Origin of the sequence: Streptomyces avidinii (genome assembly GCF_045161815.1) — a bacterium.
Classification (GTDB): Bacteria; Actinomycetota; Actinomycetes; order Streptomycetales; family Streptomycetaceae; genus Streptomyces; species Streptomyces avidinii.
Genome location: NZ_CP108863.1, coordinates 2,122,438 through 2,180,108, shown reverse-complemented (window position 1 = coordinate 2,180,108; position 57,671 = coordinate 2,122,438). Strand labels below are relative to the sequence as shown.

General features: G+C 73.8%; 41 protein-coding genes (2 of these 41 only partly in view). 24 read left to right on the top strand and 17 right to left on the bottom strand.

Annotation, left to right across the window (positions count from 1 at the left end):
- The 4 genes in view from OG373_RS09720 to OG373_RS09705 are tightly spaced (at most 41 nt apart) and all read right to left on the bottom strand, a layout consistent with a single transcriptional unit that may run on beyond the window.
- Positions 1 to 98, bottom strand: the 5' portion of a protein-coding gene (locus OG373_RS09720; protein ID WP_405437498.1) for an AMP-binding protein. Its footprint begins 1,627 nt before the window's first position; 98 of the gene's 1,725 nt are visible here — the first part of the coding sequence; its start codon is at positions 96 to 98; its stop codon lies beyond the left edge, outside the window.
- On the bottom strand, positions 89 to 2,359 hold the full coding sequence (locus OG373_RS09715; protein WP_405437496.1) for an ATP-binding protein: 2,271 nt from the start codon (positions 2,357 to 2,359) through the stop codon (positions 89 to 91). Before OG373_RS09715 ends, OG373_RS09720 begins: the two co-directional genes overlap by 10 nt.
- A gap of 41 nt (positions 2,360 to 2,400) precedes the next feature.
- Positions 2,401 to 5,028, bottom strand: coding sequence for a BTAD domain-containing putative transcriptional regulator (locus OG373_RS09710; protein WP_405437494.1), 2,628 nt, complete (start codon positions 5,026 to 5,028; stop codon positions 2,401 to 2,403).
- A 5-nt stretch (positions 5,029 to 5,033) separates the two neighbouring features.
- Positions 5,034 to 6,038 carry an AfsA-related hotdog domain-containing protein gene (locus tag OG373_RS09705; protein ID WP_405437492.1) on the bottom strand — a complete coding sequence of 335 codons (1,005 nt, stop codon included), beginning with the start codon at positions 6,036 to 6,038 and terminating at the stop codon, positions 5,034 to 5,036.
- A 424-nt stretch (positions 6,039 to 6,462) separates the two neighbouring features.
- Between OG373_RS09705 and OG373_RS09700 the strand changes: the two genes are divergently transcribed.
- The 15 genes from OG373_RS09700 to OG373_RS09630 all read left to right on the top strand — a co-directional run bounded on the left by OG373_RS09700 (position 6,463) and on the right by OG373_RS09630 (position 25,108).
- Positions 6,463 to 7,908 carry an MFS transporter gene (locus OG373_RS09700; RefSeq protein WP_405437491.1) on the top strand — a complete coding sequence of 482 codons (1,446 nt, stop codon included), beginning with the start codon at positions 6,463 to 6,465 and terminating at the stop codon, positions 7,906 to 7,908.
- Between the two features lie 41 nt (positions 7,909 to 7,949).
- Entirely contained in the window at positions 7,950 to 8,897 is a 948-nt protein-coding gene (locus OG373_RS09695; protein ID WP_405437489.1) for an AIR synthase-related protein, read from the top strand.
- A 167-nt stretch (positions 8,898 to 9,064) separates the two neighbouring features.
- Positions 9,065 to 9,664, top strand: a complete 600-nt coding sequence (locus tag OG373_RS09690; protein WP_405437488.1) for an acyltransferase — start codon at positions 9,065 to 9,067, stop codon at positions 9,662 to 9,664.
- Positions 9,665 to 10,098: 434 nt separating this feature from the next.
- Positions 10,099 to 11,268, top strand: coding sequence for a hypothetical protein (locus OG373_RS09685; RefSeq protein WP_405437486.1), 1,170 nt, complete (start codon positions 10,099 to 10,101; stop codon positions 11,266 to 11,268).
- Positions 11,265 to 12,035, top strand: coding sequence for a WecB/TagA/CpsF family glycosyltransferase (locus OG373_RS09680; protein WP_405437484.1), 771 nt, complete (start codon positions 11,265 to 11,267; stop codon positions 12,033 to 12,035). The genes OG373_RS09685 and OG373_RS09680 overlap by 4 nt, the downstream gene beginning before the upstream one ends.
- Positions 12,035 to 13,291 carry a nucleotide sugar dehydrogenase gene (locus OG373_RS09675; RefSeq protein ID WP_405437482.1) on the top strand — a complete coding sequence of 419 codons (1,257 nt, stop codon included), beginning with the start codon at positions 12,035 to 12,037 and terminating at the stop codon, positions 13,289 to 13,291. Before OG373_RS09680 ends, OG373_RS09675 begins: the two co-directional genes overlap by 1 nt.
- Before the next feature lie 4 nt (positions 13,292 to 13,295).
- Positions 13,296 to 14,438 carry a non-hydrolyzing UDP-N-acetylglucosamine 2-epimerase gene (gene wecB, locus OG373_RS09670; RefSeq protein WP_405437480.1) on the top strand — a complete coding sequence of 381 codons (1,143 nt, stop codon included), beginning with the start codon at positions 13,296 to 13,298 and terminating at the stop codon, positions 14,436 to 14,438.
- Between the two features lie 22 nt (positions 14,439 to 14,460).
- On the top strand, positions 14,461 to 15,210 hold the full coding sequence (locus OG373_RS09665; RefSeq protein WP_405437478.1) for a chain length determinant protein: 750 nt from the start codon (positions 14,461 to 14,463) through the stop codon (positions 15,208 to 15,210).
- Positions 15,207 to 16,658 carry a lipopolysaccharide biosynthesis protein gene (locus tag OG373_RS09660; RefSeq protein ID WP_405437476.1) on the top strand — a complete coding sequence of 484 codons (1,452 nt, stop codon included), beginning with the start codon at positions 15,207 to 15,209 and terminating at the stop codon, positions 16,656 to 16,658. The genes OG373_RS09665 and OG373_RS09660 overlap by 4 nt, the downstream gene beginning before the upstream one ends.
- Before the next feature lie 6 nt (positions 16,659 to 16,664).
- Positions 16,665 to 17,741, top strand: a complete 1,077-nt coding sequence (locus OG373_RS09655) for a hypothetical protein (protein ID WP_405437474.1) — start codon at positions 16,665 to 16,667, stop codon at positions 17,739 to 17,741.
- A 22-nt stretch (positions 17,742 to 17,763) separates the two neighbouring features.
- On the top strand, positions 17,764 to 18,561 hold the full coding sequence (locus OG373_RS09650) for a glycosyltransferase family 2 protein (protein ID WP_405437472.1): 798 nt from the start codon (positions 17,764 to 17,766) through the stop codon (positions 18,559 to 18,561).
- A 122-nt stretch (positions 18,562 to 18,683) separates the two neighbouring features.
- Complete coding sequence (locus OG373_RS09645) at positions 18,684 to 19,871, top strand: AAA family ATPase (RefSeq protein ID WP_405437471.1); 1,188 nt, start codon at positions 18,684 to 18,686, stop codon at positions 19,869 to 19,871.
- Positions 19,868 to 20,374, top strand: coding sequence for a hypothetical protein (locus OG373_RS09640; RefSeq protein WP_405437470.1), 507 nt, complete (start codon positions 19,868 to 19,870; stop codon positions 20,372 to 20,374). The genes OG373_RS09645 and OG373_RS09640 overlap by 4 nt, the downstream gene beginning before the upstream one ends.
- A gap of 166 nt (positions 20,375 to 20,540) precedes the next feature.
- Positions 20,541 to 22,244, top strand: coding sequence for a hypothetical protein (locus tag OG373_RS09635; protein ID WP_405437468.1), 1,704 nt, complete (start codon positions 20,541 to 20,543; stop codon positions 22,242 to 22,244).
- On the top strand, positions 22,241 to 25,108 hold the full coding sequence (locus OG373_RS09630) for a bpX6 domain-containing protein (RefSeq protein WP_405437466.1): 2,868 nt from the start codon (positions 22,241 to 22,243) through the stop codon (positions 25,106 to 25,108). The genes OG373_RS09635 and OG373_RS09630 overlap by 4 nt, the downstream gene beginning before the upstream one ends.
- A 47-nt stretch (positions 25,109 to 25,155) precedes the next feature.
- On the opposite strand, the gene OG373_RS09625 is transcribed toward OG373_RS09630, so the two are convergent.
- Positions 25,156 to 26,127: a glycosyltransferase gene (locus tag OG373_RS09625; protein WP_405437464.1), complete on the bottom strand. Its 972-nt coding sequence runs from the start codon at positions 26,125 to 26,127 to the stop codon at positions 25,156 to 25,158.
- Positions 26,073 to 28,085 carry an O-antigen ligase family protein gene (locus tag OG373_RS09620; protein ID WP_405437462.1) on the bottom strand — a complete coding sequence of 671 codons (2,013 nt, stop codon included), beginning with the start codon at positions 28,083 to 28,085 and terminating at the stop codon, positions 26,073 to 26,075. The genes OG373_RS09625 and OG373_RS09620 overlap by 55 nt, the downstream gene beginning before the upstream one ends.
- Before the next feature lie 80 nt (positions 28,086 to 28,165).
- Between OG373_RS09620 and OG373_RS09615 the strand changes: the two genes are divergently transcribed.
- On the top strand, positions 28,166 to 28,861 hold the full coding sequence (locus OG373_RS09615) for a hypothetical protein (RefSeq protein WP_405437460.1): 696 nt from the start codon (positions 28,166 to 28,168) through the stop codon (positions 28,859 to 28,861).
- Positions 28,862 to 28,878: 17 nt separating this feature from the next.
- Here the strand turns inward: OG373_RS09615 and OG373_RS09610 are convergent, their stop codons facing one another.
- From OG373_RS09610 to OG373_RS09580, 7 genes are read right to left on the bottom strand one after another with little or no spacing between them, the layout of a single operon-like run.
- On the bottom strand, positions 28,879 to 29,928 hold the full coding sequence (locus OG373_RS09610; protein ID WP_405437459.1) for a glycosyltransferase: 1,050 nt from the start codon (positions 29,926 to 29,928) through the stop codon (positions 28,879 to 28,881).
- Positions 29,925 to 33,224: a DUF4082 domain-containing protein gene (locus OG373_RS09605; RefSeq protein WP_405437457.1), complete on the bottom strand. Its 3,300-nt coding sequence runs from the start codon at positions 33,222 to 33,224 to the stop codon at positions 29,925 to 29,927. Before OG373_RS09605 ends, OG373_RS09610 begins: the two co-directional genes overlap by 4 nt.
- Before the next feature lie 32 nt (positions 33,225 to 33,256).
- Positions 33,257 to 34,372 carry a DegT/DnrJ/EryC1/StrS family aminotransferase gene (locus tag OG373_RS09600; RefSeq protein ID WP_405437455.1) on the bottom strand — a complete coding sequence of 372 codons (1,116 nt, stop codon included), beginning with the start codon at positions 34,370 to 34,372 and terminating at the stop codon, positions 33,257 to 33,259.
- Positions 34,369 to 35,139 carry a NeuD/PglB/VioB family sugar acetyltransferase gene (locus tag OG373_RS09595; protein WP_405437454.1) on the bottom strand — a complete coding sequence of 257 codons (771 nt, stop codon included), beginning with the start codon at positions 35,137 to 35,139 and terminating at the stop codon, positions 34,369 to 34,371. Before OG373_RS09595 ends, OG373_RS09600 begins: the two co-directional genes overlap by 4 nt.
- Positions 35,136 to 36,290: a DegT/DnrJ/EryC1/StrS family aminotransferase gene (locus OG373_RS09590; protein WP_405437452.1), complete on the bottom strand. Its 1,155-nt coding sequence runs from the start codon at positions 36,288 to 36,290 to the stop codon at positions 35,136 to 35,138. Before OG373_RS09590 ends, OG373_RS09595 begins: the two co-directional genes overlap by 4 nt.
- Positions 36,287 to 37,315, bottom strand: a complete 1,029-nt coding sequence (locus tag OG373_RS09585) for an NAD-dependent epimerase/dehydratase family protein (RefSeq protein WP_405437451.1) — start codon at positions 37,313 to 37,315, stop codon at positions 36,287 to 36,289. Before OG373_RS09585 ends, OG373_RS09590 begins: the two co-directional genes overlap by 4 nt.
- A 26-nt stretch (positions 37,316 to 37,341) precedes the next feature.
- Complete coding sequence (locus OG373_RS09580; RefSeq protein ID WP_405437449.1) at positions 37,342 to 38,439, bottom strand: Gfo/Idh/MocA family protein; 1,098 nt, start codon at positions 38,437 to 38,439, stop codon at positions 37,342 to 37,344.
- Between the two features lie 380 nt (positions 38,440 to 38,819).
- On the opposite strand from OG373_RS09580, the gene OG373_RS09575 reads away from it, so the two are divergent.
- From OG373_RS09575 to OG373_RS09565, 3 genes are all read left to right on the top strand, one after another.
- Complete coding sequence (locus tag OG373_RS09575; RefSeq protein ID WP_405437447.1) at positions 38,820 to 39,701, top strand: glycosyltransferase; 882 nt, start codon at positions 38,820 to 38,822, stop codon at positions 39,699 to 39,701.
- Positions 39,702 to 39,828: 127 nt separating this feature from the next.
- Positions 39,829 to 41,202 carry an MFS transporter gene (locus OG373_RS09570; RefSeq protein WP_405437446.1) on the top strand — a complete coding sequence of 458 codons (1,374 nt, stop codon included), beginning with the start codon at positions 39,829 to 39,831 and terminating at the stop codon, positions 41,200 to 41,202.
- 16 nt (positions 41,203 to 41,218) lie between these two features.
- On the top strand, positions 41,219 to 42,232 hold the full coding sequence (locus OG373_RS09565) for a TolB-like translocation protein (RefSeq protein WP_405444001.1): 1,014 nt from the start codon (positions 41,219 to 41,221) through the stop codon (positions 42,230 to 42,232).
- A gap of 85 nt (positions 42,233 to 42,317) precedes the next feature.
- On the opposite strand, the gene OG373_RS09560 is transcribed toward OG373_RS09565, so the two are convergent.
- Genes OG373_RS09560 through OG373_RS09545 form a run of 4 tightly spaced genes read right to left on the bottom strand, consistent with a single transcriptional unit; the run spans position 42,318 to position 52,476 of the window.
- The gene (locus OG373_RS09560) at positions 42,318 to 43,163 is read right to left on the bottom strand and encodes an alpha/beta fold hydrolase (protein WP_397729783.1); all 846 of its coding nucleotides are present in this window, start codon (positions 43,161 to 43,163) and stop codon (positions 42,318 to 42,320) included.
- A 14-nt stretch (positions 43,164 to 43,177) separates the two neighbouring features.
- Entirely contained in the window at positions 43,178 to 44,341 is a 1,164-nt protein-coding gene (locus OG373_RS09555) for an acyl-CoA dehydrogenase family protein (RefSeq protein WP_405437444.1), read from the bottom strand.
- A 1-nt stretch (position 44,342) separates the two neighbouring features.
- Positions 44,343 to 50,672 (bottom strand): SDR family NAD(P)-dependent oxidoreductase, encoded by a 6,330-nt coding sequence (locus OG373_RS09550; protein ID WP_405437442.1) that lies wholly within the window; start codon positions 50,670 to 50,672, stop codon positions 44,343 to 44,345.
- A 31-nt stretch (positions 50,673 to 50,703) separates the two neighbouring features.
- Positions 50,704 to 52,476, bottom strand: a complete 1,773-nt coding sequence (locus OG373_RS09545) for a fatty acyl-AMP ligase (RefSeq protein ID WP_405437439.1) — start codon at positions 52,474 to 52,476, stop codon at positions 50,704 to 50,706.
- A 799-nt stretch (positions 52,477 to 53,275) separates the two neighbouring features.
- Between OG373_RS09545 and OG373_RS09540 the strand changes: the two genes are divergently transcribed.
- From OG373_RS09540 to OG373_RS09520, 5 genes are all read left to right on the top strand, one after another.
- A complete protein-coding gene (locus OG373_RS09540; protein WP_405437437.1) occupies positions 53,276 to 53,779 on the top strand; it encodes a hypothetical protein in 504 nt (167 codons plus the stop codon).
- Positions 53,780 to 53,887: 108 nt separating this feature from the next.
- Positions 53,888 to 54,259: a low affinity iron permease family protein gene (locus tag OG373_RS09535; RefSeq protein ID WP_405437436.1), complete on the top strand. Its 372-nt coding sequence runs from the start codon at positions 53,888 to 53,890 to the stop codon at positions 54,257 to 54,259.
- Between the two features lie 206 nt (positions 54,260 to 54,465).
- Entirely contained in the window at positions 54,466 to 56,145 is a 1,680-nt protein-coding gene (locus OG373_RS09530; protein ID WP_405437434.1) for an enoyl-CoA hydratase-related protein, read from the top strand.
- 156 nt (positions 56,146 to 56,301) lie between these two features.
- Positions 56,302 to 57,357 (top strand): hydrogenase expression protein HypE, encoded by a 1,056-nt coding sequence (locus OG373_RS09525; RefSeq protein ID WP_328961034.1) that lies wholly within the window; start codon positions 56,302 to 56,304, stop codon positions 57,355 to 57,357.
- 64 nt (positions 57,358 to 57,421) lie between these two features.
- A protein-coding gene (locus OG373_RS09520) for a nickel-dependent hydrogenase large subunit (protein WP_397729774.1) crosses the window boundary here: on the top strand, positions 57,422 to 57,671 show its start. Its footprint extends 1,535 nt past the window's final position; only the first 250 of its 1,785 coding nucleotides appear in the window; its start codon is at positions 57,422 to 57,424; the stop codon falls past the right edge of the window.

The window sequence follows — 57,671 nt, the reverse complement described above, 5'->3', positions numbered from 1 at the left end:
TCCGCGATCTCGGCGGGCGGCACCAGGTCCATGGGACGGTACGGCGTGCGGCCGGAGCGGCCCGCCGTACCGGGCGGGGCGGAGTCCTTCAGGCCCATCGGCCGACCGCCCCGGCGACCTGCACGCGCGAGGAGCAGCCGAGGCGGCGCATCACCTGACGCACGTGGTTGACCACGGTCCACTCGGATATATCCAACTTGGCGGCTATTTGACGATTCGTCATACCCTCGGAGACCAGCAGGGCCACCTGGACCTGGCGCGGGGTGAGCGACCGGTCCTCGGAGGCGGGGGCGGCCGACGGGCGGTGCGAGGGCGCCGGCGCCGACAGGGCCTCCGCCACCGCCTCGGGCACCGTCATCCGTACGCCCTCCGCCCAGGCCACGGCGAAGTCGGTCCAGTCCAGGCGGGCACTGAGCTCCGTACGGGCCCGCTCGGCCGCCGACCGCCACTCGTCCGGCACCTGGGCGCCCGTCTCGGCGCGCAGGGTGTCGGCCGCCGCCAGCAGTCGCACCGTACGCGGCCGCTGCGCGGGCGCGGTACGCATCAGCAGCAGCGAGAACTCCTCCAGCAGACCCGGCAGTTCGGTCCGCTCGCCGACGGCCCCGTAGAGCCGCAGGCTCTCCCGCAGTGCCCGGTCCGCCCGGTCCGGCTCGTCCCCCTCCAGGGCCAGCGCGGCCACCGTCCGCAGGGCGCCCGCCAGGCCCCGGCCGTCGCGGATCCGCCGGAACGCCTCCACCGACCGCTCCAGCGTCTCCTGCGCCTTGCGCCGGTCGCCGTCGGCGCGCAGGGCGGCGGCGAGCGAGGCCGCTGCCGAGGCCGCGCCCCCGGTGACGCCCATCGACTCCAGCGCGCTCAGCGCGGTCACCAGGACGGCCCGCGCGCCCGCCGGATCACCGGATTCCAGCAGGGCCGCCCCGAGACGGGCGGAGGCCAGCGCGTTCTGCCGCCGGTCACCGACGTTCTTGCCCAGGGTCAGCGCGTGCCGGTGCCGGCGTACCGCCTCCTGCGGATCGCCCAGCGCCAGCGCGAGGACGCCGGACAGATCGGCGAGCCGGGCCCGCACCGCTTCCGGCAGCGCGGCCCCGCCCGCCTCGGCGGTGTGGTCGCACCACTCCAGACCCTCCCTGAGCCGCCCCTGGGCCAGCCACGGGAGCCGGTAGCCCAGCACCACGGCGGCGGCCGCCTCGGCGTCGCCCCGCTCGCGCAGCCGGCGCAGGGCGGCGATCACATTCGCGCCCTCGGCCGCCAGCTCCCGCAGCACACGGGCCTGTTCGGTACCCCGCAGGCCCGGCTGGGCGCCGCTCACCAGCGACCGGTAGCGCTCCGCGTGCGCGTCCAGCGCCGCGGCCTCGCCGCCCGAGGCCGCCAGCTCCGCGCGCGCGTGGGACCGTACGGGTTCGGGCACGGCGAGGCGCAGCTCCCCCTGCTCCTCACCCACCACGGCCAGCAGCCCCCGGTCCAGCAGCGTCTCGACGGCCGCCTCGGCCGACAGGCCCGCCGCCCACAGGCCGAAACCGGGCTCGTACACCGAGAGCTGCCCCAGCAGGGCGCGGTCCGTGCCGTCCAGGCCGCGGCAGCTCCACTCGGCGAGGGCGGCGAGCGAGCGGTGCCGCGCGGGCGCGTTCGCCGGCCCGCCCGACAGCATGGTCGTACGGCCGCGCAGCCGGCTCGCCAGCAGGTGCGGCGGGAAGAGCCGCAGTCGGCGCGCGGCCAGTTCCAGGGCCAGCGGCAGTCCGCCCAGCAGCCGGCAGATCTCGGCGACGGCCGCGGCGTTCTCCAGGGTGAGGGCGAAGGCCGGGTCGGCCTCCCGGGCCCGGCGCACGAACAGCGCGACCGAGGCCACCTCCTGGAGCGCGTGCGGATCGGCAGCCGCCGAGGCCGGACCCCGCCGGGGCCCCGGCACCGGCAGCGGCGCCAGGGGCAGCAGCAGCTCCCCGTACACGCCGAGCGGCTCCACGGAGGTGGCCAGGACGAGCACGCGCGGATCGGCGGTGAGCTCCTCGAGGGCCTCGGCCGCGGCCGGGCGCGCCTCGTGGTCGCAGTCGTCGAGCAGCAGCAGGACCCGGCCGGACGCCTCGGACGCCTCGGACTGCTCCGACGACTCCGACGACTCCGAATGTTGCGACAGCTCGGACGGGGCCGGCCAGTCGCCCGGCGCCGTCGCGTCGAGCACCGCTGTGCGGGCGAACTCCCCGCCGACCTTCCGTACGGCCTCCGCGGCCAGCCGGCTCTTGCCCACGCCCGCCCGCCCGGTCACGGTCACCAGGCGCACCAACGGGTCCCGCAGCCGCTCGTGCAGCAGGGCGGTTTCGAGCTCCCGGCCGACGAGCTCGGCCGCCGGGGCGAGGGTCTGCGGCATGGTGTTCCCTCCGTGGGGGGATCGCGGGGACGGTCTCTCGGTCATGTGGGAACACCCGCCGGGTGGATCCGCCAGAGACCCGGGCGGATCTCCACGGCACGCGACACGGAGCCGGAGCCGGAGCCCGATCGCAGGCCCAGCGCGCGCAGGGAGCGCAACGCGTACACCTCCAGCCGCTGGTCGCGCAGGGTGCCCGCCAGTTCCAGGCACGCGCCGAACCAGGCCCGGGCGGTCTCCGGCTCCTCCTGGGCCAGCGCGAGCAGTGCGCGCGCACGGCTCGCCTCGAAGCGGCCGCGCGCGCGGCCGGGCGCCGACAGTGCGCCGAGCGCGTGCTCCAGCAGGGCGGCGGCCTCCACCGACTCCCCGGCATCCAGCCGCAGTTCGGCCAGTCCGACGAGTGCGCGCGCCACCTCCTCCTCGTCGTCCGACTCCCGGGCGAGCGCCAGGGCGGCCGAGAACAGCTCGTGTGCCCGGGCCACCCGCCGGTACTGCCAGGCGAGTTCGCCCAGTGAGCGCAGCATCCGAGCCCGGGCCGACCGGTCCCCGCACCGCTGCGCCGCGTCCAGGGCCAGCGCGTACGTGGCCTCACCGTCGTCCGGCACCCACCCGGCCAGGGCGTCCGTCAGCCGTACGGTCAGCGCCCACAGCCCGGCCCCGTGCGCGGCCCGGGCCAGCCGTACGAGCCCCCGCGCCCCCGAGTCCGACAGATGACCCGGCTCCGCTGCGGCGTCCGCGTACGCCCGGCACACGCGCTCCGTCGCCGCGCGCGCCACCTCGGGCGGGTCCTCCAGGGCCAGCCGCTCCACCGCCAGCAGCCGCAGCAGCTCCGGGAGGTGCCAGCCGTCCCGGGCCACCGCCACCAGCCGCTCGTCGGCCAGGGCCTCCAGCGCCACCGACGCCCGGGGCTCGGACAGGCCCAGCGCGGCCGCGGCCTGCCGGACCCCGAACCGGCCGGGCGGCAGCAGGGACAGCAGCCGGAACTCCCGCCGCCGGTCCCCGGGGCAGGCCGCGTACGCCTCGACGAGGCGCGCCCGGACGTCCACATCGCCGGTGCGCAGCGCGTCGAGGCGCGTGCGTTCGTCGCGCAGCCGGTCCGCCAGTGCGGCCGCCGTCCAGTGCGGCCGGGCCGCGAGCTGGGCGGCGGCGGCGCGCACGGCGAGCGGCAGCCGCCCGCACAGTTCGGCGATGTCGGCGACCGTGTCGGGGTCGCCGCCGTGCCCGGAGCCGAGGGCGGGAGCCCCGCCCCGGTGCCCGCCGAGGGTTCCGGCCGGCCCGCCGAACAGTCCCACGAGCCGCCGCGACTCCTCGGGGCGCCACGGCCCGAGCAGCATCGACCGCAGCCCGGGGAGCCCGGCGGGCACGCGGCGCGCGACGAGCAGCACCACGGCGCCCCGCACGGCCGGCAGCAGGGGCCGCACCTGGGCCTCGGAGGTCACCCCGTCCAGGAGCAGCAGGACCCGCGGGGCCGCCGGAGGGCCGTCCGCGGAGCCGGGGAGAGCACCGCAGGCGCGCACCACCCGGTCGAGGGTCTGCGCGGCGGTGGGCGGCGGGCCGATGCCGTCGTCCCGCAGGTCGAGGTGGACCCGCCCGTCGGGGAAGGCGTCCGCGACCCGGTGCGCGGCCTCGACCGCGAGGGCCGTCCGGCCGCTGCCCGGCAGGCCCGTCACGGCCACGCAGGCGCCCGCCGGGGCGGCCCGCAACATCCGTTCCAGCTCGGTGAGTTCCTCCGAACGGCCGGTGAAGCACGGGTCGGGGGCGGGCAGCGCGCCGGCCGCGGGGGACCAGGCCCCCGCGGCGGCGGCCGTGGCCGTCCCGCCGGCCCGGGCCGGACCAGTGCCCGCGTCGGTGGTGCTCCCGGCCCCGGCCGCCGCAGCACCACCCGTGCGCGACAGGGCCGGATCGCCCTCCAGGATGCGCCGCTGGAGCCGGCTCGACGCCGGACCCGGCTCGATCCCGAGCTCCTCGACGAGGGTCTCCCGCAGCAGCGCGAACACCCGCAGGGCCTCCGCCTGCCGGCCGCACCGGTACAGCGCCACCATCAGATGCGTGTGGAACTCCTCGTGCATCCGGTGCTCCGCGACCAGCTCCTGGAGCTCGGCGACCAGTTCGCGGTGCAGTCCGAGGTGCAGCTCGGCCCGGATCCGCTCGTCGAGCGCGCCGGTCCGCGCCTCCGCCAGCCGTACGGCCGCGCCCTCCAGCACCGGACCGTGCGGGGTGTCCGACAGCACCGGTCCGCGCCACAGGGCGAGCGCCCGCCGCTGCAGGTCCGCCGCGGCGGCGAAGTCCCCCTCCTGCAGCGCCTGGTGACCGCGGCGGGACAGCTCCTCGAAGGCCGCGCTGTCGAGGGCCTGCCCGTCCACCCGCAGCAGATAGCCCGGGCGCCGGGTGACGAGCGCCTCCCGGCCGTGCCGGGGATCGGCGCTCTGGAGGGTCTTGCGCAGGTGGGAGACGTACACCTGGAGCGTCGTCGTCGCGGTGCGCGGCGGCGCGTCCGGCCAGAGCTCGTCGATGAGGCTCTCCACCGACACGACCTCGTTCGCGCGGACCAGCAGCGTCCCGAGCACGACCCGCAGTTTGGCGGCCTGCGGGGCGTACGACACCGCGTGACCGCTGTCCGTGGGGACCGTATCGCCGGCCACCTCCAGCGGGCCCAGAATCCCGAAGCGCATGGCGGTCAGTAGTCCTGGACCACGGAGGTACGGGCCTCGGCCACCGCGCGGCGGCGCTGCGTCATCGTGAGCGTGACCGGGACGGTCGGCCGCCCCTCGTCGTCGCGCCCCAGCGGTCCGGCCACGGCGACGCAGCGCAGCGGCAGGTCGCGCTCGGCCGGCCCGCGGAAGTGCACCTGGCAGGCGCCGAGCGCGCTCCGCGCCGGGTTCAGCCCGTGGGTGCGGCCCGAGGCGAGCAGCGAGGTCTGGCGCATCGCCTCCAGCAGGTGCAGGCCGGAGAACTGGCCGTCCCCGCCGGTGAACACGGGAGAGACCCCGCCGGACAGCAGCCAGGTGCTCAGCCGGCCGCGCGAGACGTCGGTCGGTTCGCTGATCACGATGTTCTCGGGGGCGTAGCGGCCCGCCTCGGCGGAGTCGGCCGGACGCAGCGGCCCTTCCGGCGCGTCGTCGATCTCGGGCGCGGCCTGCAGGGCCTTGCGGGAGTGCTCGACGTGCTTGCGGTACAGGTTGGGCATCAGGAAGACCAGACCGGCCGCGCCCGTCGCGCAGGGGCGGCCGTCGATGGTCACCTGGAGGTGGAAGTCGAGCCCGCGCGGCACCTCGGCCACCACATTGGCGGGACGGGCCCTGATGTGGGTCGCCAGCGGTACGGGACGGGACCCGCCCGCGTCGGTGCGCCAGGCGGAGAGGTCCGTGAAGTCGAGGGCGAACCGGTAGAAGAGGCCGGGCCGGTCGTCGGGCACGCCGAAATAGCGGTGCCCGACGAACTCGCCGATCTCGCGCACCGTCTCGGTCGCGATCTGCAGGTCGTGGAAGTGGCCGGGGCCGTCGTTGAAGAGCGGGTGGGTGACCGGGGTCGCGCCGACGAGGGTGAAGTTCTCCTCACCCAGGCTGGGTGCGTCGAGGGCGTAGTACGCCCGCGTGGGCGGACGGTGGATCAGGTGCTGGGTGCCCGCGGTGGCGTGTCCGTGGATGGTGGGGGTCGAGGTCGTGCCGTTGTCGACTGTCATCGGACTCCTTCGTGGGGTACCCCCCTGCGGCGCGGGGCAGGGAACGGCGGCTCGCCCTGCGGGCGTGGACCGCCGGGGCTCCGGCTGGAGGAGATGCCGAGTCCCTCCTTCTGCGGAGATCCATGGTGGTCCGCCCGTACGCGGCCGGCCAGCCGCTGCCGGTGTCATCAAGGTGCATGGCAGCAACTCGTCCCGCCCCGGCCCCGGCCGCGCCGCACTACCGGCCCCCGGCTCGGCCCGGCCCGCCCGGCTCGGCCCGGACCCGGCCCGGCGGGCTTTAGCGGCCTCCATGCGCCGGGGCGGACCGTGGATCCCGAGGCCCCGCCCCCCGGGACGCCCCCACCCTCCGGGCGGGGCTTCGAACCTCCCGATCCCCCCGATGTTCGAAGCCACCGCTCGTCCCGATCCCGCCAGGGAGCCCCGTATGGTCACCACAGGGTCCGCGCGCACGCGGGACTCCGCACCCGCCGCGCCGGCCCCGCTGTCGGCCCGGCTCCGCTTCGGCTACGCCTCGGGCTCGCTCGTCACGGGCACCTTCACCACCCTCCCCGGCCTGCTGCTGCTCCCGTACCTCACCGACACCCTCGGTGTGGGCGCCGCGCTCGCGGGCGCGATCGTGTTCGTGCCCAAGGCCTGGGACGCACTGCTCAACCCCCTGGTGGGCCGGGCCAGCGACCGCACCCGTACCCGCTGGGGCGCCCGCCGCCCGTACGTCCTGCTCGGTGGCCTCGCCATGGCCCTGGCCTTCGCGCTGACCTTCGCGGGCCCGCTGCCCGGTACCGCCGGCGCCTGGTTCACGGCGGGCGGATACCTGCTCACCGCCACCGCGTTCGCCTTCTTCCAGGTGCCGTACGTCGCCATGCCCGCGGAACTCGCCGACCGCGACGAGGACCGTATGCGCCTGGTCGGCGGGCGGGTCGCGGTCATCGGCGTGGCGGCCCTGGTCACCGGCGCCGCCGCGCCCGCCCTCGTCGACGCCGGGGGCGGCGGCCTCGCCGGGCACCGCTGGGTCGGGGTCTTCGGCGCGGTGGTCATCGGCCTCGGTGCGCTCTGGGTCTTCGCCGGTACCGGCGAAGACCCAGAGCGCACCGGCCGGGTCCTGGAGAGCGAGCCCGCCCTGCGCCGCCAGTTCGCCGCCGCCCGGGGCAACGCGTCCTTCACGGCGCTGCTGCGCTGCGTGGTGGTCCAGTCCGTCGCCACCGGCGTACTCCTCGCGGGCGCCCCCTACTTCGCCGACCACGTGCTGAGGGACTCCGCCGGGGTCGGCGCGCTGGTGGTCGCCTTCGTCGCCCCCAACCTCCTCACCGTCCCTCTCTGGTCCCGGCTGCGCGGCCGCCGCGGCTACGCCTTCGCCTCCGCGCTCTTCGCCACCGGCTGCCTGCTCCTCCTCGCTGCGCCCCTGCTGCCCCTGTCGGCGGTACTGCTCGTCATGGCGCTCGCGGGCACCGGCCACGCGGGCCAACTGCTCTTCCTGTACGCGATGCTGCCGGACTGCATCGCCCGGGACACCGCCCGTTCCGAGCGCCGCCGGGCCGGCATCCTGTCCGGCCTGTTCACCACCGGTGAGGGCCTGGGTGTCGCCCTCGGCCCCTTCCTCTACGGGGTCGTGCTCCAGCTCTGCGGCTACGTCTCCTCCGGAACCGGCCGCGCCGCCGAGCAGACGGAGACCGCCGAACTCGGCATGCTGGCCGGCTTCGCCCTCCTTCCGGCCCTCGCCACCGCGGTCGCCGTCGCCCTGCTGCGCGGCTACGACCGTACGGAACCCCCGTGCCGCCCGGACCCCGCGAAGGGCCCCGGCCGCCCCTACCGACCCCTCATCCGCCGCCGCACGGATGACACGGGTGGGCGAGGCACCGCACCCCCGGGATGATGGGACGGGACGATCATGAATCGCGGGCATCGGGGGATGGCGTGACGTACACACAGGGGTGGGACGCGGCCCAGGTCGGCTTCGGCCCGGGGGTACGGACCCTGATCGAGGAGGAACTCGTACCGGACCGCGGCGTCGTCGTCCGGACCGGGACGTACGTCGTCGATCCGCCCTTCTTCGGCAACGGCGACATCGGGCGGGTCGCCGTCTGCGGCGCCGTCAACGAACTGGCCGTCACCGGCGCCGAACCCCGGCACGTCGCCCTCGGCATCGTGCTGGAAGCCGGGCTTGCGCTGGATCTGGTCCGCAGGCTCACCGCCTCCGTGCGCACCGCCGCCGCCGAGGCAGGGGTCGCGATCGCCGCCGTCGACACCCAGGTCGTCCGGGCGGGAGAGGCCGACCGGGTCTTCGTCACCGCGACGGCCTTCGGGGTGCTCGGCGGCGGCGCGCCCCTGGACCTGCACACGGTCCGGCCCGGCGACCGGATCGTCGTGACCGGGCCGCTGGGCAGCCACGCCGCGCACCTCGTCTCGCTGCGCGACGGCCTCGGGTACGAGCACCACGTGCCCAGCGACTGCGCACCCCTGGCGGGCCTGATGCGGACGGTCGGCGCCGACCTGCGCCATGCCCGGACCGTGGTCGCGGGAGGCCTGGCCGAGGTCCTGCGCCAGTGCGCCGCGGGCCGCGGGCTGACCCTGCGGGTGGACGAGGCGGCCCTGCCCGTGCGCCACGAGGCCCGGGTGGCCCTCGGCGCCCGGGGGCTGGCCCCGCTGGACGCGGCGTGCGCCGGCTGCCTGTGCCTGTTCGTCCCGCCGGAGCGCACCGGCCGGGTGCTGGCGGCGCTGCACGCCCACCCGCACGGCCGCCGGGCCGCCGTCGTCGGCGAGGTCACCGCCGACCCCATGGGCGACGTGGAGTTCCTGGCGCACGACGGTCGACTCCACGCGCGGACCGTTCCCTTCGGTTCCGTTCCCGAACGGCTGCTCTGACCGGCCCGGCCCCGGGCCGCGTCAAGTGCGTTGCGTGAACAGTCGGTTGATCTGCGCGTGAGGTGAGCCTTCGGCGCATATGCTCGCTTCGTACACCCGCATTGCGTACATCCGTACGTCGTGCAGCTGTGCTTCCGCATGCCTCGCAGCCGTAAGGGGACCGCGCCGTGAGTGTCCGTATCCAACCCTCCTCCCAGGTCGACGAGAGCGCCGAACTCGGTGAGGGAACCACGATCTGGGATCTGGCACAGATCCGCGAGGAGGCCCGGCTCGGCCGCGGCTGCATCGTGGGGCGCGGGGCGTACGTGGGGCCGGGCGTGCGGATCGGCAACCACGTGAAGCTGCAGAACTACGCGCTCGTCTACGAGCCCGCGGAACTGGGTGACGGGGTGTTCATCGGCCCGGCGGCGGTGCTCACGAACGACTTCTACCCGCGTGCGGTCGACCCCGAGGGCCGGATCAAGCGCGACGGCGACTGGGAGGCCGCCGGGGTGGTCGTCGCCGAGGGGGCCTCGCTGGGGGCCCGTTCGGTGTGCGTGGCCGGGGTGCACGTCGGGCGCTGGGCGCTCGTCGCGGCCGGCGCCGTGGTGTCCAAGGACGTACCGGACTTCGCGCTCGTCGCGGGCGTACCGGCCCGGCGCATCGGCTGGGTGGGGCGGGCCGGTGTCCGGCTGGTGGAGCGCGCGGGTGAGCCGGGCACCTGGGAGTGCCCGCGCACCGGAGCGCTGCACGACGAGAAGGACGGGACGCTCATCGAGCGAACCTGACGGAATGTCGGCAATTTAGGGCACCGGCATTTCCTCAAAACCACAATCAACGAACATCCGCGGGCATAACGTGTCCATGCACACGGGATCTGAGCAGGCAACAGGCCATGTTCAGTGGGGGGTTGTGTACGACGCGGGCACCGAGGGCAGTGCCATGTCCGGCGTGGATCCACCACGCCCGACGACACTGCCGATTCACGCGTGTCCCGGTCCGAGGCATCGCTGGGGGGATCCAGACGCCGGCTCCGGACGGTTCGTGCCATCGGCGTGACATCGCCGCGGGCACGGACGCCGTCATGCGCAGTCCCCCTCCACGGAGCGACGACCGCCAGGTCCGTCCGAGGAGAACGATCAGAGGGGGTAGGTGTGTTGGAGCCGAACAGCTCGGACATACGGGGTGCGGGGAGCACCAGGGGATTCGGGGTGGGGACCCGATGAACACCACACGATTAGAGGCACTGGCTCACGAGGACGCGTCGCTGCACGCCCTCGCCGAGCGGCTGCTCGCGCTGGCCGAGGCGGGGCTTCCCGCGATGTACCTGCCGGACGCCGAGAACTTCGTGTTCACCAGGGCGGGAGTGGTGTCGCCCGACGGCACCCGCAGCCTGGAACCGCGGGGAACGAGCACCCGGTACGCGGCCATCACCGCGCTCGGCGCCCGGTTCCTGCCCGAGGACCGCCAGCGCGCCCTCTTCGGCGGGCGCTCCGCGGCGGAGTTCACGGGAATACTCGTGGAGCGGTTGCCGGGGGTGGTGAACCTCGGCGACGCGGCGCTCATCGCCTGGGCCGCCGCGGAGACCGGCCACCCCAAACTGTCCGACGCGCTCGACCGGGTGGCCGCGCTGGACGTACCCGGCCGGCCGCAGTACACGGTCGAGGCGGCCTGGGTGCTCTCCGCCCTCACCGCCGCCCGCGCCGTGCAGGACGTGGAGGACCGCCTCGCGGTGGCCCGCGGGCGGCTGCTCGCGGCGAGGGTCGGCGACAGCCCGCTCTTCCCGCACGCCACCGCACCCGGCCTGGTCCCCGGCTACCGGTCCCACGTGGCCTGTTTCGCCGACCAGACCTATCCGCTGCAGGCGCTGGCCCGGCTGCACGCGAGCGGCGAGGACCCGGAGGCCCTCGCGGCCGCCGACGCCTGCGCCGCCCGCATCTGCGAGCTGCAGGGCGACGGCGGACAGTGGTGGTGGCACTACGACGCCCGCGAGGGCGGCGTGGTGGAGGGCTACCCGGTGTACAGCGTGCACCAGCACGCGATGGCGCCCACCGCCCTGTTCGACCTGGCCGAGGCCGGGGGAACGGACTTCGGCGCGGCGATCCGGCGCGGGCTGCGCTGGATGACCGACGTACCCGAACTCGCCGATCCCACCGGGAACCCGCGGGAGCCGATGATCCGCGAGGACTTCGGCGTGACCTGGCGCAAGGTCTACCGCGGCGACCCCGGGAAGGCCGTCCGGGCCGCTCGCGGGCTCACCACCCGGGTGGCACCGCGGGCCCGCCTCGCACCCCTCGACCGGATCTTCCGGCCGGGCGCGGTGGACCGCGAGTGCCGTCCGTACGAGTTCGGCTGGATGCTCTTCGCCTGGCTCGGAGGGCCCCGGAGATGACACGACGACAGACCCTCTTCGGGGTCCCGCTCGACCCCCTGACCATGGACGAGACCGTGCAGCGCTGCCTGGACGCGGTGCGGCGCGGAGAACAGATCGAGATCGGCATGGTCAACGCGGCCAAGTTGGTCAACATGCGGCGCGACCCCCTCCTCGCCGAGGCGGTCGCCGGCTGCGACCTGGTCCTGGCCGACGGCCAGGCGGTCGTCTGGGCCGGCCGGGTACTGGGCGTCCGGCTGCCCGAACGGGTGGCGGGCATCGACCTGTTCATGCGCCTGCTGGCCGCCGCCGAGGTGGCGGACATCCCCGTCTACCTGCTCGGCGCCCAGGAGGACGTCCTGGAGATGATGCTCGGGCAGATCTCCGAGCGCTTCCCGAAACTGCGGGTCGCCGGCAGCCGCAACGGCTACTTCGGCGACGGTGACCAGGAGGGCATCGCGGACGCCATCGCAGACAGCGAGGCGCGGCTGCTGTTCCTCGGCATGACCTCGCCCAAGAAGGAGATCTTCACCGCCGGCTACGGCAAACGCACCGGGGCCCACGTGGTCCACGGCGTCGGCGGCTCCTTCGACATCCTCGCCGGCATCACCAAGCGAGCCCCCCTGGTCTGGCAGCGGATGGGACTCGAATGGTTCTACCGCACCCTCCAGGAACCGCGCCGTCTCGGCAAGCGCTACCTCACCACCAACGCCGCCTTCCTCGTCATGACGGTCCGGGAACTCATCCACCGCACACCGTCCGCCCCTTCCGCGAACAGGAGTTACTGATGCGCGTCGTCGTCGTGGGACAGGGATACGTCGGACTGCCGCTGGCCATCCGGGCCGCCGAGGTCGGACACCAGGTGATCGGTTACGACGTGGACACCCGGCGGGTCAAGAGCCTCGCCGCCGGTGAGTCGTACGTCGAGGACGTCTCCTCCGAACGGCTGGCCCGGGCGCTGGCGCGCGGCACCTACCGTCCCAGCGAACTGGCCCGGGACTGCGGCGGCTTCGACGTCGCCGTCGTCACCGTCCCGACACCTTTGCAGGACGGAGCCCCCGACCTGCGCTACATCGAGGAGTCGGCGCACACCCTGGCCCGCTTCCTGCGCCCCGGTGCCACCGTCGTCCTGGAGTCCACCACCTACCCGGGCACCACCGAGGAGCTGTTCGCGCCGATCCTGGAGGACGGCTCCGGGCTCACCGCGGGCGCCGACTTCCACCTCGGCTACAGCCCCGAGCGGATCGACCCCGGCAACACCGTCTGGGGCTTCCAGCAGACCCCCAAGGTGGTGTCCGGAGTCGACGCCCGGTCCCTGAAGGCCGTCGAGGCCTTCTACGGGGACCTCGTCGACACCACCGTGCCGGTGCGCTCCCCCAAGGAGGCCGAGCTGGCCAAACTGCTGGAGAACACCTTCCGGCACGTGAACATCGCCCTCGTCAACGAGATCGCCATGTTCGCCCGGCACCTGGACATCGACGTCTGGCAGGCCATCGAGGCGGCCTCCAGCAAGCCCTTCGGCTTCATGAAGTTCACCCCCGGCCCGGGCGTCGGCGGCCACTGCCTGCCCATCGACCCCTCGTACCTCAACTGGCGGGTGCAGCGCGAGCTCGGCCAGAACTTCCGCTTCGTCGAACTCGCCAACGACATCAACAACCACATGCCCGAGTACGTGACGCGGCGCGTGATCGACGCGCTCAATGCCAAGCGCCGCTCGGTCAACGGCTCCAAGATCCTGCTGCTGGGCCTCGCCTACAAGAAGAACACCGGCGACGCCCGGGAGTCGCCCGCCGTGCGCATCGCGCAGCTCCTCCTCGACATGGGCGCCAAGGTCCGCGCGGCCGACCCCCACGTGGTGGAGAGCATCAAGGTCGACGCCCGTCTCGTGCGGGTCGAGCCGACCCGCAAGGAACTGGCGGCCGCAGACGTGGTGGTGCTGCTCACCGACCACGACTCCTTCGACTACCAGCTGGTCACCGAGCACGCCTCCTTCGTCCTCGACTGCCGCAACCGGGTCTCCGGACCCACCGTGGAGGTGCTCTGACCCCGTGACCAGGATCGTCTGCGTGGCCGGAGCCCGGCCCAACTACATGAAGATCAAACCGGTGATGGACGCACTGGAGCGCCGCGGCGCCGAGGTGATCCTCGTCCACACCGGACAGCACTACGACGAGTCCATGAACGACGTGTTCTTCCGCGACCTCGGCATCCGGCCGCCCGACCGCTACCTGGGCGCCGGATCCGGCAGCCACGCGCAGCAGACCGGGCGGGTCATGGCCGCCTTCGAGCCACTGCTCGACGAATTGGCCCCGGACGCCGTCGTGGTGGTCGGCGACATCAACTCCACCCTGGCCTGTGCCCTGGTCACCGCGAAGGCCGGCCCGCTGCTGGCCCATGTGGAGGCCGGGCTGCGCAGCCGGGACTGGACCATGCCGGAGGAGGTCAACCGGGTCGCCACCGACCGGCTCAGCGACTACCTGCTGGCGCCCTCGCCCGATGCCGCCGTGAACCTGCGCGCGGAGGGCTACCGGGAGGACCAGATCCACGTCGTCGGCAACGTCATGATCGACACCCTCCTCGCCAACCTGGACCGGGCCCGGCAGTCGGACATCCTGGACAGGTACGGCCTCACCCGCGGCGGATACGGCCTGGTCACCCTGCACCGGCCGGCCAACGTCGACGACCCCGGGGCACTGCGCGGCCTGCTCAAGGCCCTGGGCGAGATCGCCGACCGCTGTCCGCTGCTGCTGCCCGTGCACCCGCGGGCCGCCGAGCGGCTGGCCGAGCTGGGCGTGCCCGGCGGCATCCGGACGGTACCGGCCGCCGGGTACCTCGACTTCATCGCCCTGCAGGACTCCGCCCGCCTGGTGCTCACCGACTCCGGGGGCATCCAGGAGGAGACCACCGCGCTGGGGGTGCCCTGCGTGACCCTGCGGGAGAACACGGAGCGCCCCATCACCGTCGAGGAGGGCACGAACGTGCTGGCGGGCACGGATCCGGAGCGCATCACGGCCACCGTGAACCGGGTCCTCGACCATCCGCCCGCGCCGCGCTGCCCCGAACTCTGGGACGGCCGGGCGAGCGAGCGGATCGCCGCGGTCCTGCTCGACGGGCCGCCCGCGCACTCCCGGCCGCGCCCGACCGACCTCGTGTCGCGCGGGCCGGCCACCGATCGACAGCACGTGCTGTAAACGCAATTCGAAGGGGAAGACCATGGATCTCGCGGAGATCTGGCGGGTCATGCGCAGGCGCTGGTACGTCCTGCTGCCCGGACTGCTGATCACGGCGGCGCTCACCGCCGCCGTGTACCTGCTGGTCCCGGTGGAGTACCGGTCGCAGAGCACGGTGACCCTGCTGAACTCGAAGAAGGCCACGGTGGCCTTCGACGGCAACCCCTTCCTGAGCACCCAGGCCTCGCTCACCGGAATGGCCGACGGCCTGGCCCGCAACCTCAACTCCGACGACTCCAAGGCCGACCTCAAGGCCCTGGGCGTCACCGGAGTGCACGAGGCGAAGATCGCCGACAACGCGCTGGGCCCCTACATGTGGCTCAGCGTCGTCGGGACCGACCCGGCCGCCGTGCTGAAGTCGGACGAGATCCTCACGACGTACGCCGAGAAGCGGCTGCTGGAGTTCCAGAACCAGCAGTCGGTGACCCCCGACGCCATGATCCGGATGGCCACGATCGTGCCTCCCCAGAAGCCCGAGGCACAGACCAAGGCCAGGCTGCAGTTCCTGGTCATGGCGGGCGCGCTGGGCTTCGTGCTCAGCCTGGTGGCCACCTTCTTCGTGGAGGCCCGGGGGCGCCGGGGTGCGTCGTCCGGCAAGCACCGGCCCGCCCCGGGCGAGGGCGGCGAACCGGCCGCCTCCGACGCCGACGACCCGACGGCCACCCTGCGCATGACCGTCGCCCACCCGGCCGGCTCCGGCGCGGCCGGCTCCCGTACGGCCGGATCGCCGTGACCGGCCCGGCGGCGGACACCGAGAGCGCCGCCCCGGCGGCGCCCTCGCTGGGGCGCAAGGTCGGCTCCGCGGCCAAGTGGAGCCTGATCAACACCGTGGTCATGCGGCTCGGCAACTTCGCGACCGGCATCGTCCTGGCCCGCTTCTTCCTCGGTCCCGAGGCCTGGGGCGTGTACGGCATCGCCCAGACCGTCCTGCTGGTCCTCCTCTCCGCCAACGAACTCGGCGTCTCGCTGGCGATCGTGCGCTGGGAGGGCGACCCGCGCCGCTTCGCCCCGACCGTCCTCACCCTCAGCGCCGCCTCCAGCTGCCTGCTCTACGCCGTGCTGTTCGCGATCGCCCCCGCGGTGGCCGGGGTGCTCGGCTCGCCCGAGGCCTCCGGGGTCCTGCGCGTGATGTGCCTGTGCGTGGTCCTCGACGGCCTCTCCCAGGTGCCCGCCGGCTTCCTCACCCGGGAGTTCGCACAGGGCCGGCGGATGGCCGTCGACGGCCTCAACTTCGTCCTCAGCACCGCCGTGACCCTGCTCCTCGCCGTCGACGGCTGGGGCGCGATGAGTTTCGCCTGGGGCTCCGTGGTGGGCAACGTGGCCGCGCTCATCGGCTGTTGCCTCGCCGCCCCCGGCACCCTCAGGTTCGGCTGGGACCGGGAACAGGCCCGGGCGCTGCTCCGGTTCGGGCTGCCGCTCGCCGGAGCCAGCATGCTCGCCCTCGGCGTGGTCAACGTGGACACCATGGTGGTGGGTTCGGCCCTGGACCCCCTCGCCCTCGGCTTCTACGTGCTCGCCTTCAACATCTCCGGCTGGCCCGTGCGCATCATCTCCGAGGCAGCCCGCCGCGTCTCCTTCGCGGGCTTCTCCCGGCTGGCCGACTCACCAAAGGCGCTGGCCGCCGGATTCAGCCGTGCCCTCGGGGTCGTGATGGCCGGCACCGTACCGATCTGCGTCCTGCTCGCCGCCCTCGCCGCCCCCGTCGTGGAACTGATCTACGGCGAACGCTGGCTGCCCGCCGCCCGGGCGCTGCCCTGGCTGATGGCGCTCGGCCTGGTCCGCATCGGCTGCGAACTCGCCTACGACTGCCTGGTCGCCATCGGCCGCCGCCGCTCGCTCATCGGCGTCCAGGGACTCTGGCTGGTGATCCTGATCCCGGTCCTCGTGATCGGCGCCCGCACCGGCGGGATCGTCGGCGTGGCCCAGGGACACGTCCTGGTCGCCGGGGCCGTCGTGGTCCCGGTGTTCCTCCTCGCCCTGCACCGCGGCGGCATCCGCCTGGGCACCGTGGCCCGGGCCTGCGCCTGGCCCCTCCTCGGCGGAGCGGTGATGGCAGCCGTACTCCTCCTCCTGGAGCGGTACCTGGGCGACAGCGTGCTCGCGCTCCTGGCGACCGGAGCCGCCGGCACCCTGTGCTACGTCCTGTGCATCCTGCCCGGCCGGGCATTACTCAAGGGGTAGGCCGCCGTGACCCAGCACCGAAGGCGCCTGACGGCGTGGCTGCTCGCCGGAGTGGTCCTGGCCGTCGTCCTCACCCTCTACCGGGCGGACCGCACCGCCATGAGCGAGCACTCGGCGGCCCCCGGCGTCACCGGGAGCGCCACCCCCTCCGCCACGGCGCCACCACCCACCCCCTCGGTCCCGCCGGCCACCTCCGGCCCGCCCTCCCCGACCGCCTCCTCGCAGGGGACGGGCGAACCACCGCCCGCCACCGCCGAGCCGGCCTGCACCTCGCCCGGTACCTGCGGGTTCCCCGACGCGAGCAGCACCGGCCCGCGGATCGGGCTGGAACGGCACGACACCGGGAACATGTCCGTCAAGAAGGACGGCACGGTCATCAAGGGCTGGGACATCCACGGCTCCCTCGACATCTACGCCAACGACGTCACCGTCATCGACAGCAGGATCACCTCGACCAACTGGTGGGGCATCAACCTGCGTCCCGGCTTCGGCGGACTGAAGGTCCTGCACACCACGATCACCGCCGTACCGGGCAAGGGCCCCGACAACGGAGGCGTCAACTACGCCGTCTCCAACATGGGCGGCAGCTCGATCGAGGTCGGCTGGTGCGACATCTCGGTGTTCGGCAACGCCCTGTCCATGGGCCAGGGCGATCTGCACGACAACTACGTCCACGACCTCGTTGCCTTCCGCAACCAGGGCGGGGAATGGCAGCACACCGACGCCGTCATCAGCGGAGGCGGCAACAAGGGCCGGCTGATTATCCGCCGCAACACCCTGCTCAACCCCACCGCGGTGGACCGGGGCGCCACCGCGGCCGTGGGCCTGTTCGCCGACACCGGAGTGGTCTCCTCCGTCGTCGTCGAGGGCAACTGGCTCGCCGGGGGAGCGTATGCCCTCTACGGCGGCGGCCCCGGCGCCACCGGAATCCAGGTCACGAACAACGTCTTCTCCACGCAGTACCACCCGGCCGCCGGGGCCTACGGGGCGGCCACCGCCTGGAACGCGGGCGGCGCCGGGAACGTGTGGAAGGGCAACCGCATGTCCGACGGCAGACCCGTCGACCCCCCACCCGCCTCCTGACCACCGAGAGGACCGACAGGACATGATGCGCCGGATCGCGCGGGCCCCCTGGGAACTGCTCAAGCGGACCTTCGGCTGGCTGGTGCTCTTCGAAGCCAGGAACAAGGTCCTGCTGGCCCCCTCCGCCCTGCGGCTGCGCCGCCTGGAGGACACCGAGACACGCCGGCTCGCCGCAGACCTGGGCGAACCCCCGGCCGCCCTGGTCGCCACCGTCATCCCCACCCACCGGCGCCCCGGGGCCCTGCGCGCGGCGGTCCGCTCCGCGCTGGACCAGTCGGTCACCGACCAGGTGGTCATCGTCGTCGACGACGGCGCAGGCCTTCCCGAACTACCGTCGGACCCGCGGCTGTTCGCGGTGTCCCTGGCCCGCAACACGGCGACCGCCGGAGTCGTGCGCAACGTGGGCATCCGGCTGACCAGGTCGCGCTACGTCGCCTTCCTGGACGACGACAACCTGTGGGAGCCCGACCACCTGGAGCAGGCCCTGGCCGCGCTGGAGGCCCCCGACGGACCCGATGCCGTCTACACCGCGCTGCGCAGGGTGCTGCCCGACGGCACGGACCACGACGTCCTCTCCGTGGCCTTCGACCGCCGCCGCGCCGCCCACGAGGCCTTCCTCGACACCAACGCCTTCGTGGCGCGCCGCAACCGCTCCCTGTACTTCAGCCGGCTGCGCCGCACCCCCGAGGTGCTGCCCCGGGAGGACTGGGAACTCGTACGCCGCTACGCCCGCCGCCACGAGGTCCGCCACCTGCCCCGGCCGACCGTCCGCTACCTGGTCAACCCGGCGAGTTTCTACACCGCCTGGGACGGCCCCTGAGCCCTGTCGACAAAGTACTCGGCGGCCGAGCACGCCCCGCGGCGGCGGTGCCGGGCGGTCCGTCCGGCTGAATGGAAACCCGCTGGTGGGCGTGGATTCGGCCCCCGTAGACTCCGGTGCTCGTGACCGAGATCAGCACCGCCCCGACCACCGTCCCCGCCACGCCCGCCGCGTCCACGCTCGCCGCGGACGCCGAGTCGGTCGGGGCTGCCGTGGCCGCCGCAGGCCGGGGCCTGATCGACCGTGAGACGGTCGCGGAGGTGGTCACGCTCTGCGCGGTCGCCGGTGAGCACCTCCTGGTCATCGGCGCGCCGGGCACCGCCAAGTCCGAGGCCGTGCGCCGGATCGCCGGTCGGCTCGGCGGCCGCTACTTCGAGTACCTGCTCGGCCGGTTCACCGAGCCGAACGAGCTGTTCGGCCCCGTCGACCTGCGCGGCCTGCGTGAGGGCCGGGTCGAGTTCGAGACCGCCGGGATGCTGCCCGAGGCCGAGATCGCCTTCCTGGACGAGGTGTTCCTCGGATCCACAGCCGTGCTCAACACCCTCCTCGGACTGCTCAACGAACGGGTCTTCCGCCGCGGCCGCACCGTCCTCGACAGCCCGCTGCGGGTCTGCGTCGGCGCCGCCAACCACCTGCCCGACGACCCCGCCCTGGCCGCCTTCGCCGACCGCTTCCTCGCCCGCGTGTTCGTCGAGCCGGTGGCCGACGCCCGGCTGGAGGAACTGCTCGAGGCCGGCCGCCGCCCCGCGGTCGCGTCCGCAGCGCCGGCCGTCCCCGGAGGCCTGCTCGCCGCCGTCGACAGGCTCGCCGCGGCCGCCCGCGCCTGCGACCTCGACGAGGTCACCCCGCTGGTCGGTACCGCGCTGCGGCGGCTGCGCAGTGCCGGGGTGCCGGTCGGCGACCGCCGGGCGGTGCGCTCGCAGAAGCTGGTCGCGGCCGCCGCCGTGCTGGACGGCCGGACCACCGCATCCGCGCGTGACCTGTGGGTACTGCCGCTGATCGCCCCGACCGCCGACACCCAGGCGCTGGCCCGCGACACCCTCGCAGACCTGGTGGAGAAGGCCGCCAACCGCAGCCTGGTGCACGCCGCCGAAGAGCTGTCCCGCAGCACCGCCGCGCGCGCCGAGCGGCTGGCCCGCACCGGCACGGCCCTGCTCGCAGCGCACCGGAACCTCCCCGAAGGACGGGACTCGCGGCTGCGGTTGGAGGCCGCTCTGCGCGAGATCGACGCGGGCTTCGAGCCGGCCGACCTGCCCGCCGCGCTGGCCGGGATACGTGCCGAGCTGGTCGCGGCGGTCGCCCCCTCGTGACCGCCGCCCAGCCGTCTCCGCCCGCCCCTGAGCCCGCCCTTCCGCAGTCCTTTCCGCTCCGGTGGGAGCGCCGTGAGCCCCCGCTCCCGGCCGCCGCCGTCCTCGCGGTGGGCGACGCGGTGCCCGGCCTGGCCGCCGCGGCCCTCGAGCGGGTCCGCGACGGCGCCCGCCTCGGCGTGCTCGCCGACGACGGTCCGGGCCTGCCGGCCGCCGACCGCGCGCTGCTCGTGCTCGGCGCCGAGGCGGACCTGCCGTGGGCCGACGGCGCCCGCTACCTGGGCCGCGACGCCGGCCTGCTGGTCCCCACCACGGCCCGCCCCGCGCCGGCCGCCCCGCTCTGGCGCCGGGCCATCGGCGCGGTCGAGGGCCAGCTCTGTGTGCTCGTCCCGGGCCGTGCGCTGGTCGCCGACCCACCCGCGCCGGTCACTTCCCCGGACGCCCTGGACCCCTTCACCCGGCCGGAGGGCGCCGACCCGGACGGCGCCGGGGGCGGCACCCGATGATGCGGCCGCAGCAGCCTGCGCGCCGCCGAGCCGCCGCGGGGCAGCCGTGTGCCGCGCCGTCCCCGGCCGGGGCCGCCGGCCCGGCGCCCGTACCGCCCCGCGTATCCGTTCCCGGCTCCGCCCCGCCGCCCCGCGGCCGGGCCGCCTCTCCGTGGAGTGCCCGCCGATGAAGACCACCCGCCTGCCCGCCGCACTCGCCCCCTGGGCCGGCACCCTCTCGGCCATCACTCCTGAACTCGCCGTCGCATTCGGCCCGTTGCTCCAACGCCTGGACGCCCTGGTCGGTGAGCGCGAGCCCGTCGCCGATGTGGTCGGCGACCCCGACGGCCTCGGCGGCCTCGCCCGCTCGGGCCGGCCGGACCGGCTGCTGCCGTCCGAGTGGCTGCTCGCCGACGAGTACCCGGACGAGTTCCTGCGCCGCTTCGTCGACGGCGAACTGCTCCACCTGGCTCCCGAGTTCCGCACCCCGGCGGTCCGCGGCAGGATCGCCGCCCTGGTCGACACCGGCCCGACCCAGGCCGGCGCGGGCCGGTTGGTCCAGCTCGCCGCGCTCCTCGTCCTGCACCGCCGGGCGGCCGCGCGCGGCACCGAACTGGTCGTCGTCGTCCTCGGCGACCCGTACGGGCGCCGGCTCACCGGCGACCTCGCCGAGCTGCTTCCGGCCTGGCTGGCCGCACGCCGACCGGTCGACCCGACGCCCTCGGACGTGCAGCACGCGCTGGACGGCCTGGACACCGCCGATCAGGCCTGGCTGCTGACCTCGCCGCGCCTCGCCGAACGGCTCCCGGCGCGCTCCAGGGTCCTGACGAGCGAGCCCACCCGCTGGTCCGCCGACGGCGCCGGCCATGCCGCCGTCCGGCTCGACGGCGCGACGGTCGAACTCCCGCTGCCCGCAGGCGGGATCGCCGTACGGGCGCTGCGCGGGGCGGAGTTCCGCCGGGCCGAGCCGGTCCCGGCCGGCGGGCCGGCCGCCGATCCCGGGGGAGCGGCCGGCCGGGCGCTGCCCGCCTTCACCACCGACGCCCGCACCCTGCTTGCCCGGGGCCGGCGGGCCACCACCCTGCTCGCGGCCAACCTGCCGAACGGCGACGCCCGCATCACCACCACTGTCCGGGCGCGCCGCCACGACCTGCCCGGGCCGGTGCTCGCCGCCGGCCGGACCGGCCGGCGCCTGATCGCCCTGTACGTCCGGGGCGGCGAGCTGGTCCCGTACGTCAGTGGCCGGCCGCTCGGCGAGCGCGGCGGGTACACCGCCGATCTCGCCGCCTTCGGGGTCGGCCGCGACGATGCCGTGCCGGAGGAACTGTTCGCCCGCCCGGTCCTGCCGCTGCTGCGCGCCGGTACCGACCTGCTGCTGCCGCTGGCCGGGCGCTGGTGGCGGATCGGCCCGGACGGCAGCGTCGCCGAGGACGGCGCGCTCGGCCGGGGAGCGCAGGACCGGCCGCACTTCAACCGGTTCCGCGAGCCGAGGCTGCTCGACAGCCAACCGCTTCACGAGGCGGCCCGCGACGCCCGCCACTTCCTGCACGGAGGCGGCTCCCAGGCCTGGTCGCAGGACGGCCGGACCTGGCAGGTGCGGACCGGGTCGGGGGACGAGAGCCGCATCTCCTTCCGCGAGAACGCCGACGTGATCGGCCTCGTCCACGACGGGGGGACGCCCGCGCTGATCACCGTCAGCCGCAGCGGCCTCGTGGTGCGCGGCGTGCGCGCCGACGGTGTGCGGACCCTGACCCGCTTGTCCGGCGGCTCCGGGCCGCCGGCCGTGCACTCGTCCCTGCCGCTGATCGCCGCCGAGACCCGGCCGGGCCGGATCGTGGTCGGCGACGCCAACACCGGCAGGATCCACTTCTCGATCGGGGACACCGAGTGAGCAGCGCCACCCAGGGCACGGCGTTCCGCGCCACCGTCACGGCCACCGGGTTCGTCCTCGACGTGCCCGTGATCGGCCCGGCCGAGGCCGCCGAGCGTGCCATCGCCTCCTGGCAGGACGGTGCCGATCTGCGGCAACTGCCGGACGGGCGATGGCTCTTCGTCCTGGCCGCGCCCGTGGAGATCCGCGCCGACCGGGCTCCCGGGCTCCCCGTCGTGCGGACGGACCGCGGCGCGCAGGCCGCCGTCGGAGCCGACGCCACCGCAGCGGTCGCCGGGCACCTCGCGGTGGCTGCAGGAGGAGTGACGGTCATTCATCGGATCGCAGAACTGGCGGAGCTGGACCCTGCCGGGTGGCTCGACCTGTCCGGGCTCACGCTCCACCGCCCTCGACCGGTCGGCGCCACCGAGCCCGAGGCCGAACCCGTCGTGGAGTCCCTGCCGCGGCAACCAAGGCCCGACCTGCGCGCGGCCGCCGGCATCGCACCCCGGACGGAGCGGGCCCGGCGGCTCACCGAGGACGCCCCGGCCGGTGCCCGTCGCCGGGGGGCGCCGTTCGCGGGGCGTCCGCGTCCGCGGCCGTCTTCCGTGACCGGCCCGTTCGCCTTGGCCATTGTCGTCCTCCTCGTGGTGCTACCCCTCCTCGTCGTCGTCGCGTCGCAGGGCGGCACCTTCCACGTCGGCGTGCTGCTGCTCGCGTTCGCCGCTGGCCCGGCAGCCGCCCGCTTCCGTCAGCGCAACAGCGGCGCCGCACCGGGTCCGGAGGGTTCGGCCGCCGGGGCCGGCGCCGCCACCTCTGAACCGGAGCCCGGCCGCTCGCGCGGCCGCGCCCGCCGCCCCCTGTTCAACGCACTCCTGGCCCGCCTGGCGATGCGTACGGCGGGCCCGCTGATCCAGGGCCGGCACGCCCGCTACCTGCGTGAGCTGACCACCGCGTTCGAGCAGCGCCGCTGGGAGGACGCCCTGCGCGACGCGATCCGGCTGACGGGCGGCCGGCCGGCCGAGCAGAAACCTTGGCTCGCCCTCGGCCTGCCCAGCCGTTACGAGGGCGCCCTGCGCCCCACGCCCCGGGCCGGCGGTTCCGGCGCCGCCTCGCCCCTCTCCGGGCCCACCGTGCACCAGCACCTCGCCGCGCTCTACCAGCGGGCCGCCGAGGGCCTGGAGCGCGAGGGCAGGATCGACGAGGCCGCATTCGTCCTCGCCGACCTGCGGGACGCCCCGGCCGAGGCGGTCGCGTTGCTGGTCCGGCACGGCCGCACCGTACAGGCGGCAGAGCTGGCGGAGGGCCGCGACCTCGGCGCGGACCTCGTGGTCCGGCTGTGGTGGCAGGCCGGCGAGCGCGAACGAGCCGTCCGGACTGCGTACCGCAGGGCCGCATTCGCCTCCGCCGTGGAGCGCCTCGCCTCCGACGACCCGGCGTCCGCCCGCGAGCTGCGCGCCGCCTGGGCCGCGCACCGCAGGGAGTCCGGCGACCGTCTGGGCGCCGCCGAGGTGCTCTGGGCGGACGAGTCGCTGCGCCCGTCGGCTGTCGCCGACCTGCGTGACGCGGTTGCGCTCGGCGGGCCGACCCGGAGCCGGGCGCTGCCGTACCTGCTGGCGCTCGGCGCCGGAGAGGCGGCCAGGGCGCTCGCCCTGGCCGTCCTCGACAGCGACGGGGACCCGGCCACCACCGGACGGTCGGCGCTGGCCGCCGCGCTGGCGGAACTCCCGGCCGCCGACCCGGCCCTGGACCGTGAACTCGCCACCGCGGCGGCCCGGGCGGTCGTCCGGGACGGCGGCTTCGGCGGCGTCCTCGGCGACCGGGACGCGGGGGCCCGCCACCAGCGGCTGCTGAAGCGGGCCGACCCGCTGGTCGCCGCAGACCTGGCCCGGCCGAGCCGCGCGGCCCCCACGGCACACCTCACCGCGCACACCGCCGCCGACCGACCCGGCACGCTGCCGGTGATGGACGCGGCGCTGCTCGGCTCCGGCGCCGTCCTGGTCGCCTGCGGACAGGCGGGCGTCCGGCTGCTCACCGCCGACGGCCGGACCAAGGCCCGCTGGGACGTGCCCGCCGACCAGCTGGTGCTGGCCGACCACGGCGGCGTCGCGCTGCTCGTGGCGGGCTACGGGCGGGTCCGGGAAGTCTCCCGGCTCGACCTCGCCACCCGCTCGGTCCGGCGCTGGACGACGCTCAGTGCGGAGCAGATCGTCCCCTCCTTCGACGGCCGGCACCTGATCACGGCCGACGACGACGGCATCGCGGTCCTGGACACCCTCGCGCCCCGGCCCACCGTGGTCTGGCGCGAACTCGGCGGCGGCGAGCGGCTGGTCGGCCGGCTCGCCCGCACTCCGGCCGGATGCACGGGCGTCGTGGTGTCGCCGCTTCCCGACGGCACGCAGGTCGTCGAGCTCTGGCGCTGGGACCTGCCCGGCTGGGAGCTGCGCTCCCGGCTCCGGCCCGACGCGTTCCGCCCCGGCCGCTCCGCGGCGCTCGCCGCCGGCAGCCTGCTGGCGGCCGACCCGCAGCCGGCGGACGGGTCACCGGACAGGACCGTCCTGCACTGGACCACCGAGAGCCCGCTCGCCCGCCCCGGCGCCCACCCGGGCATCGAAGGCGTCGCGCCGCACGGCCCGATCGTCGACGGCGACCACTGGACGCTCGCGATGCCCGGCCCCGACGGCACCGGAGTCCTCCTGCACACGGGCGCGGGTGCGGGCTCCGCGCCCACCGCGACCGTGTTCTTCCCACAGGCCGACTCGCAGGCCCCGGGCCTTCGCCGGCACGCCGACGCGGTCACCCACTGGCACCGCTCGGGCCGTGTCCTCGCCACCACCCCCGACGGAGCCACCCTGCTCGCCAACCTGCGCGTCACGGTCGGCTGAGGAGGGGGAGGGGGACGGGGACGAGGGCGCGCCGGTCCGACGTCGTCTCAGGGCCCGGGCGTGGCCCGCAGTGCCGACCGGCCGGCCAGGGCGCGGGCGGCCGCCCGGCTCGCGGGCCGGCCGAGGGCCGCCCGCGAGGTCTCCCGCAGCAGTACGGCCGCGCGGAACGCGGCGGTCGCCACGGGCCCGTTCCGGCGCCCGTAGAGCCGTACCCGGTTGAGCGTCAGCAGGGTCCACAGCCGCGGCGAGACCTGCGAGTCCCCGCCCAGGTGGGTGGCCGTGGCCGCCGGCTCCAGCCGGGTGACGAAGCCCAGGTCGCGGGCCCGCAGGCAGTACTCGGTCTCCTCCGAGTACAGGAAGAAGGACTCGTCCCAGGGCCCGCACGCCTCCAGGCACTCCCCGGACAGGGCCATCAGCGCGCCCGTGGCCCAGTCCGCGACCGTGGCCCGCTCGTACGCGGCCGGGTCGGTGACCAGTTCGCTCCAGCGCGGGAACCGCCCGGCCCGGCGGTTGCCCAGCACCGCCTCGCCGAGCGCCCGGGTCACGCGCGACTCCCGGCGCAGCGAGAGCAGCAGCGTACGGCCGTCCTCCTCGTACAGCAGCGGGACGCTGATCCCGACCCGGCCGCCGCCCGGCGCCGCGCCGCCCAGCGCGTCCACGAGCACCTCGGCGCAGCCGCGGCGCATCCGGACGTCCGGATTGCAGACCAGGGCGGCCCGGAAGCCGCCCTCCCACGCGGCGGCCGCCCCGAGGGCGGCATTCACCCCGGCCGCGTAACCGGCGTTGCGGCCGGTCTGGACGATCGTCGCGTCCGGGGCCAGCGAGCGGATCAGGTCCACGGTGCCGTCGGCCGAGTCGTTGTCGGCGACGACCAGGCGCCAGTCGAGCCCGGCCATGCCCGCCGGCAGCGAGGCGAGGAACTCCGGGAGCACCGGGGAGCTGTTCCAGGTGACGACGATGACCGCTACGGGGCCGGCACCCGGATCCGGTCGGCGGGCGGCTGGCTGGCTGAACTGCATGGGAACTCCACGGTTGCGGGCTCCGGCGCCGTACGCCGGATGAACCCGAGGTAGCTGCCTCCGGCGGCGATCGTCAGGAAGAACACCCCGGCGAACATCGGGAAGCTGAGGGCGTCGAACGTGGCGGCGATGACCAGGGAGACGAGGGCCGAGGCGAAGAAGGCCTGCCCCAGCTCCCGGTCGGACTCGGTGCGGGCCAGCCTGCGGATGGCACCGCCCTGGTGGATCCCGGTGAACAGGAGGACCAGGAGCGCGAGCAGCCCCACGAGGCCCATCTCTGCCAGGGTGAGCATGTACTGGTTGTCGGTGAAGAAGAACAGCTCGGGCAGGAAGGTCCCGAAGCCCCGGCCGAACAGCGGCCGTTCGTCGAGGTACGGCACGATCGCGCTGTACTTCACGGTACGGGCCTGGGTGCTGCTGTCGGAGTTCGTCAGGAACGAGGCGAAGAGCGCGGTGATGGTGCCGATCAGCCCGGGAATGATCACCTTGAAGCAGGCCACCGAGCCCATCAGCAGACCGATCGCGGCCCACCGCCGCTCCGGCTTCCAGCGCAGCACCATCACCAGCACCACGATGAGCGCCCCGATGATGGAGGTCCGCGACACCGTCAGCGGCAGGGCGCCCCCCATCAGCACCACGGGCCCCCAGCGCCGCCAGGCACGCAGGTGCCGCCGGACCGGATCGAAGGCCTGCTGCACGGCGAAGGGCAGCAGGATGGCGAGCATCCCGCCGAACTCCAGGGGCTGCGCCGTGGTGGACCGCGGCCGGGTGAAGGACCCCCGGTCCAGGGTGGTGATCTGGGCGACGCTGGACTTCAGGCCCGGGATACTGATGCTGTCGGCGATGTTCGTCGCGGTGAAGAAGTCGTAGAAGCCGACGGCCGCCACCACCGTCCCCATCACGACGGCCCGGCGCAGCAGCACGTCCAGGCGCTCGCGGTCCTGGATCCCCGCGGAGACCAGCACCACCAGCGAGACCCAGACGAGCAGCCCGATCAGCCCGCGGTCCGCCGCGAGGACCTCCTTGTGGGAGCTGCCCCGCATCGCGTTCGCGAGGTAGGAGCCCAGTACGGAGAAGGCCAGCAGGCACATCACCACCCGCGGCAGCCGGGTGCCCGGGGCGGGCAGGATCCGGCCGGTGATCCAGGCGGCCAGGTACCAGAACAGGCACAGCAGCGCGAACACGTTGGCCGGCGTGCCCACCCCGCCCATCCCGGGCAGGGTCAGGTTCGAGGGGATGAAGAAGGCCAGCGCCAGGTAGCAGCTCAGCAGGGCGGTCGCGTCCAGCTGCCGTCCCCACGGCTTGCGGCGGCCGCGCCGCGCCGGGGCGGCCGAGGCCGCGCGCCGCCTGCGGAGCGCGGCCAGCAGACTGTCCGTCAGGAAGGAGAGCGTGAAGGCGGTCGTGGTGCCCAGGATGACGACGCCCAGCACCTGCTGGTAGCGGCTCTTCATCTGCGGCACCGGGGTCTGCGGCAGCACCACGGGGGCCGTCTGCACCATGTACGCGGGCTTGACCTTGGCCGCCGCCTGGAGAGCGTTGAGCGTCTCCCCGGCGAAGGCGGTCAGCTTGTTGGTCTCCTCCAGCACCTTCGCCCGGTCGGTCCCCGTGACGGTCAGCGTCAGCATCGGCCCCGAGGTGTTCGCGGCGAAGCCGACCGTGTAGGGGTCGGTCACCCCGATGCCCTGCAGGTCCCGTGCCGCGTCCGTCCCCGACAGCGTCCTGATCAGCACGTCCGCGGTGACCACCAGCGAACCGCCGGCGTTCGCGATGGGATTGCCGAAGGCGGGGGCCAGTTCGGCCACCGCCGTGGAGTCCAGCAGCGCCACCGAGCTCTCCGACTGGTAGGCCACCGGCACCGAACGGTACAGGTGGGCCCCCGCGAGCAGGCTGATGACCGTCAGCGGCACCATCACGTACCAACGGCGCCGGAGCACCGCGACGATCTCACCGATGCTCATGAACACCCCCCGAGGAAGCCGCAATTGATGGCGGGCCTACCCATGTCCTGGAAAGATCGGTCACAACGGAAGGAATCTCTGTGTCGCCTGGTGAGTTGGTCCGAGCGCTGCGTCGGCGCTGGTACGTCCTGATCGTGGCGGGGGTGCTCGCGGCCGCCGGAGCCGTCCAAGTGCTGCACCCCACACAGACGTACCTGAGCACGGCGATCGTCGTGCTCAAGCCCCCGGTGACGGACAACCAGCCCAACCAACTGGCCAATCTGCAGCCGCCGCTCGCCGCCGTCTCCTACGCCGCGGTGCAGCAGCTGGACTCGCCCGCCGGCGCCGCGGAGCTCCGCGCCGCGGGCGTGAGCGGAACGTACCGGCTGATACCGCGCAACAGCGGGACCAGCGTCACCCCGCGCTACCTGATCCCCTCGCTCCAGATCCAGGCGGAGCAGGCCGGCCCGGCCGCCGCGGACACGGCCGTCCGGAAGATCATCGAGATCTACACCAGGCACCTCACCGACCTGGAGACGCAGCAGGGCGTCCCGGACTCCGCGCGGATGAGCGTCACCCTGCTGGTACCGCCCACCGCGGTGGTGCAGACCGGCACCAAGAGCCGGGGGCTCGCCGGGACGGCCCTGCTGGGCGGGGTCGGCGGCGTGGTGGCGGCCCTGTGGGCCGACCGGCTCCTGACACGCCGGAGCCGGCGCCGGCGTACTGCCGCCGACGCCGGTCCGGTGGTGCGGGCCGAGGAGCCCGAGCGGGCGCCCCTCGTGGGGGCGACCCGCTGAGCCCAACAGATGGATCATCAGATCCCTCGACGCTTCCAGGACCGCCACCACAGCCACTCGCGCCCCCGGTCGGCAACGGCCGAGAGGACGAGCGGCTGGAGGTACGGCATGGCACGCGCCCCGATGCGCCGGCGCCGCAGGAGCGCCCGGTACTCGGCGAGCGACGTGTAGTCCTCGGGCAGGCACTCGGCCGCGAACTCCACGAGCTCGTCCACCGGAACCACCGCGGTGCGCCCCCGGTCGTATGCCCGGTAGGCGCGCCGCAGCGCGTACCGGGCCAGCCGGGTGCGCGCCGCCAGTGCCAGCCGGTCGGACCCCGGGAGCAGCCCGCCGCACTTGTCGAGGACCGAGTCGAAGGCGACGAGGCGCTGGCGCAGGTCGTCGAGCTGACCGCCGAAGTCCGTGGTGGACATGTTGTTGCCGTGAACCCGGTAGAAGGCCTGGTCCGCCCCGCGGACGTAGCCCACGTCGGCGTGGGCCGCGAGCCGCATCCACATCTCGATGTCACCGGCGTGCGGCAGCTCCGGGTCGTAGCCCCCGACCTTGCGCTGGAGAGTCGTGCGGACCACCACCTCGGGTGAGGTGATGCACCCGGTGCCCTCCCGGAACCGCCGGTCCAGCCACCACCGTCCGGGGTAGACGACCGATCCGGTGCTCCGGGTGCGGGCCGCGGGCAGCGGCCCGCCGTGCCGGAAGCGCAGCGGCCTGCCGTAGCAGAAGCCCGCCTCCGGATGCGCGTCGAGCAGGGCCGCCGCGCGCACCAGAGCGCCGGGAACCAGCCGGTCGTCCGCCGACAGCAGGGCGACGTAGTCCCCGTCGGCCCACTCCAGCAGGCCCTCGTTGTAGGTGGCGATGTGGCCCTTGTTGCTCTCGTGGACCCGTACCTCGATCCGCGGGTCGGCGGCCGCCAGCGCGCGGGCGACCTCCGCGGAGTCGTCGGGCGAGGCGTCGTCGATGATCAGCACCCGCACGTCGACGCCCTCCTGCTCGTCCAGCACGCTCTTGACGCAGTCCGCCAGGAAGTGGCCGTACTTGTAGCAGGGGATCACCACGCTGACCGTGCTCACTGCCCGCTCACCTCATTGGACAGCCCCTCCTGCAGGGCGGCCGGCGCGGTGGTGGTGAAGATCGGGCCGACCCAGTAGTTCACCGAGCCGAAGGTGTTCGTCGGGAAGGCGGTGGCCGCCCCGTACTTGTAGAGGCCGTTGGCGCTGCCCGCCGCGTCGGCCGGGGCCACCAGGGGATAGGAGCGGTGCGCGCCGGCGAAGTAGCCGCCGTCCACCGAATAGTTGCCGTTCGGTGCGTGGTAGGAGGCCACGTACGTGGTCCCCGCCGTGATGGGCACCGGCGTGGCGAACTGCAGCTGCTGCCAGCCGGTCAGGGTCTCGCTGCCGAAGGTGCCGGTGGCGAGCAGGGTCCCGGAGGCGGACCACAGGCTGCCGGTGTGCGTACCGGTGTTGCCGGGGCCCTTGTAGAAGGTGACACCGGTGATGTAGCCGTTCACCGCGGACTGGAAGCGCGTGCCCAGCTCCACGGAGTTGGCGTCGTCCCCCACGTTGGCTGTGCTGGGGGTGGTGGTCCCGTTCCACAGGGTGCACGGGCAGTTCACCGTCGGCGGGTTCGGGCTCGTGGTGAAGTTCCACGTGACCGGTGCGGCCATCGCGTTGCCCCACAGGTCGGAGGCCTGGACGGACGCCGTGTAGGTGGAGTTCAGGGCCAGTTCGGAGGACGGGGTGAAGGTCGCGCTGTTGGACGCGCCCAAAACCTTGGTGCCCGGAACGGCCGCACCGCCGGAGTCCTTGACCGAGAACACCAGGGAGTCCGCGTCGATGGCGTTGCTGAAGGTGGCCGACACGGCCGCCGTGATCTGGGTGCCGGTCGCCGCGGACTGCGGCGAGGTGGCGCTGACGGTGGGCGGGGTCGTGCTCGCGGTGGAGGTGTCCAGGACCGCGTCCACCCAGTAGTTGCTGCCGGAGGAGGCGGTGGACGGGAATCCGCCCGTGGCGCTGTAGCGGTAGACGCCGTTGCCGCCGTCGATGCCGCTCCTCAGCGCGGTGAGCGGGGCCAGGCCCGCGTCGCCTGCGGCGAAGGTGGTGTCGAAGGAGTAGCCGCCGTGCGGGGCGAAGTAGGAGGCGACGTAGGTGGTGTTCGCCTTGACCGGGACCGGGGTGGCGAAGTTCAGCTGCTGCCAGCCGGACGCCGTCTCATTGGTGAAGGTGCCGGTGGCCAGACGCTGGCCGGTGCTGCTCCAGAGGCTGCCGGTGTGCGTGCCGGTGTTGGCGGGGGACTTGTAGAAGCGGACGCCGGTGATCGAACCGGCCACCGAGGAGCGGATCTTCACACCGAGCTCGACGGCGCTGCCGTCACCGGCGTTGACGGTGCCCGGTACGGCCGCGGCGGGCCATACGGTGCAGGGGCACTGCTGGGGTCCCACGGTCAGCGGCACCGTGGTGGTGGCGCCGATGTTGACGCTGTCGTCCACGGCGCGCACCTTGATCTGCGCGGCGCCCTGGACGGTCGGCGTCCACTTGTAGCTCCAGGACCCGAGGCCCGTGGTCGCCTTCCAGGTCGTGCCGCCGTCGGTGGACACCTCCACCCGGGCGACCACGCCGCCGCCGGTGTCGGCGGCCGTTCCCGTGATGGTCACGGGCCGCAGCGCCGGTACGGTGGCGTTCGCCGCCGGGCTGGTCACCGTCACGCCCGGGCCCACGGCGTCCGTGGAGGCGGTGGAGGCGATCAGGTCGCTCTGCAGCGACTTGGGCTGGACGCCCATGTCGGCGAAGATGTTGACCGTGGCCTGCTGCATCCGCTTGTCCGCGGTGACCACCGCGTCGTCCGGGTTGCCGGTGGGCATGTTGGTCAGGCCCCAGGACCACTGCACCGTGCCCGCGCCGAACACCAGGGCGTGCGAGGTCTGGTCGCGGAAGGCGACCAGGCTGTGCGTGGCGGTGCCGTTCCCGTAGGTGTTGCCGTAGTCCTTGAGGAGCTTGCCGTCCTCGATGTCCACCGTGGTGGAGGACATCGTGATCTGCCCGGCGGGCCGGCTGGCGTTCTCCACGTCGCTGTCCCACTCGTAGCCGAGCGTGCCGGTGGGGAACGTGGCGGTCTGCGAGGGAGTGAGGTTCGCGACCGTGGTGTTGCGCCACAGCCGCTGCTTGGCGAAGGTGCCGGGCACCGTGATCGCGTCGCTGCGGTAGCCGTTGACGCTGAACATCGAGCCGGTCAGCTGGTTCTGCGGCTGGTAGGGCCGCCCGCCCGTGGCACTGGCCGGGTCCATGAAGGTGCCCGTCCAGATCCCGCTCGGATCGGGGACGCCGTTCGGCTGGGGGAAGGACAGCTTGGTCTCCTTGTACGAGACCAGGGTCCGGTTGGCGGTGCCCGCGCCGTCGATGCTCGGCGCCAGACGGGTCTTCCAGAAGACCTCGTTGCCGCTGAAGTACGTCTGGTGGACCCCGGCCCGGCGCGCGTTCAGCGCGTTGGTGAACTGGTCCTGGGTCCAGTACTCGTCGTGCCCGGAGGACAGGAAGACCTTGTGGTTGCGCAGCAGGGTGCCGCCGCGCACCGACATGTCGACGCCGGACATGTAGCTCACGTCGTAGCCGTTGCGCTCCAGCCACGCCACCATCTGGAACTCGGACCCGTAGATCCCGTTGTCCCCGCCGATGTCCATGGGCCGGTTGTAGCTGACCTCGTACGCCCGCCCGTCCGGGGCGGGGCCGCCGCCGTCGTACAGGTCCTGGCCGCCGTAGTTGTTGTACGCCTGCCAGGTCTGGTCACTGGTCTGCACGACGATGTCGGAGTGGCTGGCGTCGTTGCGGACGACGAACGGGTAGGGCATCACCCCGTTGCCGTCCGCCTGGTCGAAGTTGACGACGTAGAGCCCGGACACGGCGTCGGCCGGCACGGTCCACGTCGTGGTGACGGGCCAGTTCCCGCAGTCGACCAGGCCGGTGGCGGCCTTTTTGGCGCAGGTCTGCGGGGCGCCGCCCGGCGCGAAGTTCGCCGGGTACGTCTGCGCCGCCTGGGCCGCGGTCGACATCAGGCGGGCGCCGTCGCCCCCGTAGTGGCCGAGGCGGTAGACGGAGACGCGGTACGGCGTCGGCGACTGGATCTTGAACTGCACGGTCTCGCCGGCCTGGACGCTCGTCTGGGCCGGGAAGCCCTTGATGTCGCCGTACGCGCTCGGCGCGAACCAGTCGGACATCGGTGTGCCCGGTTTGGAGTTCTCGCACACGATCGCGTTCGTACCGGGACCGCAGGGATCGACCGCGCCGGCCAGCGCGGCCGGCGGCAGGACCGTGGCCATCAAGGCCGCGATCACGGTGAAGAGACCGTAACGGAGCAACCTTGTCCGTCTGTTCATCTGGACCTCATTGTTTGCGTGAGCGCGGGGGGTCAGCGCAGGGCGGTGCGGAGGGTGTCCACGACCCGCTGCTGCTGGGCGGCGGTGATCTGTGGGAAGAGGGGGAGCGAGAGCATCCGGTCCGCCGCCTGTTCGGCGTGCGGGAAGTCGCCGCGGCCGTGGCCGAGATGACCGAAGGCCGGGGTGAGGTGGACCGGGGCCGGGTAGTGCACACCCGCGCCGATGCCCTCCGCGTTGAGCTTGCCCACGACGGCGTCGCGGTCCGCGTCCGCGACCCGGACCACGTACAGGTGCCACACGTGGACATTGCCGTCGGCGGTGACCGGGAGGGTGACCTGCCCGGCGGCGGCGAGGTCGCCCAGCAGCTCGTCGTAGCGGGCGGCGGCGGTCCTGCGGGCCGCGTTCCCCTCCGCCAGCCGGGCCAGCTTCGCCCGCAGGACCACGGCCTGCAGACCGTCCAGCCGGCTGTTGAACCCGGCGACGTCGTGGCGGTACTTGGCGATGCCGCCGTGGTTGGCGAGGGCCCGGACCAGGTCCGCGCTCTCCTCGTCGTCGGTCACCACCGCGCCCGCGTCCCCGTACGCGCCGAGGTTCTTGCCCGGGTAGAAGCTGGTCGCGGCGATGCCGCCGCTGCCGGGGGAGCGGCCGTCGCGGGTCGCGCCCTGGCTCTGCGCGGCGTCCTCGACGATCCTCACGTGCGACGGCAGCCCCGCCGCGAGCGCCGCGGTGTCGGCGCACTGCCCGTACAGGTGGACCGGGACCACCGCGCGGGTGGCTGCGCCCACGGCCTCCAGGGCGGCCCGCGGGTCCATCAGCAGGGTGTCGGGGAGGCAGTCGACCAGCACCGGCCGGGCGCCGATCCGGGCGACGGCACCCGCGGTGGCGATGAACGTGTTCGCGGGCAGCACCACCTCGTCGCCGACGCCCACCCCACTGGCGCGCAGGGCCAGTTCGAGGGCGTCGGTGCCGTTGGCGACCCCCACGCAGTGCCCGACCCCCGCGAACTCGGCGTACTCGCGCTCGAACGCGCGGACCTCCGCACCGCCGATGAAGGCCGTGTCGGCGAGCACCCGGTCGAATCCTGCGCGTAATTCCTCGGCGACCTCGGCGTGCGCCGCCTTCAGGTCGACCAGCGGTATCTGGTTCATGCGACTGTGCTCCCCATCCGTGTCTCCGGCCACCGGCCGGTCTCCTCGCCATCGGCCCGCAGCTCGTCGAGCGCCGGACCACCCGCCTCGCGCAGCCGGCGGGCGGGGCTTCCGGCCCACACCTCACCGGGCGGCACATCGGCCAGGACGGTGCTTCCCATACCGGTCAGCGACCAGGCACCGACCGTGGTGCCCTCGCGCACCAGCGCCCCCGCGCCCACGTACGCCCCGCGCCCCAGCCGCACCCCGCCGCCCAGCCGCACGCCCGAGGCGAGCGTGGCGAAGTCCCCGACCCGGTCGTCGTGGGTGAGCACCACGTGCGGCATCACCGCCACGTGGGACCCGACCCGGACGGCCGCCGTCAGCACGCTGTGCGCGAGCAGGACCGAGCCCGCGCCGAGCAGCGAGGACCCCGAGACCACGGCCGTGGGGTGGACCACCGTCGCGTAGCGGGTCCCGGACAGGCCCAGGCGCCGTACCAGCCGGGCACGTACGGCGTAGTCGCGCGGACTGCCCACGCACACCACCACCCGGGCGTCCGGTCGTTCGTGCACGAGGTGACTGCCGCCCAGCACCGGCACCCCGTCGACCTCCCGGCCGTGCAGGGCCGGATCGTCGTCGAGGTGCCCGGCCAGGCGCCACCGCGGGGCACGGCCGTACGCCGCGGCCGCGGCGCCCGCGTCCCGTACCGCCTGGGCGGTCTCGCGGGCGAACCCGCCCGCGCCGACGATCAGCAGGTCCTCGGTCCGCTGCTGCGGGCCGCTCATCCGCCCGCCTGCTCGCGCAGTACCGCCACCACCCGGTCCTGCTGCTCCCGCGTCATCGTGTGGAACAGCGGCAGGATCAGCGAGTCGCGGCTGATCCGCTCGGTGACCGGCAGGGCAGCCGCGCCGTGGTCCGCGTACGCGGGCTCCAGGTGCGAGGCCATGATGCCGCGCCGGGCCGAGATCCCGGCCTCGGAGAGCACCGCGAGCAGCTCGTCCCGGCCGACCGGGAAGTCCTCGGCCAGCAGCACCCAGTACGACTGGAAGTTGCCCTGGCCGTGACCGGGGTCCCCGACCGGGCGCAGGCCCCGGACCGTGCTCAGCAGCTCCGTGTACCGGGCCGCGAGCGAGCGCCGCCGGGCCACGATCTCGTCCAGCCTGCCGAGCTGCACCAGGCCGACCGCGGCCTGGATGTCGGTCATCCGGTAGTTGTAGCCGACCTCCAGGTAGCTCTCGACGATCGGCGTGCTGCTCGCGTGGCGCTGTGCGGCGGACACGTTCATGCCGTGCTCGCGCAGCCGCCGCAGCCGCTGCGCCCACTGCGCGTCGTCCGTGGTCAGCATGCCGCCCTCGCCGGTGGTGATCACCTTGCGGGGGTGGAAGGACCAGGCGGCGAGCAGGGCGCCCCGGCCCACCGACTTGCCGCCGACCGTCGCGCCGATGCCGCAGGCGGCGTCCTCCACGAGGGCCACGTCCCAGTCGGCGCACGCCGCGCGCAGCGCGTGCACGTCCGCGGGCACCCCGCCCTGGTGGACGACGAGCACCGCCTTCGTCCTGGGCGTGCGGACCGCGTCCACGGTGGCCGGGGTGAGGTTGCCGGTGGCCTCCTCGACGTCCGCGAACACCGGCCGCGCGCCCACGTAGCGCACGGCGTTGGCCGTGGCGATGAACGACAGGGAGGGGACGATCACCTCGTCGCCGGGACCGAGGTCCAGCGCGATCAGGGCCAGGTGCAGGGCGGTGGTGCACGAGCTCACCGCGATGCCGTGCTCGGCACCCACCCGCTCCGCGAAGGCCCGCTCGAACTCGGCGACCCGGGGACCCTGGGCGACCCAGCCGGAGAGCACCGCGTCGGCGGCGGCCCGGGCCTCCTCCTCGCCGAGCCAGGGCACCATCACGGGGATCCGGCCCGGGGCGGCGGCCGGGGCGCTCATCGGGCCGTCTCCGCCGCCGCCGCGGCGGCGGCCCGCTCGGCGCGCCACCAGTCCACCAGGTCGCGGAGGCCGGTGCGCAGGTCGATCCCGGCGGTGAAGCCGAGGCGTCCGGCGGCCTGCGAGGTGTCCGCGAGCCGGCGGGTCACCCCGTTCACGGCGCGGGCCGGGCCGTGCTCGGGCACCAGGCCGTCCGCCTCCATCGCCTCCAGCAGGCCCTGCGCGAGCTGGAGCAGGCTGGTCTCGGTGCCGTGCGCGACGTTGAACACCTCGTCGGTCAGGTCCGACTCGGCGGCCAGCAGGTTGGCGCGCGCGATGTCCCGTACGTCGACGAAGTCCATGGTCTGGGTGCCGTCACCGAGGATCAGCGGCGGCTCGCCCGCGGCGATCTTCTCCATCCAGCGGATCAGCACCTCGGTGTAGAGCCCGTGGATGTCCATCCGGGGGCCGTACACGTTGAAGTAGCGCAGCGCCACGTAGTCCAGCCCGTACATGGAGTGGAAGCTGCGGAGCATCCCCTCGTTGAAGGCCTTCGCGGCCCCGTAGAAGGTGTCGTTGTTGTACGGGTGGTGGCGCTCGGTGGTCGGGAAGGTCTCGGCCAGGCCGTAGACCGAGGCGGACGAGGAGGCGATCACCTTGCCCACCCCGGCGGCCGCGGCCGCCTCCAGCACGTTGAACGTGCCGTCCACCATGACCTCGTTGGCCAGCCGCGGCTCCTCCGCGCACTGGGTGATCCGGATGGCCGCGAGGTGAAAGACCAGCTCGGCCCCCTCCGTCACCTTGCGCACGGTGGCCGCGTCGCGGATGTCGCCCTCGACGATCTCCACCACCCCGCTCGGCAGGGCGCCGGCCAGGTTGGCCCGCCGCCCCCGCACGAAGTTGTCGAGCACGACGATCTCGCGCGCCCCGCCGTCCACCAGTTGGTCCACCACGTGCGAGCCGATCGTGCCCGCCCCGCCGGTGACCAGAATCTTCTTGCCTCGTACCCTGCTCAACGCCCTGCCCCCACTGGATTCGTTCGTGGTCATGCGTGTGAATCGGACTGCGGGGACGGTCAGCGTCCGGTGCGCAGTCCGACGACGGCTCCGCGGAACTCCAGGCTCCGGGAGGCGGCTTCCAGGATGTCCAGCACCTTCAGTCCGGCCCGGCCGTCGGTCAGCGGCGCCCGTCCCGTCCTGATGGACGCGGCGAACTCCTCGACCATGCTGCGCAGGGCTTCCTTCTCGCCGATCGCGGGCGCCACCATGTCGCCGGTCCGGTAGGAGACGAGCATGTCGCGGCGCTCGTCCGCGCCGATCTCCTGCGGGGCGCTCAGGTCCACCCCGCGGTCGAACACCGCCACGCGCTGCGTGGGGTTGAGGTCGTCCCACACCAGGGTGCGCTTGGACCCGCCGACCATGGTGGTGCGCACCTTCGTCGGGGAGAGCCAGTTGACGTGCACGTGCGCGATGGCGCCGGTGCTCAGCTGGAGCGTCAGGTAGGCCACGCAGGACTGGCCGGCCCCGATCGGGTCGGCGCCGTGCGCGGCGACGGCCACCGGCCGGACGTGGTCCGGGAGGATGAAGTCCAGGACGGACAGGTCGTGGGGGGCGAGGTCCCACAGGACGTCGATGTCCTTCTGGACGAGCCCCAGGTTGATCCGTACCGAGTCCACGTAGTGGATCTCGCCGAGTTCGCCGGAGCGGACCATCTCGCGGATCCGGCCCACGGCGGGGGTGTAGCAGTACGTGTGGTCGCACATCAGGGTGAGGCCGCGTTCCTCGGCCTCGTTGACCAGCCGCAGCCCGTCCTCGTACGTGGCGGCCAGCGGCTTCTCGACGAGGACGTGCTTGCCGGCGCGCAGGGCGGCCAGGGCGACGTCCAGGTGCGTGCCGGCCGGGGTGGCCACCGCGACCGCGTCGACCTCGGGGTCGGCGAGGACCGCCTCGTAGTCGTCGGTCGCCTGGACCGTGGAGTACCCGCCGAGCACCTGCCGGGCCCGGTCCACATTCAGATCGCACAGCCACCGCAGCCGGAACTGGTCACTGGACTGGAAGTTGCGGACGAGATTGGGGCCCCAGTAGCCCGCGCCGACCACGGCGACACCTAAGGGGGCGGACCCCTTGCCGGTGTCGCCCGCGCCCTGCCCCGCGTCCTTCGCGGTGTCCTTCACGGCGTTCCCCTTCCTTCCGCGCACGCCGGACGGCGTGTCGCCAACTCATGGCCGGGACGCGTGTGATGGAGGGAAGTGCCGTCGAGGGCAGCCCGGACGCCTGCGCGTGCCGTGCGTGACCTGCTCAACGGTGATGGCCCCCCACAACCGATGCTCTACGTGATGCGTGTGCTCGCCCCCCGGCCCGGCAGCCTGTTCCCCACAAGCAGCCGAACCAGTACCGCCCACCGCTCCGGGCCGTCTCGGCCCGTTCCGGATTCCGGCACCGCCGAAGCGTGCCGATTCCGGTCGGCGCCGCTCAATCTAGTCCACCGGGCGTACCCCCGGGCAGAGTTGGCGTAATCGCCTGGTGCGGGTGTTCGACCATGCATACTGCCCGGGTGACCAGCATCGTGATACCGGCCCACAACGAAGGCCGGGTCATCGGCCGGCTCCTCGACGCGCTCCTGGCCGACACCTCGGCGACCGGGCCCGACATCGTCGTGGTGTGCAACGGCTGTACGGACGACACCGCTCGCGTGGCCGGTGAGCGCGGGGACCGCGTGCGTGTGGTGGAGGTGCCGACTCCCTCCAAACACCACGCACTTCGGGTCGGCGACGAGCACGCCCGGGGCTTCCCCCGGCTGTACGTGGACGCCGACGTGGTCGTGGGGGCCGCCGACGTACGGGCCCTGGTGGGCGCCCTCGACCGGAGCCCGGAACTGCTCGCCGTCGCCCCCGGCCGGGACATTCCGCTCGCGGGCTGCGCCTGGCCGGTCCGGGCGTACTACCGGGTGTGGCAGCGGCTGCCCGCCGTCCGTGAGGGGCTGTTCGGCCGGGGGGTCATCGCGGTGACCGAGCCGGGGCACGCGCGGATCGCCGCGCTGCCCCCGCTGATGGCCGACGACCTGGCGGCCTCCCTCGCCTTCGGGCCCGGGGAGCGGCGCGTGGTCGAGGAGGCCAGGGTCGTCGTCCGTCCGCCGCGCACCTGGTCCGACCTGATCAGGCGGCGGGTCCGCGCGGCGACCTCCTCCGCCGAGTACGAGCGCTACCGGGCGGCGCGCGGAGCCGAGGAGCCGGAGCCGGGGCCGGAGCAGACCGAGCGGACCGCGCGTACCGGAACGGCCGATCTGCGCGCCCTGCTGCGGGCCCGACCGGCGCTGCTGCCGGGGGTGGTGGTGTTCGTGGTGGCCGCACTCGCCGCCCGCCGGGGCTCCCGGAAGGCCATCCGCAACCAGGACTTCTCCACCTGGCTGCGGGACGAGAGCAGCCGGCAGGGCTGACCCCGGAGCCGACCCGGGGCATGCGGCCGAATCCCTTCGTACGCCCCACTGTTGGCCCGTACAACCATTAGGGTTTCCCTCGCGCGTTCGAGTGAACTCAGTCCGTCGGCATCGGGAGCTCCAGAGCATGTACCTCGCGGACCGCTCCGCGCCCGCGGGCGCGGAGCCCGCTCCGGACCGGGGGCCCGTCCGGGCCGCCGCGGTCGCCCCGACCGTCCTCGCACTGGGCACGGTCAGCCTGATCACCGACGTCTCCTCCGAGATGGTCACCGCCGTCCTGCCCCTGTACCTGATCGCCGGGCTCGGCCTGAGCCCCCTCGGCTTCGGGGCCCTCGACGGCGTCTACAACGGGGTCAGCGCCCTGGTACAGCTGACCGGCGGACACCTCGCCGACCGGGTCCGCAACCACAAGCTGATCGCCGGCCTCGGCTACGGCCTGTCCGCCCTGTGCAAACCGCTCCTGCTGTTCGCCCACAGCCTGGGCCCGATCAGCGTGATCCTCACGCTGGAACGCACCGGCAAGGGACTGCGCACCGCCCCGCGCGACGCACTGATCTCCCTGTCCACCCCGCCCGAGTTACAAGGGCGCGCCTTCGGTGTGCACCGGGCCATGGACACCACCGGGGCGCTGCTCGGCCCGCTCGCCGCGTTCCTCATCCTGAGCGTCGCGGTCGACGGCTACGACGCGGTCTTCGGTGTCAGCGCCTGTGTCGCCGCCCTCGGCGTCGTGGTGCTCATGCTCTTCGTCCCGTCCGGCGACGGCGACACCCGGCCCAGGCCACGGCCCCGGCCGCCCCGGCCCCGTACCTCCGAGGACGACGGCGCTGCCTCTGTCGCAGCCGCTGCCGCCGTCCCCGCCGCGGACCGCCCGGCCCCCGTCCGGCTGCGCGACGCGCTCGGCCTGCTGCGTCTGCCCCGACTGCGCAACCTGGCGATCTGCGCCGTCCTGCTGGGCCTGACCACCGTCAGCGACGCCTTCGTCTACCTGCTCCTGCAACGCCGCATCGGCATCGGCGACCAGTGGTTCCCGCTGCTGCCGCTGGGCACCGCCGCCGTGTTCCTGCTGCTCGCCGTACCCGCCGGGGCCCTCGCCGACCGGATCGGCCGGCGCACCGTGTTCCTCACCGGACACGCCCTCCTGCTGGCCGGCTACGCGCTGCTGCTGTGGGCCCCCGACCCGGCGGCGCTGCCCTACCTCGTCCTCCTCCTGCACGGCATGTTCTACGCCGCCACGGACGGCGTGCTGCCCGCCGCCGTCGCCGCCACCGTTCCCGCGGAACTGCGCGCCACCGGCCTGGCCCTGGTCGGCACCGGCCAGGCGCTGGCCCGCTTCGGCTGCTCGCTCGCCTTCGGTGCGGCGTGGACGCTCTGGGGCACCGGCCCGGCCCTGGCCGCCGCCGCGGCCGGCCTGCTCTGCTGCGCGGCCGTCGCCGGCTTCGTCCTGCGTCCGGCCGCGCCGGTCGCCCCCCTCCCCGACCCGCACCGCACCGGAAGCCCGTGAGGCCCCCCAGATGACTCTGTCGTTGTCACGCCGCCTGCTCGTCCTCGCGGTGGCGGTACTGCTGCTCGGGGCCCTGGCCGCCGCGCTCGTGCTGCGCGCCGCCGCCCGCGACGACAAGCCCCCGGCGGGCGGCCCGACGATCACCCCGGGGACCGTCACCCTCACCCGGCCGGGCACCCTGACCTTCCTCAACGGCGGGCAGGGCCCGCACCGCGGAGCACTCGCCTCCGTCCCGGCCGACGCCCCCGACTCCGCGCGCACCGCCTCCGAGCTCAACTGCCAGCGCTTCTACGCCGCTTCGGGAACCGGCGTGTGCCTGCGCTCCACACCGGGCGCGCTCGCCCAGGACAACAAGGCACTGATCGTCGACTCCGAGCTGCGCACCCTGCGCAGCTTCCCCCTCGCGGGGACCCCCAGCCGGGCCCGGGTATCGCCCAGCGGCCGGTTCGCCGCCTGGACGGTCTTCGTCTCCGGGGAGTCCTACGGCGCCGCGTTCTTCTCCACCCGGACCGCGATCGTGGACACCCGGACCGGGGAGCTGGAGGCCAACCTGGAGGAGTTCACGATCACCATGGACGGCCGGGAGCACCGCGCCCAGGACGTGAACTTCTGGGGGGTCACCTTCTCCAGGGACGACGACACCTTCTACGCCACCCTCTCCACCGGCGGCGAGACCCACCTCGTCAGGGGTTCGATCTCGGGGCGCTCGGTCACCACCCTCGCGAAGAACGTGGAATGCCCGTCGCTGTCCCCGGACGAGACGCGCATCGCGTACAAGAAGCGGGTCCGGGCGGGGGCCTCGCTCTGGCGCGAGCACGTGATGGACCTCGGGACGCTGCGCGAGCACGCGCTCGCGGAGAAGCGCAGCGTGGACGACCAGGCCGCCTGGCTCGACGACCGCACCCTCGCCTACGGCCTGCCCACCGACGGCGCCGCCGACAGCACGGACCTGTGGACCGTGCCCGCCGACGGCGGCGGCACCCCCCGGCTGCTGGCTCCCGGGGCCTCCTCCCCGGCCCGCCTGGGCTGAACACCGCAGGCGGACCGGGGAGCGACCGGGCCGGGTCAGGCCGGGTCAGGCCGGGTCAGGCCGGGTCAGGCCGGGTCAGGCTCGGTCAGGCCCGGTCCACGAAGGTCCGCACCCGCTCGACGAGTCCGGCGTTGTCGCGGATCCAGCCGTAGTGCCTGCTGCCCCGCGTGCCCTCGCCGAGTACGAGCTCCCAGTGGGTCACCCGTGCGCTCGTGAGCTTGTCGCCGAGCCCCCGCACCCCGCCGGGCGGAGCCATGTTGTCGCCCCTGACGGTCACCGCCAGCACCGGCAGGTCCAGCTTCGCCAGCCAGGGCTCGAAGTCCACCGGTGAGGACGGCACGTCGTAGCGGCCCGTCCGGACCTGAGTGGCCATGTCCCGCAGGATCTGCGCCGAATCGTTCCCCAGCACCTTGATGCGCCGGCCGGGGAAGTACCCGTACACCGAGGCGAAGGCGGCCGCGAGCTGGAACCCGGCGAGCATCCCCAGGTTCTGCGGGAAGGGCCAGCCGCGCCAGTGGCACGACGGGGCGCCCACCAGGATCGCGCCCGCGGCCATGTGCGGCTCCCGGCTGAGGTAGAGCGTGCCGAGCTGCCCGCCGAGGCTGTGCCCCAGCAGGTGGCGCGGCGCCCCGGGGAAGGCCGCCGCCACCGCCCGGAACAGCGCGGGGTAGTCGTACGTCACCATCTCGTGGTAGCCGTACCGCACCCCGCGCCGTACCCGGACCGAGCTCGTGCCCTGGCCCCGCAGCTCACCGAGGGCCACCTGGAACCCGGCCGCCGCGAGGGCCTCCGCCAGGGGGGTGTAGGAGACGGCCCTGGTGCCCATGGCGGGCATGCACACCAGCACCGGCGCCGTAGGCTCCTCGGGCCTGCGGTGCAGCCGGACATGGACCGTGGCGCCGTCCTCGGCGCGCACGGTCTCCGTGGTCACTTCGGTGGACGGAATTACAGGCCTCCCTCGCTCGTGGCCATCCTGCGCATCTCGCGGAACACATTCAGCAGCTGGATCTCGCTCGACCCCTCGAAGATCGTGAGGGCGCGCGCGTCCCGCCAGCGCTTCTCGACCCCGTAGTCGGCGGCGATGCCCCGCCACCCGTACAACTGCAGGATCTCGTTGGAGGCACGCACGGCCAGCTCGGTGGCCGCGTACTTGGCCATGGAGCTCTCCCTGCCGAAGGGCAGCCCCCGGTCGGCCAGACCGGTGGCCTCCTCCAGCAGCTTGCGGGCCGCGCACAGTTCCACGTACAGCCGCCCGAGGGTCAGCTGCACGTGGCTCAGGGTGTCCATGCGGTCGTCCGGGTACACCCGGCGCTCGCCCACCCAGGTCAGCGCGTCGCGGAGCATGGCGGCCACGATCCCCGTTCCGCAGGCGGCCCCGCCGATCCGGATGGTCGCGAGGAGCTCGTTCAGCAGGAACTCCCCGTCGCCGGCCCGCCCGATCAGAGCGACCGGCTCCAGGGCCACGTCCCGGAAGGTCACCGAGGGCGTGGGCAGGCAGCGGAACGCCGCCTTGTCGATGTCCTCGCTCACGGTCACCCCCGCAGCGTCCCGCGGAACGGCGAAGAACGACAGACCGCGTTTGCGGTTGTCCACCACCGTGTTGGCCAGAACGATGAACACGTCGGCGACGGTCCCGTTCCCGGACATGCACTTGCCGCCGTTGAGCAGCCAGCCGGATTCCGTCCGCACGGCGCGGGTGCCGGCCGCCAGCAGGTTGGAGCCGTTCTCGGGCTCGGTGAGCCCGAGGGCCGCGTACCCGTTGTTCTTCAGGAGCCGGGTGACGAAGAGCTCCTTCTGCTCCGCGGTGCCGGCGGCGACCACGGGATGCAGCGCGCCGCGGTTGAACACCAGCGTCCAGGTCATCCCCGGACAGACCGCCGACAGCTCGCTGATGCCCTCGGCGAACTCCGTGTAGGAGAGCCCGGCGCCGCCCAGCTCCTCGGGGAAGGCCGCGTTGAGGATCCCCTCGGCCGCGGCCCGTTCGTGGATCGGGACGGGGAACGTCCGCTCCTCGTCGTAACGGCGGACGTGCGGCGCCATCACCTCATCGGCAAAAGTGCGGAACGTCCGCTTCCACTCTGATCGACTGCGCGATTCTTCCACGACCATCCTAAGAAACGGTGATGACGAACTTGCCGATGTTGGCCCGGTTGCGGAGCTGTGTGATCGCCTGCGGCGCCTCCTCGAAGGGGAAGACCCCGCCCACGGCGGGACGGAACACGCCCGCGTCGATCAGTTCGACGAGGCGGTCCATCAGCGGCCGGAGCCTGGACGGATCACGTGCCAGGGCGCCCACGTTCACCGTGCAGAAGGACCGGCTGCTCATGAACAGGTCCCGGCCGTTCACGGCCAGGTCGAGCACCCCCGCCGCACCGATCTCGACGAAGCGGCCCCCCGGGCGCAGCAGCGCCAGACCCCGGCCCACGGCGTCGCCGGAGAGCGAGTCGACGATGAGGTCCAGCCCCTGGTCGGGGCTCAGTTCCCTTACTGCGTCGGCGAAGTCGGCCTGTACGTAGTTGATCGGGTACTGGACGCCCAGCGCCCGCAGGTGTTCCAGCTTGGCCTCCGTGCTCGCCGTGCCGAACACCGTGGCGCCGTGGTGCAGCGCCAGCTGGACGCACGCCGTCCCGGTCGCGCCCGCCGCCGCCTGGATGAGCACCCGGTCGCCCGGGTCCACGCGCGCCTCGCGCTCCAGGCAGGCGATCGCGGTGAGCCCGCTGATCAGCATGGCCACCGAGTCCGTGAACGAGACTCCGGCGGGCAGCGGAGCCACCGTGTACGCCTCGGTCGTCACGCGGGCCGCGTAACCGCCCTGCAGGGTCAGCGCGATGACCTTGTCACCGGGCCGGACGTGCTCGACCGCGTCACCCACCGCGTGCACCACACCGGCCACCTCGTGCCCGGGGACGAACGGCGGGGTGGACAGGAACGGATGGAAGCCGGTGGACGCCAGTACGTCGATGAAGTTGACGCCGACGGCGTGCACGTCGATGACCACCTCGCTCGCCGCGGGCCTTCGCACGGGTACGTCCTGCAGGCGCATGTCGAGCCCGGACGGCCCGGCCACGACGGTGTAACCGCGCACGGTGCTGTGGCGCTCCGCCTCGTCCAGCGTGATCTCCCCGGCGCTCTCCACCGGCGCCGCGCCCGTTGCAGAGGGTGCGTCGGGGCGTGCGTCCGGCTCGGGGGACTCCGCCGCGAGCAGGCCCTCCAGATGGAGCCCGACCGCGTCCACGGTCCGGTGGTTGAACATGAACGTCGCCGGCAGTTCGAGCCCGAAGTGGGCCCCGATCCGGCGGGTGAGGGAGACCGCGAGCAGCGAGTCGATCCCCAGGCGGTCGAAGCGCACCGAGGTGTCGATCTCGGCCGGCGAGCGGCGCAGCGCACGGGCCAGCTCCGCCCGGACGAACTCGGCGGCGGAGCCCGCGGCGCGCGGCCGCGCCGCGGCGGCCTCACCGGCCGCCCCGGCCCCGCGGTTGAACCGGGCCACGAGCCCGTCGGCGACCTCGTCCCGTACGTCCAGCACCGCCAGCTGCAGGTGGGTGCCGGCCAGGGCCTTCAGGAAGGCCTCGGCCCCCGCCTCCGGGGACATCGGGTGCAGGCCCGACTCCAGGAGGCGAGCCTGGTACCGGGGGTCCGCGACCATCCCCAGCTCCGCCCAGGGGCCCCAGTTGATCGCACGCACGGGCGTGCGCCGGCTGCGTACGGTGCCGGTGAGCGCGTCGAGCGTGGCGTTGCCCGCCGCGTACGCACCCTGGCCCGCCGTCACGAACAGGCTGGCCATGGAGGAGAACAGGACGATGAAGTCCAGGTCCTCCGCGGCCACCGCGTCGATCAGGATCCGGGCGCCCCGTTCCTTCGGCGCCGTGATCGCGTGCATGCGTTCGGCCGACGTCGACTCGATCAGCGCGTCGTCGAGGACGCCCGCGGTGTGGATCACGCCGTGCAGGGCGCCGAAGCGCCGGAGCGTCTCGTCCAGGGCGCGGCGCACGGCGGCCTCGTCGGTCACATCGGCCTGAAGGTAGAGCAGCCGTCCGCCCGCGGCGTCGACCGCCTCCTCCAGGTGCGGGTCGACCTCCGCCCGGCGGCCGGTGAGCACCACCCGTGCCCCCGCCTCGCGGGCGAGGGTGACCGCGAGCGTGGATCCCAGGCCGCCCTGCCCGCCCGTGATCCAGTAGACGCCACCGGGCCTCAGCTCCGCCGGGGCCGCGGAGGCCTCCACCGGGGTCAGGGACGGGAGCGTGCGCTCGCCGTGCCGGTAGCGGACACAGAACGCGTCGGGCCGTACCGCGAGCTCCGCGGCGATGTCGCGGGCGAGTTCACGCGTCGCGAGCTCGTCGGACTCCACCCGGATCGCCCGCCCCGACCAGCTCACGGTCTCCTGTTCGAGCGCCCGCAGCAGCGGGGGCAGTGCCACGTCGCCGGTCACCAGCGCGAGCTCCCGGCGGGCCGTCGACGTGCTCTTCGCGGCGCTCCGCAGCAGCGCGAGGAAGTCCTCGCGCTCCGGTTCGACGAGGAGCAGCCGAGCGGCGGCCGGCAGGTCCTCCAGGAACCGCGGACCGTCCTCCTCGCCGCCGGGCAGGGCGGCGACCGAGACGGTGGCCCCGCCCCTGCGCAGCTCCTCCACCAGCGGAGCGCAGCGTTCGGCGTCCCCGGTGAGCAGGACGACCTCGCCCGAGCGGCCGGCGGCCTCCGCGGGCCGGGGCTGCGGCCGGGCGTCCACCGCGAAGAAGCGCAGCGAGTGCCGGCTGCCCATCCGCTTGAGGGAGACCCCCGTGAACTCCACGAGGACCTGCCCCTCGGGGGCGAGGACCGTCACGTCGCAGTCGAACGTGTCCGCGTCCGCGTCGAGTTCGCTCCGCAGCCGCACATGCGCCAGGGTCGGACCGGACCACGGCGCGAACACGTCGACCCGGCGGTAGCCGAACCCCACGAAGGTGCCGCCGGCTCCCGCGTCGACCGACAGCCCGGCGATGGACTGCATCGCCCCGTCCGCGACGTCCGCGGGCAGCGGGCGGCCGAGCGTCCGCGGGGACGGCGGGGCGAGCCGGGTGAGCAGCTCCTTGTCGCCCAGCCACATCTCGGTCACCATCCGCATGGTGTCCCCGTACGAGAGCCCGGACGCCGCCAGGTGTTCGTACAGGGCGTCGGTCTCGACGCGCCGCGGGCACCGCAGGAGGATCGCGGCCGGATCGGCCGGCGCCGGGGCCGGCCCGGTGGCCGACCAGCCGGCCGAGACATGCTCCTCCCACGCGGCGCCCTGCTCGTGCGCCGCCCGGCTCTCGACGGACAGGAACGGCTCGTCGCCCGCGCGCAGCCGCCGCGAGACCCGTACCTGCCGGGACTCCTCCCCGGCGACCGCCAGGGAGTTCGTCACCAGGACGTCGCTGAGCCCGTACCCGCCCACCTGCTCGGGGTTGAGTTCCCGCAGCGCCGCGTCGAGCATCCAGGCGGCGGGCGCGATCGCACGCTCCTGCACCCGGTGGTCGCGGATGACCGGCAGCGAGCCGGTGACCAGGACCCCCTCGGCGCGCGGGCCGGCGGGCTCGACCCAGTGCTCCTGGCGCTGCCAGGGGTACGAGGGCAGCCGCGTGCCGGCGCGCGGCCGGCCGCCGTGGAAGGCGGCCCAGTCGATCTCGCAGCCGGCCTCGAAGAGCGCGGCGACCGACTCGTACGGGGCCCGGTCGTCCGTGCGGCGCATCGCCGGTACGGCGGCGACGTCCCGGTCCTCGTCCTCCAGGCACTCGGTCACCGACACCGACAGCAGGGGGTGCGGGCTCATCTCCAGGAACACGCGGTGACCGGCCGCCCCGGCCCCGCGGACCGCGTCGGCGAACAGCACCGGCTCGCGCAGGTTGCGCCACCAGTACGCGGCGTCCAGCCCGGTGGTGTCGAAACGCTCCCCGGTGAGGGAGGAGTGGAAGGCGACCGTCGCGGGGCGGGGCGACAGCCCGGCGAGTTCCGCGACCAGGTCCTCCCGGAGGTCCTCCAGCAGCGCGCAGTGCGAGGCCACGTCCACCTTGACGCGCCGGCCGAAGACGCCCTCGGCGTCCATGGCGGCGACGAACTCGTCGACGGCCGCGGTCTCCCCGGACACGATGGTCGTGCTCGGGCCGTTGTGCGCCGCGAGCGACAGGCGCTCCCCGTAGGGCTCCAGCGCCTTGCGCACGTCCGACACCGGCAGGGAGACCAGCGCCATGGCGCCCTGCCCCCGGTGCCGCATCATCAGGGCGCTGCGGCGGCAGATGATCCGCGCCGCGTCCTCCAGCCGCAGCGCGCCCGAGACATGGGCGGCCGCGACCTCCCCCATGCTGTGCCCGATGACCCCGGCGGGCCGGACGCCCCAGGACCGGAAGAGCGCCGCCAGCCCCACCTGCATCGCGAACACGGCGGGCTGGACGACATCGATGCGCTCCAGCAGGGGAGCGGCGTCCTGCGAGGTCAGCACCTCGCGCAGGGACCAGTCGACATGCGGGGCGAAGGCCTGCTCGCAGCGGGAGACGGCGAGGTCGAAGGCGGGCTCCGACTCGATCAGGGCCCGCCCCATTCCGAGCCACTGGGCACCCTGCCCGGGGAACACGAAGACGACGCCCGCCTCGTCGGGCACGTGCTGCGCAGCGGTGAACGGCTCGCGCAGCCGGGCGAGGAGCTCGCCGCGGTCCGCGAAGGCGAAGGCCGCGCGGACCTCCCGCCCGCGGGGGCCGCCCCGGCCCCGGACCTGTGTCGCCGCGGCCGAGCCCCGGCCCACCTCGTCCTCGTCCAGCCCCTCGGCCCACGCCGCGTGGTCCGCGGCCTGCGCGTGCAGGGCCGCCCCGGTGGCGGCCGACAGGGCCAGCAGTTGTACGGGGCGCCGCGGGGGCCGGACCTCGGAGGCCTCGGTGGCCGCCGGCGCGGGGCCGAGCACCGCGTGGGCGTTGGTGCCGCCGAAGCCGAAGGAGCTCACCCCGACCACGCCGACCTCGTCGGGGGACTCCCAGCGCCGCAGCGAGGACTGCACGCGCAGCCCGAGTCCGTCGAAGTCGATGTCCGGGTTGGGCTCGTCGCAGTGCAGGGACGGCGGCAGGGCCCCGTGTTCGAAGCACAGCGCGAGTTTGATCAGGCCGGCGATGCCCGCCGCCGCCTCCAGGTGCCCTACGTTCGTCTTCACCGAACCGATCGCGCACGGCCGGTCGGCGGCGCGCCCCCGGTTCAGTACGCCGCCCAGCGCGGCGGCCTCGATCTGGTCGCCGATGGCCGTGCCCGTCCCGTGGGCCTCGACGTAGCCGACCTCCCACGGCTCGACGCCCGCCCGGCCGAGGGCCTGGCGCACGACCTCCTCCTGGGACCTGCGGCTCGGCGCCAGCAGGCCGTTGGTCCGCCCGTCGGAGGTCACCGCCGAGCCGCGGATCACCGCGGAGACGCGGTCGCCGTCGCGCAGTGCCTCGCTCAGGGGCTTCAGCACGACCACGCCGGCGCCCTCGCTGCGCACGTAGCCGTCGGCCTGCGCCGAGAAGGTCTTGCAGCGCCCGTCGGGCGCCATGACGCCGGAGTTGTCGAAGGCCTCGGTGATCGCCGGGGTCAGGATCACGTTCACCCCGCCGACGATGGCGATGCCGCACTCGCCGCGCCGGATCGCGTCGCACGCGAGGTGGACGGCGACGAGGGACGAGGAGCAGGCCGTGTCGACGGCCAGGCTCGGCCCGCGCAGGTCGAGCAGGTAGGAGAGCCGGTTGGCGGCGACGCCGGAGGCCCCGCCGAGCAGCGAATAGGCATCCGCCGAGGGCGAGTTCGCGAGGACGTCGCGGTAGTCCGAGCTGGAGATGCCGATGAAGACGCCCGTGGGCGAACCGGCCAGGCCGTACGGATCGATGCCTGCGTCCTCGACGGCCTCCCAGGCGACCTCCAGCATGAGCCGCTGCTGCGGGTCGAGTTTGGCGGCCTCGTGCTCATTGATGCCGAAGAAGTCGAGGTCCAGGCCGCCGACCCCGGTGAGAAAGCCGCCGAGGGCGGCCCGGTCCGTGCCGCCGTTCCCGCCGCCCCAGCGGGCGAACCGGTCGTCGGGTACCCGTCCGATGGCGTCCCCGCCCCGTTCGAGCAGCTCCCAGAAGGCCTCCGGGCCGTCCGCTCCGGGGAACCTGCACCCCATGCCGATGATCGCGACCGGTTCGTCCGGGGTCCGTCCGGTGCCCGCCCGGTGCGGCGCGGCGGCCGCGTTCCGCTCGGGCCGCCCGTCCCTCAGGTGGTCCAGGATCTCCCGGAGCGTCGGGTACTCGTACGCGATCGTCGGTGAGACCTTCCGGTCCAGGAGCGCGCCGAGCTCGCCCGCGAGCGCGACCGCGTCGATCGAGGACAGGCCGTAGGCGGCCAGTGGTTCGTGGACCGAGATGTCCTCGCCCGAACCGAGACGGGCCAGCTCGGCGATGCGCCGGCGCAGCCAGGTTTCCAGCTCCGTGTCCAACATGTGCTCCCCCTGTGTTCTGCTGTGGTTCGAGTCAGCGCTGCGCGTTCCACGGAGACCGGCCGGCCAGGTACTCCTTCCGGGTCTCCCCGCGCTGCAGCTTCCCGCTCGACGTCTTGGGAAGGGTTCCGGCGGGAAGGAGGACCACGTCGCGTGCGGTCAGCCGGTGTTCCTGCGCCACGGCGTGCCGTACGGCGTTCGCCACGGCCTCCGACTCCGCGCGGTCCTCGCCGGCGGCGGCCCCCGGCCGGAGTTCGGCCGCGACCACCACGCTCTCCTCCCCGTCCGTGGTCACGCCGAAGGCGGCCACGCAGCCGGGCCGGATGGCGGGGTGCGCGCTCTCGGCGGTCCGCTCGATGTCGTGGGGGTAGTGGTTGCGTCCGCCCACGATGATGACGTCCTTGATGCGGCCGCAGACGAACAGGCCGTCCTCGGTCCGGAAGCCGAGGTCTCCCGTGCGCATGTACGGGCCCTGCCCGCCGTCGCTCGGCGTGGCCTCGAACGCCTCCCGGCTGAGGTCGGGCCGCTGCCAGTAGCCCACTGCGACGCTCTCGCCCGCGACCCAGATCTCGCCGACCTCGCCCGGGGCGCACCGGGTGTGCCGCTTGGGGTCGACGATGGCGATGTCCAGCGTCCGGCTGATGCCGCAGCTGACGAGGACGCGCGCGTTCGGACTGTCCTGCGGCACGATCCGGGCGACGCCCTCTTCGAGCTCGCTCTCGTCGAAGGACCTGAAGATCCAGGGCTGTTCGATCGGCGCCCCGCTCACCAGGAGCGTGCTCTCGGCGAGCCCATAGACCGGAATGATGGTTTCCGGACGGAATCCGCAGGAGGCGAAGGCCGCGGAGAAGCGCTTCATCGATTCCGCGCGAACGGGTTCGGCGCCATTGGTGGCGACGGCCCAGGACGAAAGATCCAGCGTTGCGCGGTCCTCTTCGGTCACTTTTCGGGTGCACAGATCGAACGCGAAGTTGGGTGCGGCCGACAGGGTGCCGCGGTACTTCGAGATCGCGCGCAGCCACCGTACCGGGTTCTGCAGGAATGCCACGGTGGGCATCGAAACGGAATGGATCCCCAGCATCGCCGGCGCGACGATCATCGAGATGAGTCCCATGTCGTGATAGGGCGGCAGCCACCCCACGACGACGGTCGATCCGTCGAGGCCGAGCGATGTGCGGATGAGATCGGTGTTGTGGGCGAGGTTCCGGTGGGTGACCATCACGCCCTTCGGCTGACCGGTCGAGCCGGAGGTGTACTGGAGGAACGCGATGGAATCCGGATCGGGGGCCGGGGCGGACCAGCCCGCTCCGCTCGCGTCCGGAATCGCGTCGACCGCCAGCCAGACGGTTTCCTGGAGTTCCGGAATCGAGCGCGCCGTGGTCTCGATGGCCGCCTGTATCCCGGAGGTGGTCAAAATGGCCGCGGGCTGGGCGTCCTCGGCGATGCCGGCCAGTCGGAGCAGTCCTCGCGCACGCTGCGCGGGGTGCGGCAGGTAGGCGGGGACCGCGACGACGCCGGCGTACAGGCAGCCGAAGTACGCGACGACGAAGTCCTGGCCGGGCATGAACAGCAGCAGGGCCCGGGAACCGGGCTCCACCTGCGCACGGAGGCTTGCGGCCACGGCCCGCGCCCGGGTGTCGAGCATCGAGAAGGTGAGTGAGGGTTCGGCCTCGTCGCCGTCGGGCAGGAAGGTGAACAGATCGTGATCCGGGATGCGCGCAGCGTGTGCGTGCAGTGCGTCGACCACCGTTTTGAAGCGGACCTCGTCCAGGGCGGTGGGGGACAGCGCGAATGACTCGTCAAGCATTCTCAGCCTCATTCAGTGCCGATCGGATGCTCGCACCGGGTGCGGGCCGGCAGGTAAATGGCGAAAGCGGCGCGCGGCTCCACGAGCGCGCTCCGCGCGAGATGCCCGTTCCCGGGGATACCGGAGCACGGGATGCCGGAGCTCCAGGGCTCACGGCGACAGCGGTCTGTACGGAGCCGCGGATCTGCGGACAGGGTGGTGCGCTGCTCTCCGGGGCGAATGACCCGAGGTCACGCAACCGGCGTCAATCGCATCCTGATCCGCAAACATCAACCTTGTCTTCCGGTGAGTTTCGATCCGCAGCACAGCGCGGACGCGGAGAAGGATTGATTCATTCCGCATGCGTCCGGTCGTTCTGCGAGCGCGTTCCATGTTCGTGCGGCCCCGAAGAGGGGCGCCGGCTATCGCGCCGGGGCGATAGCGCCTGCAACTTGGTGGGCTTGGCGGAGGTACAGACGGAAACAGCCAAAGGCTGGAAGAGGGGTTCTGGGCAGTACTGGTCCAAACCTTAGGTCGGGCCCCTGGATTCGGTCAACTCGCGTTTAATGGCCGGAAGTTGACTTCGAATGCCAGAGGGCGAGGGGATTTTCGGCCAACCTCCGGCCGGTGCGGACGGCGCTCGGGAGGGGGTGCCGCGGCTCCGAGCGGGGCGGACGACAAGGGGGCCCCGGTGACCGTAGTTGATGCTTGCTGAGCGAAACTGATCGTTTCCCTGGCGGGTATCCCGCCATTCGGGCAAGCCATTCGCTCGCTCCCGAGAAGCCCGGGAGCGCCCCCGACGAAGATGGGAGAACCGGCCGTGACCGGTATCGAGTTCCTCGCCTCGTTCCTCAGGACCGGACGACTGCACGGGATCGGCATCGGCTCCACCCTCGGCGAGGTGGACCGGGCCGTCCGCCACCGCTTCGTCGACGTGGTCGACGAGGACGGCCGGTCGCTGCGCCGCGACTACGGATTCGTCGAGTTCTACTTCAACGCCGGGAACGAGTGGGTGATGTCCGGCGGCTCCATCGAACTGCACCGGCTCGCGTCCGGCCGGTACAGGGCGAAGGAATGGGCCCGGACCATGGAGATCGCGTTCCCCCGCCACGTCGCCTGGCAGGACCTGCGCGACGAACTCGCGCGCATCCCCGGAGCCCCGGAGCTCACGGTCGGTGACCAGGGCGGTTTCCTCGAGTACCGGGCTTCGGCGTCCGGCGTCTCGGTCCTCGTCGTGGACGACGAGGAGGAGGAGCGGGGCTGCCACGCGGGGCACGGGGACGTGTGGAGCGTCAGCCTGTGGGCGTCCGTACGGGCGAGGTGACCGCCCGGGGCCGGTAGCGGCCCCGGGCGCCCCGTCCCGTTCTGGGCCGGTCGGGTGCTTGACCGGCCCCGGGTGATTGGGTGCGGCGAGATCGGGCACCTGCTGTCCATGGCCTTCGAACATCCCGCGCGGAAGGGCGGCGAGGGGAAGCTCGGCCGATTCGCGAAGCTGGCGGAGCTGGCCTCGAACCTCACCGGCTCCCCTGCCTTCTCCGTGTTCTGCGTCCTGCTGGTGGCCGGCTTCGTCGTGGTCCACGTGCTCCACCTGGACACGAGCTGGCAGCACCTGATGGGCGACGCGATGGGCGCGGTCGCCCTGCTGCTCCTGGCCCTGCTGAAGAACTCCGAACGCAGGGCCGAACACGCGATCCAGCGCAAGCTCGACGCGATCGCCGCCGCCCTCCTGGAGCAGTTCGAGGGCGAGCCGGGCCGCGCCCACAAGGAGCTGGCCAAGGCCATCGGGATCGAGGACGGCGAGTAGCGCGGTCGCCCCGGGGGTGCCCTGCCGCCTTGGGCCGAGCGGACCCCGGAACGGGCGCTTTCGAGTGACCCGCCGCGCGGGCCTCGGCCACGGGCGGCCCGAACTCCCCGACCATCTCAGGCGGCCGGTCATGTTCCGGCCACGGGCCGCCGACCAGGCCGGGCACCGCGCGCACGCGGCTCCGGGCCGCGCCGCTGGGAGATCACTTGTACGTCCTGCTCGTGGCGAGCGCGTTCAACAGCCTCACGCAGCGAGTCCACGCCGAGCTGCGCGACCACGGCCACCGCGTCGCGGTCGAACTCGCCCTTCCCGGCGCCCCCCTGGCCGACGCCGTACGCGCTCACCGCGCCGACCTCGTCATCGCCCCGATGCTCCGTACCGCCATCCCCGAGGAGATCTGGGCCGACCGCACCTGCCTGGTCGTCCACCCCGGACCGGTCGGCGACCGCGGCCCCTCCTCACTCGACCGCGCCATCCAGGACGGCGAGCCCCGTTGGGGGGTGACGGTCCTCCAGGCCAACGCGGAGATGGACGCCGGCGACGTCTGGGCGAGCGTCGAGTGCCCCGTACCGCCCGTCGGCAAGAGCGACCTCTACCGCGGTGAGATCGCCGACGCCGCCCTGGAGGCCGTCCTGCTCGCGGTGGAACGCTTCGCCTCCGGCACGTACACCCCGCAGCCGCAGGCCGCCGGCCGGGCCCGGCCGCTGCTGCGCCAGGAGGAGCGGCGGATCGACTGGGAGAGCGATTCCACCGCGGACGTCCTGCGCGCGCTGCGCGCCGCCGACTCGCAGCCCGGCGTACGGGACGAGCTGTTCGGCGGGGAGTGGTTCCTGCACGGCGGGCACCGCGAGGAGCGGCTGCGCGGGCGCCCCGGCGAGCTGCTGGCCACCCGGACCGGGGCGGTCTGCCGGGCCACGGCCGACGGCGCCGTCTGGATCCCGGAACTGCGCGCCCGCCGCCTCCCGGGCGGCCCGGCCGCCCCCAAACTGCCCGCGACGCTGGCCCTCGCGGACCGGCTGCCCCCGCTTCCCGAGGTCCCCGCGCCGCCGGACAGCGGCCCGCACCGCCGCACCTGGTCGGACATCGGCTACCACGAGGAGGGACAGGCCGGTTTCCTTTCGTTCTCCTTCCCCGGCGGCGCGATGAGCACCGCGCACTGCCGCCGCCTGCTGGACGCGTACCGGACCGCCCGTACCCGCCCCACCGACGTCCTGGTCCTCGGCGGCGGCCGCGATTTCTTCTCCAACGGCATCCACCTCGGCGTCATCGAGGCCGCGGGCGACCCGGCCGAGGAGTCCTGGGCCAACATCAACGCCATGAACGACCTGGTCGAGGCGGTGCTGACCACCACCGACCGGCTCGTGGTCAGCGCACTGGGCGGCAACGCCGCCGCCGGCGGGGCCATGCTCGCCCTCGCCGCCGACGAGGTCTGGTGCCGCTCCGGCGTCGTCCTGAACCCGCACTACCGCCTGATGGGGCTGCACGGCTCCGAGTACTGGACGTACACCCTGCCGCGCCGCGTCGGCCCCGCCCTCGCGGAACGCCTCACCGCCGAGGCCCTCCCGCTGAGCGCCGCCGCCGCGCACGGGCTCGGACTGGTCGACCGCATGCTCCCCTGCCCGCCCGGGGACTTCGCCGCCGAGACGGAGCGCCTCGCGGTGCGCCTCGCCGGGCTGCCCGCCACCGCCTCCCGGATCGCCGGGAAGAAGGCGGCGCGCGAGCGCGACGAGGCCCTGCGGCCGCTCGCCGCCCACCGCGAGGCCGAGCTGGCCCTGATGCGGCGGACCTTCTTCGACCCGGACGCCCCCTACCACGCCGTGCGCCGCGCCTTCGTCCGCAAGGAACGCCCTGCGGCCACCCCGCCCCACCTCCGGGGGCCGGGATAGGCCCCGCGGCACCGCGGCCGTCCGTCCGCCCGGTGTCACTGGACTGGCCGTACCTGACGCGGCACCCGGGCCGGACTGCTGTTAGCAAGAAAGGTGTGGGTGAGGCAGGCCGCCTCACCCCACCCCCTCCCGATCCCCTCCCCGAGGAGCCGTCCCATGGCCACAGCGACGCAGGAAAAGGTTGAGGATCCGGTGATCCACATCCTCTGGATCAACGCGGGGCTGAGCTGCGACGGCGACTCCGTGTCCCTGACGGCGGCGATGCAGCCGAGCATCGAGGAGATCGTGACCGGTGTACTGCCCGGTCTGCCGAAGATCGCCGTGCACTGGCCGCTGATCGACTTCGAGTGCGGCCCGGTCGGCGGCGCCGACACCTTCATCGAGTGGTTCTTCAAGGGCGAGCGGGGCGAGATCGATCCGTTCGTCCTGGTGGTCGAGGGGTCCATCCCCAACGAGAAGATCAAGCCCGAGGGCTACTGGTGCGGGTTCGGTGACGACCCGGAGACCGGTCAGCCCATCACCACCAGCGAGTGGATCGACCGGCTGGCCCCCAAGGCCCTCGCCGTCGTGGCCATCGGCACCTGCGCCACGTACGGCGGCATCCACGCGATGGAGGGCAACCCCACGGGCGCCATGGGCGTGCCCGACTACCTGGGCTGGGACTGGACCTCGAAGGCCGGCATCCCGATCGTCTGCGTGCCGGGCTGCCCGATCCAGCCGGACAACTTCTCGGAGACCCTGACCTACCTGCTCTACCAGGCGGCCGGCTCCGCCCCGATGATCCCCCTCGACGACAAGCTGCGTCCGACCTGGCTCTTCGGGGCCACCGTCCACGAGGGCTGCGACCGCGCCGGCTACTACGAGCAGGGCCAGTTCGCCGAGACCTACGACTCCCCGCAGTGCCTGGTCAAGCTCGGCTGCTGGGGCCCCGTCGTCAAGTGCAACGTGCCCAAGCGCGGCTGGATGAACGGCATCGGCGGCTGCCCCAACGTCGGCGGCATCTGCATCGCCTGCACCATGCCCGGCTTCCCCGACAAGTTCATGCCGTTCATGGACGAACCTCCCGGCGCCAAGGTCTCCACGAAGGCGAGCGGCGCGTACGGCGCCCTGATCCGCCGGCTGAGGTCCGTCACCGCCCACACGGTCGACGAGGAACCGAAGTGGCGGCAGACCGGCCGGGCCCTGACCACGGGCTACCGCCCGCCCTGGTGACGCCCCCCCGGCAGCACACCCCAACTCCCGTTCTCCGCACCGAAGAAGGGTCACGGCACAAACGATGACACCGAAGACGAAGGCGGCCGCAGACGGCAGCGGCCTGGTGGAGATGGCCTGGGATCCGATCACCCGGATCGTGGGCAGTCTCGGCATCCACACGAAGATCGACTTCAAGCAGAAGCGGGTCGCGGAGTGCTACAGCACCTCGTCGGTCTTCCGCGGCTACAGCGTCTTCATGCGCGGCAAGGACCCCCGCGACGCGCACTTCATCACCAGCCGCATCTGCGGCATCTGCGGTGACAACCACGCCA

Coding starts and splice junctions, on each gene's coding strand:
- OG373_RS09715 (WP_405437496.1), bottom strand. CDS start 2,359: ATGCCGCAGACCCTCGCCCCGGCGGCCGAGCTCGTCGGCCGGGAGCTC.
- OG373_RS09710 (WP_405437494.1), bottom strand. CDS start 5,028: ATGCGCTTCGGGATTCTGGGCCCGCTGGAGGTGGCCGGCGATACGGTC.
- OG373_RS09705 (WP_405437492.1), bottom strand. CDS start 6,038: ATGACAGTCGACAACGGCACGACCTCGACCCCCACCATCCACGGACAC.
- OG373_RS09700 (WP_405437491.1), top strand. CDS start 6,463: ATGGTCACCACAGGGTCCGCGCGCACGCGGGACTCCGCACCCGCCGCG.
- OG373_RS09685 (WP_405437486.1), top strand. CDS start 10,099: ATGAACACCACACGATTAGAGGCACTGGCTCACGAGGACGCGTCGCTG.
- OG373_RS09680 (WP_405437484.1), top strand. CDS start 11,265: ATGACACGACGACAGACCCTCTTCGGGGTCCCGCTCGACCCCCTGACC.
- OG373_RS09675 (WP_405437482.1), top strand. CDS start 12,035: ATGCGCGTCGTCGTCGTGGGACAGGGATACGTCGGACTGCCGCTGGCC.
- OG373_RS09665 (WP_405437478.1), top strand. CDS start 14,461: ATGGATCTCGCGGAGATCTGGCGGGTCATGCGCAGGCGCTGGTACGTC.
- OG373_RS09650 (WP_405437472.1), top strand. CDS start 17,764: ATGATGCGCCGGATCGCGCGGGCCCCCTGGGAACTGCTCAAGCGGACC.
- OG373_RS09635 (WP_405437468.1), top strand. CDS start 20,541: ATGAAGACCACCCGCCTGCCCGCCGCACTCGCCCCCTGGGCCGGCACC.
- OG373_RS09625 (WP_405437464.1), bottom strand. CDS start 26,127: ATGCAGTTCAGCCAGCCAGCCGCCCGCCGACCGGATCCGGGTGCCGGC.
- OG373_RS09620 (WP_405437462.1), bottom strand. CDS start 28,085: ATGAGCATCGGTGAGATCGTCGCGGTGCTCCGGCGCCGTTGGTACGTG.
- OG373_RS09605 (WP_405437457.1), bottom strand. CDS start 33,224: ATGAACAGACGGACAAGGTTGCTCCGTTACGGTCTCTTCACCGTGATC.
- OG373_RS09600 (WP_405437455.1), bottom strand. CDS start 34,372: ATGAACCAGATACCGCTGGTCGACCTGAAGGCGGCGCACGCCGAGGTC.
- OG373_RS09595 (WP_405437454.1), bottom strand. CDS start 35,139: ATGAGCGGCCCGCAGCAGCGGACCGAGGACCTGCTGATCGTCGGCGCG.
- OG373_RS09590 (WP_405437452.1), bottom strand. CDS start 36,290: ATGAGCGCCCCGGCCGCCGCCCCGGGCCGGATCCCCGTGATGGTGCCC.
- OG373_RS09585 (WP_405437451.1), bottom strand. CDS start 37,315: ATGACCACGAACGAATCCAGTGGGGGCAGGGCGTTGAGCAGGGTACGA.
- OG373_RS09570 (WP_405437446.1), top strand. CDS start 39,829: ATGTACCTCGCGGACCGCTCCGCGCCCGCGGGCGCGGAGCCCGCTCCG.
- OG373_RS09555 (WP_405437444.1), bottom strand. CDS start 44,341: ATGGTCGTGGAAGAATCGCGCAGTCGATCAGAGTGGAAGCGGACGTTC.
- OG373_RS09550 (WP_405437442.1), bottom strand. CDS start 50,672: ATGTTGGACACGGAGCTGGAAACCTGGCTGCGCCGGCGCATCGCCGAG.
- OG373_RS09545 (WP_405437439.1), bottom strand. CDS start 52,476: ATGCTTGACGAGTCATTCGCGCTGTCCCCCACCGCCCTGGACGAGGTC.
- OG373_RS09535 (WP_405437436.1), top strand. CDS start 53,888: ATGGCCTTCGAACATCCCGCGCGGAAGGGCGGCGAGGGGAAGCTCGGC.
- OG373_RS09525 (WP_328961034.1), top strand. CDS start 56,302: ATGGCCACAGCGACGCAGGAAAAGGTTGAGGATCCGGTGATCCACATC.